Here is a 55541-nt window from a genome sequence, read left to right as displayed (position 1 = left end):
AATCCGCAAGCGCCATCGCGGCAAAATCTTGGCAAAAATCTGCATCACCATGTCGTTTTCGTGGAGGAACTGTGGCCGAAAAAACACGGCCCTACGGCAGGCAGCGCCGGGCGACCAATTGGCCGCGGCCAACTTCGATTTCCAAATTACCCCTTAAATGGAATGACATTCTAAGGGTAGCGCCGGAACCGGAAGAACCTTTGTTTCATTATACGACTAACTTGATAGTGTTTAGGCACAAACACGGAGGGTTCCCCAATGCAGACACAACGGCTCACCCGGCTCATCGCAGCCGCGGTCATGGCAGGCAGCTTCGCGATCGGGAGCATCGCTCCTGCATTCGCGGATCAGACGCTTCTTAACGTTTCCTACGATCCGACTCGCGAATTGTATAAGGATTTCAATGCTGCTTTTGCCGCCAAGTGGCAGAAGGACACCGGTGAAACCGTAACGATCCAGGCGTCGCATGGCGGCTCCGGTGCGCAGGCGCGCTCCGTCATCGACGGTCTCGACGCCGACGTCGTCACGCTGGCGCTCGAAGGTGATATCGACGCCATCGCCAAGAAGACCGGCAAGATCCCGGCCGACTGGAAGACCAAGTTCCCCAACAATTCGACACCCTATACGTCGACGATCGTCTTCCTGGTCCGTAAGGGCAACCCGAAGGGCATCAAGGATTGGGGCGACCTAGTCAAGGACGACGTGCAGGTCATCACCCCAAACCCGAAGACCTCGGGCGGCGCCCGCTGGAACTTCCTGGCCGCCTGGGCATGGGCCAAGCAGGCGAATGGCGGCGACGAAGCCAAGGCGCAGGATTACGTGACGAAACTGCTGCAGCACGTTCCAGTTCTCGATACAGGCGCGCGCGGCGCCACGACCACCTTCGTCCAGCGCGGCCTCGGCGACGTGCTGCTTGCCTGGGAAAACGAAGCCTATCTTTCACTTGAAGAGCTCGGTCCCGATCAGTTCGAGATCGTGACGCCGGCCTTCTCCATCCGTGCCGACCCGCCAGTCGCCATCGTCGACGGCAATGTCGACAAGAAGGGAACGCGCAAGGTCGCCGAAGCCTATCTCAACTACCTCTATTCGGACGAAGGCCAGAAGATCGCCGCCAAGCACTTCTACCGCCCGATCAAGCCGGAAGCCGCCGATCCGGCTGACATCGCCCGCTTCCCGAAGCTGACGCTCGCGACCATCGACGATTTCGGCGGCTGGAAAGACGCACAGCCGAAATTCTTCGGCGACGGCGGGGTATTTGACCAAATCTACAAGCCGGCCCAATAATAGACTTCATGAAAGCACATAGCCCCACGCGGTGGCGGTTCAAGCGGCCGAGCGTCATTCCGGGTTTCGGAATGGCGCTCGGCCTTACCTTGACCTGGCTCACCCTTCTGATCCTCATCCCGCTCTCGGGCCTCGCCGTCCGGTCGAGCGCGCTCGGCTGGGAAACATTCTGGTCGATCGCACTCGATCCGCGCACGCTGAACGCGCTGCGCATCAGCTTCGGCAGCGCCTTCATCGCTGCGATCGTCAATGCTGTCTTCGGCATCATCCTCGCCTGGGTACTGGTGCGTTACCGCTTTCCCGGCAAGCGTGTCATCGATGCCATGGTCGACCTGCCTTTCGCGCTGCCGACTGCCGTTGCCGGCATCGCGCTGACGACGCTCTACGCGCCGAACGGCTGGATCGGCCAGTTCCTGACGCCGCTCGGCATCAAGATCGCCTTTACGCCAGCCGGTATCGTCGTGGCGCTGATCTTCGTCGGCCTGCCCTTCGTGGTGCGCACCGTGCAGCCCGTCATGGAGGAAATCGACAAGGAAGTGGAGGAGGCTGCGGCAACGCTCGGCGCCAATCGCTTCCAGACGATTTTCCGCGTGCTGCTGCCAGGGCTGGCGCCCGCCGTGCTCACCGGCTTTGCGCTCGCCTTTGCCCGCGGCGTCGGCGAATACGGCTCGGTCATCTTCATCGCCGGCAACCTGCCGTTCAAATCGGAGATCGCGCCGCTGCTGATCATCATCAAACTCGAAGAGTATAATTACGCGGCAGCGACCGGTATTGCGGCGATCATGCTGGTCATCTCGTTCGCCATGTTGCTCGTTATCAATCTCATCCAGAGCTGGAGCAGGCGGAGGTACGGCTATGGCGCTTGATGCGACCGTTCAACCGGTGAAGCTGCGTTCGGTGACCACCGAAAACAGGATCGCGCGCTTCACGCTGATCATTCTTTCGCTCGTCTTCCTGCTGCTGATCCTGCTTCTGCCGCTCGCAGCAGTTTTCGTCGAGGCTTTCCGCAAAGGTCCCGCCCCCTTCTTCGTGGCGCTCGCCGACGCCGAGACCTTGTCGGCGATCCGCTTGACGCTGATCGTCGCCGGCGTCAGCGTGCCTCTCAACCTCGTCTTCGGGGTCGCCGCCGCCTGGGCGATCGCCAAGTTCGAGTTCAAGGGCAAGGCCTTCCTGACGACACTGATCGACCTGCCCTTCTCGGTCTCACCCGTCATATCGGGCCTGGTCTTCGTTCTGCTGTTCGGCTCCAGTACCTGGCTCGGCCAGTGGTTCAGCGCTCACGACATCAAGATCCTGTTCGCCGTGCCGGGGTTGATCCTCGCCACCATGTTCGTCACCTTCCCCTTCGTCGCCCGCGAGCTGATCCCGCTGATGCAGGAACAGGGAACCGCCGACGAGGAGGCAGCCCTTTCGCTCGGCGCCAGCGGCTGGCAGACCTTCTGGTACGTGACGCTGCCGAACATCAAATGGGGTCTGCTCTACGGTGTGCTGCTCTGCAACGCTCGCGCCATGGGTGAATTCGGCGCCGTCTCGGTGGTCTCTGGCCACATCCGCGGCCAGACGAACACCATGCCGCTGCAGGTGGAAATTCTCTATAACGAGTATAATTTCACCGGCGCTTTTGCCGTCGCTACACTTTTGGCCTTGCTCGCGCTCGTGACTCTTGTTTTGAAGACGCTGCTGGAAATGCGCTATAGCGCGGAAATCGCCGCCAGCCGGCGGCACTGAAGGATTTGGAATGGAAGTACGCGTTCAAAACATTCGCAAGGAATTCGATCGTTTTCCGGCACTGCACGATGTCTCGCTCGACATCCGCTCCGGCGAGCTGATCGCACTGCTGGGCCCTTCGGGCTCCGGCAAGACGACATTGCTGCGCCTGATCGCCGGCCTCGAAAGCCCGACGGAGGGGCTGATCTTCTTCGGCGACGAGGATGCCTCGAAGAAATCAGTGCAGCAGCGCAATATCGGCTTCGTCTTCCAGCACTATGCTCTCTTCCGCTACATGACGGTGCTCGAAAACGTCTCCTTCGGCCTCAAGGTCAGAAACAGCGCGCGGCGGCCGCCCAAGGCCGACATCCGCAGGCGGGCGCTCGAACTGCTCGAGCTCGTCCAGCTTTCCGGTCTCGAAAAACGCTACCCGGCCCAGCTTTCGGGCGGCCAGCGCCAGCGTGTGGCGCTCGCCCGCGCGATGGCCGTCGAGCCGAACGTGCTGCTGCTCGACGAACCCTTCGGCGCGCTCGACGCCCAGGTGCGCAAGGACCTGCGCAAATGGCTGCGTGATATCCACGACCGCACCGGACATACCACCGTCTTCGTCACCCACGACCAGGATGAAGCGCTGGAGCTTGCCGACCGCGTCGTGGTCATGAGCCAGGGCGCGATCGAACAGGTCGGCACGCCGGACCAGGTCTACGACAATCCGAATTCTCCCTTCGTCTTCGGCTTCATCGGCCAGTCGAACTGCCTGCAGGTCGAGATTACAGACGGCGACATTCGCTTCGAAGGGCGCTCGCTCGGCCTCAATGCCGAGGGCGAGCCGGATGGCACGGCGCAGCTCTATTTCCGCCCGCACGACGTCAGGCTCTGCGAATCAGCCGAAAACTGCATCGCCGGCCATCCGGTCTCCAGCCGCCGCGTGGCCGGCACTCGCCATATCGAGTTGGATATCGGCAATGATCGCCCGCATATCGAGATCGAATTGCCGCCGAGCGAGGCCGACAGGCTTGACCGCAACCGGGTAGCCTTCAAGCCGACCCGCTGGAAACTGTTCCGCAGCTGATGGAGAGATTGGGGCCCGCCGCCCACAGAGTCGTGCGTCTTTTCAAACGCGCGACTCTGCAACACATTGAATTTCTTCATAATTTTATGCTGGAATCGATTCCGATTTCAGGAATTACGCAATAGCTTATCGCCGGAATCGTATTTGGCGAGAGTCCCTTAAGGTTTTTGTTATCTAAGGTTGTTTGTATTTCAGTCATATGACGAGTAAAACGTTTTCGCTTAATCATTAAGGGCTGGACTAATCCCATAGGAGGCACCTGGCGTTGAGGGCGGAGATTTCCTTTGGAAAATCCCTGATCGGGATTTTGTTCGTAGGACTGGCAGCGGCAAGCTGCACGACGACATCGAAACCGGCGGCAACGGCGGCGAACACTAAAACGAAGCAGGGCCAAGCGGCGAAGGTCACCTTCAATTATACCGCCAAGGATCGTGAATGCCTGCAGCGCGCGATGTATTTCGAATCGCAGCATTCGGACGAGGACGGTTACATGGCGGTCGGGACCGTTGTCATGAACCGGCTCACCTCCGGCGCCTATCCCCCTTCCATCTGCGGCGTGGTGGCCCAGAAAAGGCAGTTCGCGCCCGGCGTGATGACGCGCGAAGTCAAGCCGCAGGCGGAAACTGAGCTTGCTACCGCAGCGGATGCGATCCTTATTAAGGGCGCACGCCATCCCGCGGTGAAGGACGCGATGTTCTTCCACACCGATGGGCTGAAATTCCCTTACGACAACATGCACTATGTGACGGTCGCCGGCGGCAACGCCTTCTACGAGAAGCGCGACGCCAACGGCACGCTTGAAACGCCGCCGCCGCTGCCCTCCTACGAGGTGGCGATGAACTATGTGCCCGGCGAAAGCATGCTGCCGCCGCAGTTCGAGGCACTGATCCCCTCGGCGGTTCCCGTTCCTCTGCCGGCGCCGGACCCCATGGCGACGGCGAGCACGGGGCAGATGCGGATAACTGCGCCGGTGACCGCGCCGGAAACATTGCCGGTAACATCGGTCGAGCCCGAGCCGGGAATGCCCATTGCGATCCCTATTCCCCGCCCCGCCTATGACAGCGTGATGCTGCGTGAAAGCCTTCCGGCGAACGGCGGTTAAACCGCACTTTCGGTTTAAGAGTTAGGTGGAAGCGCGCCTAGGCGCGCTCTTCCCAGACCTTTGCCAGTTCCACGATCGTTTTGACCGCCTTTTCCATGTCCTGGCGGCTCACCCATTCGAGCGGCGAGTGGAAGGCATGGCCGCCGGCGAAGATGTTCGGACACGGCAGTCCCATGAAGGAAAGGCGCGAGCCATCCGTGCCGCCGCGGATGCTGCCGCGCACCGGCGTCATGCCGGCCCGGCGCACCGCCTCGATAGCGTTCTCGACGATCTCCGGGTGACGATCGAGCACCACCTTCATGTTGCGATACTGTTCCTTCACCTGGAAATGATAGGTCGAGCCAGGATAGGCAGCCATCACGTCCTTGACGATGGCTTCGAGCATGATCTCCTTTTCCGTGAGCCCCTTTTCGGTGAAGTCACGGATGATGAAGCTCAGCGACGCCTTCTCCATCGAGCCGGTCACGCCGGTGGGATGGATGAAACCCTGCTGGCCTTCCGTGGTCTCGGGGGCAATATCCCTCGGCAGCCGGTCGATGATGGCGCCTGCGATCTTGATGGCGTTTTCCATGCGGTCCTTGGCGAAGCCAGGATGGATTGCCACACCTGAAATGCTGATCTCGACGCCGTCGGCCGAGAAAGTCTCGTCCTCGATATGGCCGGCCGTCTCGCCGTCCATCGTATAGGCGAAGTCGGCACCGAGTTTCTTCAGGTCGACCTTGTTGACGCCGCGCCCGACTTCCTCATCGGGCGTGAACAGGATCTTGATCGTCCCGTGCCTGATATCAGGATTGTCGACGAGGATTTGGGCCGCGGTCATGATCTCAGCCAGTCCCGCCTTGTCGTCGGCGCCGAGCAATGTCGTTCCATCGGTCGTGACGATGTCGTTGCCGATCTGGTTCTGCAGTTCAGGATGATCGCTGACGCGGATCACCCGGCCCGTGTCGCCGGGAAGATTGATATCCCCGCCGGCATAATTCCTGACGATCTGCGGCTTCACATTCGTGCCGCTGAAATCGGGCGCCGTATCCATGTGCGAGCAGAAACAGATGACCGGCACCGTCTTGTCGCTATTGGCCGGAATGGTCGCGTAGACATAGCCGTGTTCATCGAGACGCGCGTCCGCAAGACCGATTTTCCGCAGTTCATCGACCAGAACCCGTCCGAGATCCTTCTGCTTGCCGGTGGTCGGTTGCGTCGACGAGGCGGGGTCGGATTGCGTATCGATAACGACATAACGGAGAAAGCGGTCGAGAACAGTGTCGGTCATAGCATCCATTCCAGCAGCAAGATCACGCAGAGGATATAGCCCTCATGGGCGATGCGACAAAAGATTTTTCCGCTCGCAGTTCGGGAGGGTTTCCCATTCAATCCATTTCATGCGCCGCCATCCGATGCCGGAATCGATACGACATGGGAAACCAGGCCGCCGTCGCTAACTTGGTGCACGAGGAAGGACGGAGCGTCGATCACCGGAAGATCGGCCCGTCCTTCTAACAGAAGCGGATTGGGTGGGCAGAGGGAGCCGCAGGTCTGGACAGGGATCATTCCCAGCCGACCAAATGCAGGTCGGTGGACATGGCCGCAGAGAATCGCCAACGGCAGCCTATGCATCGTCTCCAGGGTACTGAGAAGCGCACTGTCGTTCCGGCATCCGACCTGGTCCAGCGCCTCGATGCCGATCCTGAATGGCGGCTGATGCATGAACAGAAGGGCGGGCGTCGTCAGGTCGGCAAGCGCGCTCATCAGCCACGGCAGATGCGGCAGGACGTCACCGTAGCTCTGACCGGCGACGGTCACATCGACACCGAGGAGGGTCAGCCCATCGACGGCTGTCCGGAAATGCATCGGTCCCGTCGCATTGATCCATGTGCCGACGGCGGCAAGTTCGGAGCGCATCAATTGCACATCGTCACCGTTGCCCGGCAACAGGTGGACAGGGCAGTCCAGCGACCGCAGGCTTTCGGCGACCAGGCGATAGCCTTGCCGCCATCCGTCGTCCACCAGATCTCCCGTGAGAACAAGCGCATCCGGGCGGAACGTCTTCAGCCAGCCTATCGCCAGCTCCAGCGTCTGGAGCGACGAAAGGTCCGGCCCGGCATGGATATCGGATATCTGCGCAACGAGCATGTTATGCCTCCCCGCCCCCGCCGAAGAGAGTATGCCAAAACCGACAGCAACGGGCCACCGGCTCTGCTGTTCAATCGACGCGTTTTCCCTCGGCGTCGAACACATGCAGATATTGGGCCGGGAAGGCGACATTGACCTTCGGACCTGCCTTCAGCGCGTCGCGGGTCAGCGTGAAGATCTTGAACGGCAGACCATGCAGGGCAAGGTGCAGGATGATGCCGAAGCCTGTCGGTTCGACGAGTTCCACGTCGGCGGCAAGCCCCGCCCCGCCGTCGCTCATCAGCACATGCTCCGGCCGGATGCCGAGCGTCACCTTTGCGCCGTCGACAAGCGGCAGAGGCTTTGCAAGCGGCACGATCGTGCCGTCCTTCAGCCTCACGCCGCCGGCATCATAGCTGGCCTCGAGGAAATTCATCCCGGGCGAGCCGATGAAGCCGGCAACGAAGAGATTGGCGGGGCGGTCGTAGAGTTCCAGGGGACTGCCGACCTGCTGGACCACGCCGCCATGCATGGCAACGATCCGGTCCGCCAGCGTCATTGCCTCGATCTGGTCGTGGGTCACGTAGATGGAGGTCGCCTTCAGGTCGCCATGCAGTTTCTTGATTTCGGCGCGCATCTGTTCGCGCAGGCGCGCATCGAGGTTCGACAGCGGTTCGTCGAACAGGAAGGCCTTCGGCTGGCGCACGATGGCGCGGCCCATGGCGACGCGCTGGCGCTGGCCGCCGGAAAGCGCCTTCGGCCTTCGTTCGAGCAGTGGATCGAGGCCGAGCTTGGCGGCGGCCGCGGCGACCGCGCTTGCAATCTTCTCCTTCGCCACCTTCCGGAGCCTGAGGCTGTAGCTCATGTTGCCGGCGACGTTCATATGCGGGTAAAGCGCATAGGACTGGAACACCATGGCGATATCGCGGTCCTTGGGATGCAGCTCATTGACCCTGACCCCGGCGATGCGGATCTCACCTGATGTGACCTCCTCCAACCCGGCGATCATGCGCAGCAGTGTGGACTTGCCGCAGCCGGACGGGCCAACGAGCACGACGAATTCGCCGTCATGGATTTCGAGGTCGACGCCGTGCAGCACCTGCACATGGCCATAGGCTTTGCGGATATTCTGGATATCGATCGATGCCATGTGTTTAACCCTTGACCGCGCCGGCCGTCAGGCCCTGGACGAGATAGCGCTGGATGAGCAGGAAGAAGAGGCCGGCCGGAATGAGCGCCATGACGCCCGCCGCCATCATCTGCCCGAAATCCACCGAGAATTTCGAAACGAAGGTGAGAAGGCCGACGGGGAAGGTCGCCGCGTCATTGCCGTTGATCAGCATCAGCGCGAAGAGCAACTCGCTCCAGGCGGCAGTGAAAACGAAGCCGAGGGTGGCGGCGATCCCCGGCAGCGTCAGCGGCAGGATGATCTGGCGAAACGCCGTGAACTGCGTCGCCCCGTCGATCTTCGCCGCCTCTTCGAGATCCCTCGGGATGCCGTCGAAGAAGGACTGCATCAGGAAGGTGGCGAAAGGCACGTTGAAGGCGGTGTAGACGATGACGAGCCCGGTCAGGCTGTTGGTCAGATGCAGAGGCGACAGGATCTTGAAGATCGGCGCGACCAGCATGACCAGCGGAAACATCTGGGTCAGCAGCATCAGAGCGACGATCCCGTATTTTGCCCGGAAATTGAACCGCGACAGCGCGTAGCCGGACAGCGAGGCGCAGATCGTCACAGTGACGGCCGTCGACGCCGAGACGATCAGGCTGTTCTTGAAGAAGGTCGGAAAGGCGCTGTGGCGCAGCACGAAGGCATAGTGATCCCATGTCGTGCGTGACGGCCACATCCGCACGCCTTCGCTATAGAGCAGGTCGTTCGGCGTCACCGAGACCTTGAGCAGCCAGAACAGCGGAAAGAGTGCAAAGGCGATGTAGCAGAGGATCGCCGCACGGTGTGCGATGGTAGGAATGACGGATCGTCTCATGGCCTCAATCCTTGTTCAGCAGCGTCTGCCGGAGCAGGATGATCAGCATCGAATAGGCAAGCAGCAGCACGAGCAGCACCAGCGCGATCGCCGAGGCATAGCCGAAGTCGAGCCGCCTGAAGGCTGTCGTGAAGATGTAGCTGGCGACGATCTGCGTCCGGTCAGCCGGCCCGCCATTGGTCATGACGACGATGAGATCGGCGAAATTGGAAATCCACACGGTACGCAGCAGCACGGTGATGGCGATCGTTGGCGCCAGAAACGGCAGCGTGATCGAGCGGAAGCGCTGGAACCAGCCGGCGCCGTCGATCGATGCCGCCTCATAGAGATCGCGCGGGATCGCCTGTAAGGCGGCAAGCAGCGTAATGGCGAAGAACGGAATGCCCCACCAGACATTGGCAACGATCGGCCCCCACATCGCATAATTGGGATCAGAAAGGATATTGCCCGGCTCATGCATCAGCCCGAGGGCGAAGAGCCAGTGCGGGATCGGCCCGATGACCGGGTTGAACAGCCAGGCCCAGTTGAGGCCGGCGAGAAAGGACGGCACGGCCCAAGGCAGGAAAACCAGCGCCTGCGCGATTGCCCTGCCCTTGAACGGCTTGTCGAGCAGCAGCGCCAGAATGAGCCCGAAGACGAATTGCAGGACGACGGAGGCGCCGGTCCACCAGAGCGTGTTCCGCAGCGCGCCGTAGAAGGCGGCATCGCCGGCAAGCTCGCGGAAATGATCGAGCCCGATGAAGCCGCCGGAAAACGGATTGAGCAGCTGGATATCGCGGAAGGCGTAGGAAATGCCGACCGTCAGCGGCACCAGCATCACCGCGATGATCAGGATCAGCGACGGCGCGCTGTAGAGATAGGGCTCAGAAGCATCGGCAACGCGACGCAGCCATGGCCTGCGGTCGCGGCGCATGTCGAGCGTATCGGCGGAAATGGTCATCGGCCAGCAGTTCCCATTCGCGGCGTTCATGCGCCGTCTGTGTCATCAAAGAAGCGACGGCGGCCCCGTCTCGAAAGGCCGCCGCCGTCAGTCCGTTGCTTATTTCTTGGCGAGGAACTTTTGCTGCGCCTTGGTGAGATATTCCGCCCACTGGTCGGCCAGATCCTTTGCCGAGATATCGCCGAGCAATGCCTGCTGCGAGGTCTTGATCGCCAGCGAATCCTTGAAGAAGGCGAATTCCTCGAGATAGGTCGGCATGACTGTTGGTACCGTGTTCGGGTCCGCCAGCTCCTCGAACCAGCCCTTGAACTGGTCACCGGCATAGAAGGGATCCTTCTCGGCCGCCGTATAGGCCGGCAGGGCGCCGATACGCTTGTTCCACTCGATATTGCCTTCCGGCCCTTCGAGGGTAGCGATCAGCTTCCAGGAGAGATCCTTGTTGCCGCTCGTGGTGAACATCGACCAGCCGCCATAGCCGATCGTCGGGAAGGACTTGCCGTCGGGGCCCTTCGGCAGCGGCATAACGCCGAAATCGTCCTTGTTCATGCGTTCGGCGATGGCGATCAGCGCATCCGGATCCTGGTCGAGGAAAGCGCAGGTGCCGGAATAAAAGCCGGCGACGACTTCGTTGAAGCCCCAGTTGACGCTATCCTTTGGCGCATAGCCCTTCTTGTAGAGATCGACCATCCATTCGATGCCCTTGGCCCAGCCGGGGCTGTTCATCGTCGAGGTGCCGTCGTCGTTGAAGTACTTGTTCGAGCCGGCCATCGAGGCGGCAAAGATCATCCAGCCGTTGAGGCCGCCCGGTCCGCCGCGCATGCAGTAGCCGTATTTGCCGGACAGTTTGGAAACCTTTTCCGAAGCGGCGGTGAACTCTTCCATCGTCTTCGGCGGCGCGGCGACGCCGGCTTCCGAAAGCAGCTTCTTGTTGTAGAACATCGCCCTGAGATAGAAGCCGTAGGGCAGCATATAGGCGGTGTTCTTGACGTCGCGGCCGAGTTCGAGCGCGCGCGGCGTCAGCTCCTTGGTGTGTTCCCACTTTTCAAGGTAGGGCTCCAAGCTCTCGAGCATGCCGTTATTGGCATAGAGCGACAGCCAGGTATCGGGCATTTCCATCACATCGGGCACGTCGCCGGCGGACACCATGGTCGCGAATTTCTGGAACGCTTCGTTCCAGGGCAGCGAGATGATGTCGACCTTGGTGCCGGGATTGGCGGCTTCGAACTTGCCGACGATCGATTTCAGCGTTTCGGTGCGCTCCGGGCTGGTGATGACTTCGACAAGTTTGAGCGTGGTATCGGCAAAGGCCGTGCCCGCCATCATCGAAGCAAAGAGCGTCGAGATTATTAGTTTTTTCATGGCTCAGTTCCCCCTTATTAGGTTTCTCTCGGGTTTCAGGATTGTGAGGCGGCGGCGAGCGCCTCCTCGATGTCTCTCCACAGAGCCTCGGTTCCTTCGAGGCCGACATGGAGACGTACGGATCGCGCATGGATGCCGAAGGCATGTGCGGAATTTGGCTGTGCCTTCTGCTGAAGCACCACCTCGCCCGGTACGATCAGGCTTTCATGTCCACCCCAGCTTACGCCCAGTTTGAAGAGCTTGAGGTGATCGGCGAAGGCGCGGATATCGACGCCCTCGCGGAAGATGAACGAAAACAGGCCCGAGGTGCCGTTGAGCCCGGCGGGCAGACGGTTGGCGAGCCCCGGATGGCAGACCGTCTCCACCACGTCGAGCTTCTGCAGGCGCCTGGCGATTTCGAGAGCGGATGCCTCGTGGGCCCGCATGCGCAGCGGCAGCGTGCGCAGGCCGCGGATCAGGAGCCAGGCGTCGAACGGCGAAAGCTTGCCGCCGAGATAAGGATAGGCCTCGGCCTTGACGCGTGCAATCATCGCCTTCGAGCCGGCGATGACGCCCGCCACCACATCGCTGTGGCCACCGAGATATTTCGAGGCCGAATGAATGACGAGGTCGACGCCGAGCGTCAGCGGCCGCTGGAAGAACGGGCTTGCCCAGCTGTTGTCGATCATCGAGACGACGCCGTGTTGTCTGGCGAGTGCTGTGAGCGCGCCGACATCATGCGCTTCCATCACCCAGCTCGTCGGGCTCTCCATGTAGAAGACCTTGGCGCCGGGCAGCGCCTTGGCGACCGCCTCCTCGTCGCGCCCGTCGACATAGGTCACCTCGATCTTCATCCGTTTCAGGATGGTGCCGAACAGGCGAAAGGCATCGGGATAGACATGTTTGACGGCAACGATGCGATCGCCCGGCTCGACGAAGCTCAGCACCGCCGACGAGATCGCCGCCATGCCGCTCGCAAAACCCAGCGCATCCTCGGCACCTTCGAGCTTGGCGAGCATTTCTTCGAAGGCACGCACTGTCGGGTTCAGGCCGCGCGTATAGATCGGCCTCACCTTCTCGCCGCGATAAGAGGCAATCATGTCGTCGTAATCGGAAAAGGTGAAAAGCGAGGTCTGGAAAATCGGCGGCACGACGGCGTCTGCGAAGTTGCCTTCGTCGTGAGCCGTGATGAGGGAAGCAAGATCGAACGGTTCTGCGCCGTTACTCATTTGGACATTTCCTTGATGTCTTCCTCGACGATATCGAGAATTTTCAATGTTTCGGCGCGCGCCGCCTCGGGATCCCCGGCAGCGATCGCGTCGAAAAGCGTACGGTGAAAGGGGAAGGACCGGCGCGCGAAATCCTGCCGGTCGAAGGGATGTTCCCAAAAGCGCTCGAAGGTCTCGCGCATCTGCTCGAGAAGCTGGCGAAACAGCGGATTGTGGGTGGCATCGTAGACAGCGAGATGAAAGGCCAGATCCTCCGGCCCGGAGGTGCCTTTCTCGATATGCACCCGCTCCATCTCGTTCAACTTTTCCTCGATAACGACGAGATCCGTGTTCGTGCGCCGACGCGCCGCAACCATGCCCGCCTCGCATTCGATGCCGCGGCGAACCTCCAGCGTCTGCAGCAGCACGTCGCGCAGATGAACCGTGTCGAACGACAGCGGCATGTGGATCGTCGCCCTGGAAACCGGCTTCAGCAGATAGGTGCCGCTGCCCTTGCGCGTCTCGATGACGCCGAGCGCCTGGAAGTGGCGGATCGCTTCGCGAATGGTCGAGCGGCCAACGGCAAGGGCTGCCATCAGCTCGCGCTCGGCCGGCAGCCGGTCACCCGCCCTCAACCTGGCTTCCTCGACATAATCCGCCAGCGCATCAGTCACCTGACGCGCGCGGTCCATGGCCGGAAGCGGCCGGATCACCGGCCTGTCGCTGCTATTTGGCTTCATGGTTCCCTATTTTTCTTCTCAGTCAGCCGACCTTGGAATTGGTCTGACATCTTAGCATTTCTCAAAGAGCGAAAGACGTCAAGTCGCCTTTATTGGTAATTGACCCCGCTCCTCCACAATGTCCTTTTGCACCCCGGAAAGGGCCTTAAAGTACCTGAATCGATGTCCCACGTGAGCAATCGCTCGCAGGGAGGAGCCGGATTAACGAACACGGCGCCGCAATTGCGGGCAGCGCGAATCCGGGAACGGGCCGCCGTCCGAAGGTTGAGGTCGAGTGCTCAAGTCTCGTCGGATGCATCGTCTTCGATTGTGCCTGCTATGGCAGAACCAGGTTGTTGGTAAGTGGTAAGCCCGCGAAGGTTTGCACCCACAGCCCTTGGTCCTGCATTTTTTTCGCGTTAGGTCTGAACCTGCCTTCGAATCGCAGATGCACGACGGCCCGGCATCACAGGATGGTCTCATCCTTCTACCCGCGCGTCGTCAAACGCGGACATATGGCGTCGATCCCCTCGGAAGATGTTATGTCGTCGTCGCTACTCTGGGATGGAGCGTTCGGGAGGCGATGACGTCAGGGAAGACGACTTCCGCACGGAAGCCACCTTCGACACGGTTTTCCAACGTGAGCGTCAGATCGTACACCGCTGCAATCTCCGACACGATGGCAAGACCTAGACCAGAGCCGGTTTTCAGACGATCGAGACGGACACCCCGACGCGGAAGATCGGGCAATCTCTCTGGCAAGACGCCTGGGCCGTCGTCCTCGACCGTGAGGCGGCTCTGCCCATTTTGTCGAATCGCGGTGACATGGATCCTGCTCCTGGCCCACTTGCAGGCGTTCTCAAGCAAGTTGCCCGCAAGTTCGCGGAAGTCGTGCGGATCGACGGGAACGCTGAAGTCCTCGGCCACGTCTGTTTCCCATGCGAGGCGTTCGCCTGCCTCAGTGTGTCGGAGCATTCGAACGGTCTCGCTGATGATCTTCTCGACGTCGGCATCGCCACTTCGCTGATCAGGGCTCGGGGTGATACGGGCTCGGGCGAGCTCGTGCTCGACGTGCGAAAGCATAGTCTCGGCAAGATGGTCGAGTTCATCGGCAATCTCAACCTCGCCCTTCTCCCGGAGTGAGTACGCGTTGTTTGTGAGAACGGTCAAAGGCGTCTTCAGCCCGTGGGCGAGATCACTGGCCCTACTCCTGGCCTTCTCCATCGCCGCGGCCTGGCTTTGCAGCAGCTTGTTCAGTTGGTTGACGAGCGGTTGGACCTCGCGCGGGTAGGCCCCAGCCAGTCGGCTGGCCCTCCGGTCGCGGACGGCTTCAAGATCACGACCGATGCGGTCGAGAGGTCTCAATCCGATCCAAAGCTGCCCGATCGACATCAACACGAGTAGCGCGGCAAGAACGGCGACATAGGGCAGAATGTCGAGAGCAAATCCAAGGCGGGCGCTGTCGACCTCGTCGGCATTCACCGCCACCGCGATGCGAATGGGCCTCCTGCCCTCAGGCGCGGCCAACGACAGAACGCGTTCCTGAACAAGGACATCTTTCCCCTCCGGCCCGGAGAGACGATATTGGTGCATGATACCGACAGGATGCGACTCCTCCGGCAGAGGCAGGACATAGTCGAAGAGCGAGGAAGATCGAACCTCCGCCTTCCCCACAGGATCGTCGATCTGCCAGTAGAGCCCCCCATAGGGTATCAGGAAACGATTGTCCGGAGGGTTCTCGGGCACCTGCAGCCTGCCTCCGGGCAAGAAGCGGATCACAGCCGCCAGACGGTTTATGTGTCCGGTCAGCTCGTTCTGCACGCGCTTGCTGTAGCTGTCCGCAAAGATCTGGACGAGAGCGACGGATGCAGCAGCAAGGCATATCGACACAGCTATCAACGACGTGATGATGAAACGGCCGTGAAGCGACCTCATGTCCCCTCGCCCGATGCTATCTGGTATCCGAAGCCTCGACGCGTGACGATCGCGTCCCTTCCAAGCTTCTTTCTCAGCCGTCCGATCAGGACCTCCACCGAATTGCTCTCCCGTTCAAAGTCCTGAGTGTAAAGCTGCTCGGTAAGCTCGAGCTGGGAGATCGCGCGACCTCGATTCTGCATCAGCACCGACAGGCATTTATACTCCATTGGCGTGACGTCGACAGGCATCCCGTCGACCATGACCGCGCGTCGGCGGGGGTCGATAGAAACGGGACCTGACGATAGGACCGCGCTGGCGTGCCCGGAGTACCTGCGCAGGACTGCGTGCAGCCTGGCGAGAAGCTCCGCAATGCGGAATGGCTTGCCAAGGTAGTCGTCGGCGCCAGCATTGATGCCCTCGACGCGCTCCTCCCAGTTGCCGCGCGCCGTCAAGATGATGACCGGCATGTCACGACCGTTCGACCGCCACTTTTTGAGGATCGTTAGGCCGTCGATCTTCGGCAGCCCCAGATCAAGGACGACGGCGGCGAAGTCGTCATGCTCGCCAGCGAACAGGGTGGCTTCCCCATCGGATTCGTGGACGACGTTGAAACCGGCCTTGGTGAGCTGGGCGGTCACGTCACGGGCGATGAGCGGGTCGTCTTCGGCAAGCAACAGGCGCATCATTCGTTCTCGATTTCGGCGATCCTGCCTGACGCGGCGTCCACTTCCACCTCGGTGACCTGACCGCCGCCCCTCAGAATCCGGAACTCGTAGATTATGCGATCGTCATGCCGATCGACACTGACATCGATCAATTCGCCGGGCAGCTTGGCGAGGACTTTCGCCTTCAGTACGGCAAGAGGCAGAATCTTCCCTTCGTGGACCCGTTTAGGCAGGTCGTCGTGCGACGGCAGGTCATCCGCTTCGCGGGAACGAGCAGGCAAATCGTCGGCATGTGCGCTCCATACCGGAAGCGACGACCACAGAAGGACAAAGCAGACGAACGCGAGCGTGCGGGGCGGGTACATCGTCGGAGAATATCCTATCGAAGGTGACAATAACCTGACAATCGCGATCAGGTCGCCGTCAGGTCGCGCCCCATAGGTTCGAAGCCGACCAGACGAGCAAAACCGCTCCTGGGATGATGGAGAAAAACCAATGAAGAAGATCATGTTCGCAACCCTCCTGCTCGCCACCGCGTCGATCGGCGTTGCCCGCGCCGAAGAGGGTCAGAATTGCACCCAGGCTCCCAAGGACAAGTGGCTGAGCGAGGACGGCATCAAGGAAAAGGCCAAAGCCGCGGGCCTCGACGTGCGCCGGGTCAAAATGGAGGGCAGTTGCTACGAGGTCTACGCCGTCGATGCGAAGGGCAAAAAGGTCGAAACGCTGTTCAACCCGGAGACCGGCGCAGCGGTCGGCAACGAAAGCGAATGACCATGGGCAGGATGGACATGGATGCGGCGGGCGCTTGCTCGCCGCCAAAGATCAGGGTCTGGGACCCGGTGGTGCGGATGTTCCACTGGGGTCTGGTGGGTCTGTTCGCCTTTTCCTATCTGACCGGTGACGAGTGGAAGCAGGCGCATATTCTGTCGGGCTACGCCATTGTCGGCCTCCTGCTCTTGCGAATCATCTGGGGCTTCGTCGGCAGTCACCACGCGCGCTTTTCCAATTTCATCTACGATCCGGTCACGACCCTCGGCTTCGTGCGTGACAGCCTGGCCATGCGCGCCAAGCGCTACATCGGCCACAATCCGGCCGGAGGCGCGATGGTGTTCGCGCTGCTCGTCGCGATCTCGGGCATTGCCGCAACCGGGTACATGATGACGACGGACACCTACTGGGGAGTGGAATGGGTGGAAAGGACGCATGAACTGCTGGTCGATGTGACGCTTGGCCTCGTCGGTCTTCACGTCGCAGGCGTCCTCCTGGCAAGCATCGAGCACAGGGAAAACCTTGTCCGAGCGATGGTAACCGGCAGGAAGCGAGCCGATTGACCTGGATCGGCGTCGCGGCCGGGTAGGACCTGAAGCCATGGAAGGCACCTGGGTTAAGGACTTGTTGCTCACTTGACCGAGCTGATCTCGTCCTGGCGTCTACGAACGACCACGGGGCGCGCAGGTGGACATCTTGGCTTCGTCAGCGGCCTGAATGAAAGCCTGGCGCGCGGTCTCCTGCGAGACATGCCCGCTTACGGCCGCGGCGCAGATCTCTCTCGCGAATGCGTGTTTTCTTCGCGAGCCTTTCCATCGGTTGGCGAGAAAATCGAGCGCCTCGCTCGCTCCGCCGATAGTCTGAGGGACGCTCATGCCCACCTGGACGAAAACGGGTTCCGACCAGGTTCGTACTATCTGCTTCTGGGGAGCCATCCTCGATCTCCTGAAGGTTTCGGACTGCGAGCGGGGCATCATCACGAGGCCCGACCACGATCGGGCGCTGGCTGATGGCGTCAGGATACCCGGTTCGAACGGCGTGGACGTTGATATCGATCAAGCCAGGCACGATCGCACTCTGAAATCACCCTGTTCTCGCCTTAGCCGGCTCGATCCTCCGTGTCGCTTCAGCCGCGATCGTTCCTCGGTGAGGCAGGTGGCTGGCGTCGCGGTCATGGCACGGCGCGAACGCGATCGGTCCGTCCTCGACGACTCGAACCATACAAGTGGTTGATCCAGCGCAATGTTTGAAACCGGTGTGCATCGTATCCTCAAAGGGCGCTCCAACTCGTGGAGGACAATACTCAAAGAGGAGAGTCAGGATGTCCATTTTCAGACTGCCAACGATCACTATGCTGGCCTTGCTCGGTGCCGTCGGCGCCATGGGCAGCGCCTCCGCCCAGACGAAAAGTCCAGACCCCGCCCAGTCTGAGGCTAAACCCGATGCCGACGGATCGGAAATGATGCCAGGCATGATGGGCCGCAACATGATGCCATCTGGCATGTACCCAGGAATGCGCATGATGGGGCCAATGCGCGGTCATATGGTGAAGATTATGTTTGCCATCGCCGATAGCGATGGGGACGGTGCAATTTCTTTCGAAGAGTTGACCGCAATCCACAAACGCGTCTTCAACGCGGTCGACGCGAACAATGACGGCAAAGTCACACCTGAAGAAATGCAGGCGTTCATGCAAGACATGTGATTGGACGCTGGCATTGCCGGCCGTTGCATGGGAGCCCAAAGGAGACATCTCATGACCTATACGCTGGATAGAACCCTCTGGGCGACCAGTTTCGACGATGCGGTCGGCAGGACGAAATCCGCTCTCTCCAAGCACGGTTTCGGAGTTTTGACGGAGATCGATGTCAAGGCAACCATGAAAAAGAAGATCGACGCCGACATCGACGACTACCTCATCCTCGGAGCCTGCAATCCGCGCATGGCGTTCGAGGCAATGAGACTGGAACCGAAGGTGGGGGCCATGCTCCCGTGCAATGTCATCCTGCGCGGGGTCGATGGCGGCGATGTCATGGTGAGCGCAATCGATCCGGTTGCCTCCATGCAGGCGATCGACAACGAAGTGCTGAACAGTCTAGCAAGCAAGGTCCGATCGATGCTCGCCGAGGTGGTGGCCGAGATCTGACGATTATGAGTTCCGGCCCCCGAGCCTTGAGGAGTCGAAATTGCGTCCGCTCCTCTTTCGTTGCGACCGGAACCGCAACATCCTAGAACTCACCGCGTCCTCAAGCAGGGTGTGCAGGAAGGGGAGAAAGTTACTCGTCAAACTGCGGTGCCAACCAAAGCACCGATCCCCGCCGTCAATGCCATAGCGAAAGCGCCCCAGAAAGTGACGCGAGTGGTGGCCCTCCAGACGTTGGCGCCGCCCGCTTTCGCGCCGATAGCGCCCAGCAGCGCGAGGAAGGCCAAGGACGCGGTTGCAACGGTATAGATCAGCAACGAGGCGGGCGAAAGTACGACCATGAGCAGGGGCAATGCGGCTCCCACCGCAAACGTGAGGGCCGACGTCAAAGCTGCCTCAACCGGCCGGGCCGCCATGTGTTCGACGATACCGAGTTCGTCGCGCGAGTGCGCGTCGAGAGCATCATTTGCGGTCAGTTGGATCGCGACTTGCCTGGCCAGCTCGGCGGTGAGACCGCGTTTGACGTAGATCTCCGTCAGCTCCTCGTGCTCAGCTTCGGGTTGCGTCTCCAACTCGATCCGTTCTCGCGCGAGATCGGCTTCCTCGGTGTCCGCTTGGGAGCTTACCGACACGTATTCGCCGGCCGCCATGGACATCGCGCCCGCGACCAGACCAGCGACGCCTGCTACCAGGATCTGCGAGGGTCCGGCGGACGCGGTAGCGACGCCCATGATCAAGCTCGCCGTCGAGACGATTCCATCGTTTGCGCCGAGGACGGCAGCCCGTAGCCAGCCGATGCGGGAGACCAGGTGATGTTCCGAATGCAGTCTGCTCAACGGATAGGTCGTCAACGGCAGGTGAAATTGAGGCTTCATAGGGCATCTACCTTTCAAGATATCCTGATTTTTGCTCTGACCGAGCGTGGCCGCTTCCGTCTTGCGCAAGCAAATGGTGCCAGGATGCTTGCTAGAATACACCGATCGGATGGTCGCGATTTGACGCCGATCAATGTTCACACCTATCGACAGCCTATGATGAAAGCGCACCTCGATTACATGAGATGAAAAGAGTGGGAGCACGCCTCCCGTCAGAGCCATCGAGGTAAATGGAGATTGAAACATCCGGTCGACTTCCGAGCGAAGGCTGTCTAAGGGTGACCAGCGGCCTGATATCGATGGCGTTTTCGGCTCGGTGTTGGTTGGAAGATTAGCAGGATGTTCAGCCGGCTGCCTTTGCGACAAGCCATGTCTTTTCAGCAAAGGAGGTCAAAGACTTGACTACGGCCTTCGACGGGCGATGCGACGCAACCCGCCGAAACACTCTGCCAGGATATTCTACGCATCATCCACGGGCAGCGCCTGGTATCTGGTTCGACCGAGAGCGTTTGAGCTGAAGCCGCTTAAAGTTCATCAGCCAACCCTGTCGTAGCAAATGACGGTGCTAGGCTCGTTCCCGACGATGAAATGCTTAGAAAATCGCCTACGGCTGAACGCAGAGAAGGTTGCTTGATAATCGTTGCAATCAATCAGGACAGGTTTGCGAGTTGAAACGAATGGCGTGCATCGAAGACTCAACACGTCCGCCATCAGGATGTGGGATCTGGGCTCGCGGCAACTCTGGTCCTTCCATTCAAAGGAGCGTAGGGCCTAGAAAAATATAGGATCCAAGCACCAATTTTCTGAATGTACATCATCGCCTGGACACTCAGTCCCTCAACTTTGTCCCCGAGCAAGCGAAGATCGCAAGGTGCTCGCCGCGCCCTGCTAGCGGCTCACGACCGACCTCCCGCCATGTGCGAAGTTGTCCCGAGCGCATCACCACGGTCTCAGAAGCCAGGAGCGCTGTATTAAACCGCTTGGTGGCCTGTTCGATCTTAGCAGCCACATTGACGACGTCGCCAAGCACTGTGAATTCAATTCGTTTGTCGTCGCCAACAAGCCCGCAATACACTTCACCCGTGTGAATGCCAATCCCCACCCGGATCGGTGGATCAAATCCGCGCTTAGCGTTCCATTGATCCATGAGTTCGAGAAGCTCTTGGGCACATGCTATAGCGCGGGTACAGTCATCACTCTGGGGATCTGGGACGCCAAATACAAGCAGAGCGCCATCTCCAATGAACTTGTCGACAACGCCGCCGAAGGCCTCCGCGGCATGCGTTACCCGTCGCCGAAAGGAAGAGATAAAGATGGACAGCCGCGCCGGATCCACGCCCTCTGCATAAGCAGTAAACCCTCGTATATCGACGAACAGGATGGCGGCCTGTTGGCGTCGGCCTTGCCGCCACGTGGAGATATCACTCTCCCCCGCCAATGGCGCGATCTCGGCTGGAAGGAATCGAGCAAGGTTCGCCCGCCGGGTTGTCTCGTTGACAGCGCGCATGAGAAGGCGCCGAGAACGCAGCATTGCGAGTGCCGTTGTGAGGCCGATTAGCATCAGCATGACGGCCCGCATGAGATAAGCCGGCAGTGAGAACAGGCGACCGATGTTTGCCTCTAGGTCGGAAGGAACTTCGGCGATTCCAAAGCCGTTCAGGAACGAGCGAAAACCGAGCGCGCAGACGACGCCAACCAAGGCGATCATTGTAACAATAGTGGCCCACACTTGAACGAGTGGCCGATACCGAAGGGCGCCAACGGCGAGGCCGAGAGGTACGAGCCAGATGGTCGGTATTGCAGCGATCCAGTTGCCGCCCAGGCCAAGACCTTCTAGGCCGAGAAACAGGCTGTATCCGAGAATGGCCGCGTCACCGGTGACGAGGACAAATGCCATCCATGGCCTGAACCAGCGGCGGATAACCAAGAGCAACGATACGATACCGAGGGCCAGGAAGGTCCCGACCGTGAACTGAGCCGTGAAACGAACCTGGCTCAGGCTGTATTCATCGGTGAGTTCGGCTGTCCCTGACCAAACGACCAGACCACTCGCGAGGAGGGCGAGCCCCACGGCGATTCGAACCCATCCAATCGCATATTCCGCCTCAATCTCCGATTCCCGGAATAGCTTATCTACAGAATCGCTCGTCGGGGCCGAGCGGCTCGCATGCGATCGATTGGCGATCGTTTTGAAAAGCCACCCCAAACAGATCCCTCCCGGCACTCGGACGACAGGCACACACGTCCGAGGGTGCAGCCATCTCATATCATATTTGCAGCGCTTTTTGAATTTTGCGGAGCTCGAAAACCGAAGGATGCAACGCGATTGATATCGCCCTGGGCCTCATTGTAGACGCCACGCGTGGCAACTGTTGCCACACTTTTTTTCAGCCGGCACCATGATTATGGCCTTCGCGGAGACGGCCCCGGCCGAGGACCAGAATTTACAGTCGAGGTTTATCGGAGATGACGGCAGGTGCGATGATGGGGCGAGCCGGCATGATGGGCGGAATGCGCGGCGACGCGACGCGTAGTCACATGATGAATTTCGTGTTCGCCATCGCGGATGTCGATGGAGCCGGAACACTTCCTTCGAGGAAGCAACGAGGTTACGATACCAGTCCACGATCGCCCCCCAAGGGTCGACGATCTTCGCCAGACCCGAGACAAATGCGACCACGGTACCCATCTCGGTCTTGCCGGTGACAACGTAGTATCCCCCCAGGACGAAAATGCCAACGTAGCCCAATTGCGCCATGAGATTCATGAGAAAGTTCATGGCGTACTTGTAGCGGTAGATCCCCATGTTGGCGGAGAAGATCGCTCCGATGCGCGAAGTTTGAGGATTCTCTCCCTGGCCACCTTCGATCGCATGCACCATGCCTTCGCTGACGTCGCGCATGATGGCGACCTTCGCCTCGACCCGGCGGTTGATCGCGGCCTGCATCATCGGGACGAAGGCAATCTGCGGGGCAAAGGTCGCTGCGACGGCCAGCATCATCAGCGGCTGGAGATAGATCAGGTAGCTGCAGACGGTGACAAGGATGCCGACCTGCAGCAGCGGCTCGGAGATGCTGGTTCCAACGAAACCGCCGACCGGCTCGGCTTCCGCAAGAACAATCGACAGCTCGACACCCTCGAGCATGGATTCTGATGGCGGCGTCTCGGCCTGATGCAGAACACGCGCCCGCAGCCAGAGCGTGCCCCTCTCGCCCACCCAGCTTCTGTAGAGATTGAGGGTGAATTTAATGGCGCCCTCCACCACTGCCACCGCGAGATAGAGCGAAACGAGAAAGAGAAGCGACCCGTACGAAGCTTGCTGGGTCGCCTCGTTGATGATCCGACGCTGGAGTTCGAGAGGCGCCGCGCCTATAGCAAACAGAACCATGGACAGCCCGGCGATCAAAGCCTGATGACGCCTTCCCATCAGCCAGATGAAACCGAACAGGTCGGAGGCCATCGAATCCGTCGCACTTCCGGTCCTTTGCGAGAAGCGGCCAAGCAATTCAGTCCTGGAGCGCCAAATGTTCATTGCGCACTCACGGGTCAGAAAGAGAGCGCTCGACGCGCCCGCTTCGAGAGTCGTCGGATGGTTTCACCAGCAGGACGCCCACGACCGTCCCGACCATGAGGATCAGGATGACGAGGAGAAGCCTCGACATGATGGCGTCTGCGATGACCCTGACAATCATGACGGAAACTCCAGGGACGATTTCATCGTTTGAGGGGGCTCACCATGCGGAAGCCAGGGTGATCTTGTTCACCACGCCGCCGACGCCGCGGACGCTTTCCGCCGCCACCCTGGCCGCTGAGCGTTCCAGCTCCGTCTCGACCTCCCCCCTCAGGGTGACTACCCCGTTGGAGACGGTGGCATTGACCATGGGGGGCGTAATTTCGAGCTCGGCTTCCAGGCGGCTACGAACGGCGGTCCCTAGGGCCTCGTCGCCGGAAGCGGTGCACTGCCGTGGAACATCGAGAAGCGCCCGCATCAAGTCGCGACGGCTGATTATTCCGGCGAGGCTGCCGTTCTCGACGACGGGCAGGTGTTTGATGTCGTGGGCCTGCAGGAGTTCTGCGAGCTGGCTCGCGGTGGCGGTCGGGGCGGCGCTGACGACAGGCGTCGACATCACGTCCTTGACGCGCCAGCTTCGGGCCTTCACATAGTCCGCCAGTGCATCTTCGCGGTCGCGCGTATGCGGTACCGCCCGTCTCGCCCAAGAAGACGCCACCCGGCGCAGCAGGTCCCCCTCGGTAACGATGCCCGTGAGCCGCCCTTCGCCATCGACGACGGGCACCGCGCCGATCTTGCTGGCGTTGACGATCTCGACGGCTTCCCTGACGTTGTGTCCCTCGTCGAGCGTCGTCACGGGGGTCGTCATGATGTCTCTAGCAAGCATCGCGCTGTCTCCTTGTTGATTAAACAATTACGGAGCCAACACACGTTGAGCGCATTGACGTGGATCAAGCCTGACACGAAGCCGCGGGAGGCCGTCTTCGCGCGTCGTCGTCTCCGGAGCCTGCCGACGAAGTGCGGCATCAGGCTCGCCGGCATTGCAACCTTTTGCAGGATCAAGACGTTATGGTTCGGTTTCGTCCTCGCGCGGCACATCGACGGCGAGGTTGCCACCTCGCACTCGAAACCTCTCTCCTACGTGCTGACGTGGCTGTGGGAGTATAGCTGGTGGCAGTTGCTAGCTAATTCCGGTCATCAGTCGCGCGAGGAGGAGCGTGCCCAGCGCCAATTCTGGATTTCCGGCATGTCTTCTCCCCGCTCCCGCACGAACGCCCGGTGTTCGTCGAGCTTTGCATGCAGGTCTGCCATCACATCTGGCACCTTTTCGGCGAGATCGGGCACTCGCGCGATCGCCTCGAGAGCGAGATGATACCTGTCCAGCTCGTTCAATACGGTCATATCGAACGGCGTCGTCGTCGTTCCCTCCTCCACGAACCCGCGCACGTGGATGTTGCCGTGATTGGTTCGCCGGTACGTCAACCGGTGGATGAGATAGGGATAGCCGTGGTAGGCGAAGATGACCGGCCTGTCCTTCGTAAAGATACCATCGAACCGTGCATCGTCGAGGCCATGGGGATGCTCCTTGGGATCCTGCAGCGCGAGCAGATCGACGACGTTGACCGTCCTGATCTTGAGATCTGGTATCGCCTCGTGCAGCAGCATGACGGCCGCGAGCGTCTCCATGGTCGGCACGTCGCCCGCACATGCCATCACGACGTCGGGCGCGATCGTATCGTACTCGAAGCTAGCCCAGTCCCAGACGCCAATGCCCTCCTCGCAATGCTTCACCGCCTCGTCGATCGTGAGGTACTGGGACTCCGGCTGCTTGCCGGCAACGATCACGTTAACGCGGTCGTAAGTCTTCAGGCAGTGATCGCCGACCCACAGGAGCGTATTGGCGTCTGGCGGCAGATAGATGCGGACTACGTCTGCCTTCTTGTTGGCGACTAGGTCGACGAAGCCGGGGTCCTGATGCGAGAAACCGTTGTGGTCCTGTCGCCAGACATGCGACGTCAGGAGGTAGTTCAGCGACGACACCGGCTCGCGCCATTCCAGTCCCCGAGACACCTTGAGCCACTTGGCGTGCTGGTTGAACATCGAGTCGATGATGTGGATAAAGGCTTCGTAGCAGGAGAAAAGCCCGTGGCGGCCAGTCAGAAGATATCCTTCCAGCCAGCCCTGGCAGAGATGCTCGCTGAGAACCTCCATAACCCGTCCATCTCTGCCGAGATGGACATCGTAGTCTTCAATTTCTTGCATCCAGACGCGGTCAGTCTGCTCAAAGACGGCACCCAGCCGGTTCGACTCGGTCTCGTCCGGCCCGAAGATCCGGAAGTTTTTGGCCTCGGCATTGAGCCGCATGACGTCCCGCAGATACCGTCCTAAAATCTCTGTCGACTGGACCTGGGAAGCGCCACGAACGTCAATCGCAACCGCGTGGTCGCGAATGTCCGGTAACTGCAGCTCCCGCCGCATCCGTCCACCGTTTGCGTAGGGCGTCGCTCCCATGCGCTTCTCACCGGTCGGCGCCGTGGCCCGCAACTCGTCCTTGAGCCGCCCGTCCGTTTCGAACAGGTCGTCGGGATCATAGCTACGCATCCAGTCTTCGAGGATCTTTCGGTGGCCGGCATCCCCGCGGCAATTGGCGACAGGCACCTGATGGGCGCGCCAGAATCCCTCCACCTTCTTGCCGTCAACCTCCTTCGGCCCGGTCCACCCCTTGGGGCTGCGAAGCACGATCATCGGCCACCGCGGCACGCCGGCCGCGGGCGACCCGTTCCTCGCCGACGCCTGCAAGGATTCGATGATGTCGAAGGCCCTGTCGAAGGCGGCCGCCATCTGCCGATGCATGTCCGCCGGCTCGTGGCCCTCGACGAAGATCGGCTCATAGCCAAATCCTACGAACAGGCTGCGGAGATCCTCGTCGCTTGTCCTCGACAGGATCGTCGGATTGGCGATCTTGTAGCCGTTGAGATGCAGGATCGGCAGCACAGCGCCGTCGCGAGCAGGATTGAGAAACTTCGTCGAATGCCAGGCCGCCGCAAGCGGGCCAGTCTCAGCCTCACCGTCGCCGACCACGCAGGCTACAACGAGGTCCGGATTGTCGAACGCGGCGCCGAAGGCGTGGACCAGCGCATATCCGAGTTCGCCGCCTTCGTGGATCGAACCGGGGGTCTCCGGGGCCACGTGGCTGGGTATGCCTCCCGGAAAGGAAAACTGTCTGAACAGCTTGCGCATGCCATCGGCATCCTGCGAGATGTCGGGATAGACCTCGCTGTATGTCCCCTCAAGATAGGTGTTCGCGACCATTCCCGGCCCCCCGTGGCCAGGCCCGCACACGTAAAGGACGTGTCCGCCACGAGCCTTGATGATGCGGTTGAGATGGGCGTAGATGAAGTTGAGGCCGGGCGTCGTTCCCCAATGTCCGAGAAGGCGGGGCTTGATATGTTCCGGCCGAAGCGGCTCACGCAGAAGCGGATTGTCCATGAGGTAGATCTGGCCGATGGACAGATAGTTGGCGGCCCGCCAGTAGCGGTCGATGAGTTCGAGTTCGCGCTCGGTCGGCGGTGGGCTGCTATGTTCAGACATGTTCGATCCTTAAAGCCTGTGGCGGCTGATGACTTCGATTGCTTCTTCGGCGATCACCTGTTCCTCGTCGGCCGGAATGACGAAGGCGACGATTTCGCTTTCCCTCGCGCTGATCACGGTCGCGTTCATCTTGTTCGCGAGCTCGCTCAACGAGAGACCCAGCCAGCCCAGATGGTGGGCGACGCCACTGCGTATTTCCGGTTGATGCTCGCCGACGCCGGCGGTGAAGACGACGGCGTCCACCCCGCGTAGAGAGACGGCAAGCCTTCCTATCTCGCCGGCGATCCTGAAGCAGAAGAGGTCGAGGGCTTCCCTGGACGCCGGATGGAAGTCCTCCAGCAGGACCCGGACGTCACCGCTTTTCCCGGAGACGCCGAGTAGCCCGCAACGGTGGTAGAGGAAATCCTCGAGGCTGTCTGCGTCGTGGAAATTGTTGCGCAGAAGGTGGACGACAGCGCCGGGATCGAGCGACCCCGGCCGGGTCGACATCGGAACTCCGCCCAGCGGGGAGAAGCCCATGCTGGTGTCTATGCTCACGCCGTCGACCATTCCGCAAAGGCTCGCGCCGCTTCCAAGATGCGCGCAGATGATACGGCCGGCGGCCAGGTCTGGATCGTGTTTCCTGAGCTCGCCGGAGACGTACTTATAGGAAAGTCCGTGGAAGCCGTATCTGCGGATCCCGGCGTCGTGCAGCTCTCTGGGAATGGCGAGCCGCGCGGCAAGACTGCTCTGCGACGAATGGAATGCGGTATCGAACGACGCAGTCTGCGGTATGTCCGGATATGCACTCCGGACGGCGCGAACGATCGCAAGCGCCGGAGGGAGGTGCACCGGCGCGAGATGCGTCAGGTGTTCCATTCTGAGGACGACGTCTGGCTCCAGAAGAACGGGGCCATCGAAGACCTGTCCGCCGTGGACGATGCGATGGCCGGCCACCACGGGGTCGAATCCTCTGCGGACAATGCAATCGACGACCTGCAATACCAGCCGCGCGTCGATCTCTGTACTGGATGGAAGATCGACAGCCTCGTCCCCGTCAGAAAATCGGAAGGTGAACCTTGGCTGGTCCCCGAGCGTGGCAATACCGCCTCCCAGCCGGAGTGCCCGACCGTCCTTCAGCCTGAAGACGCCGACCTTGAGGCTGGAGGACCCGGCGTTGAAAGTGACGGCAACCCTATCCATGGCCCGAAGCCCTGGAGCGTGCCGTCCCAGCAGACTTCGCAGCCACCTTCGTTGCAGCCTGCCTGGCTGCCTCCTTGCTTGCCTCTTCGAAGAACTCGCATGCGTACTCGAGGACGGACGTCTCGTCTTCCGACGACAGACCGAACGGCGCGCACTGCTCCTTCATGGCCCGCAAGACCTTCTTCTTTAACGCAGCGACCGCAAAGGCATTCTTCGAAGCGAGAACCTCCCTCAGGCAGGTTATAGCGACGACCTCCAGGACGGTAAGCTTGCCTTGCACCTCACCCTGGGTCGGTATCGCGAAGCGTTCTCCGCCGCGCTTGCAGTCACGATCCATGATTAACATTGCCGTCTCTCCTCCCTTCGGCCGCCGAAACATCGTCCGGGTCCAGTGCGCGTCGAAGCCTGCGCAGCACGACCGCACGGCCCTTCTCGTCGGCGACGGATTTCAGACGATCGGACAGGTCCAGAACGAACCGCTGATAGTCGTTGTTCCAGTCGGGCTTGCCGGGCACGACCGGCTTGATACGTGCGGGCGTCGTGTCTTCGATGAGGCGTGCACCCGCCGGTGAAAGCTCGTAGGCGTCGTCCAGCAACGGGCAGACGACCTTTGCGGAAACTTGCTTCGAAAGACGCGCGGACATCGCTTCACGAGCGCTCTCCTCTCCATGGACAAGGAAGACTGCGTTCCGGATCGGTTCCCGCTCGGCAACCCACGCATCCAGTTCGCTTGCATCCGCGTGTCCGCTGTAGGCGTCGAGCGTGGCCATCCTGGCGCAGACGTGAATCTCCTCGCCCTGGATGCGGATATCGGTCGCGCCCTCCTGCAGGATACGGCCAAGCGTCCCCGCCGCCTGGAACCCGACGAACAGCACTGTGCACTCCGGCCGCCAGAGCCAGTTCTTCAGGCGGTGGCGGATCCGTCCCGCCTCGCACATTCCGCTTGCCGCGATGATGACGTGAAAGCCACGGACGAGATCGAGCGCCTTCGACTGCTCGGCCGTCTCGGTGAAGCGGACGTTCGGCGCGTTGAGCGCGCGAAGGAACGCCTTGCCGTGACCGAGGTCGGCCGCATGCTTCTTGAATGCCTCGGTCGCACGCGATGCGAGCGGCGAGTCTATCATGATCGGGCACCGGGGCACCTGTCCTTCGTCCATGAGGGCGACGAGATCGGTCAGCACTTCCTGCGTTCTCTCGACGGCGAAGGAAGGAATCAGAAGAACCCCGCCGGGGCTGTTCGAGCTCGCCACCACTTCGCGCAGCCGGTCCCGTCGATCCTTCAGAGCGTACTCTTCCCTTTCGCGGTCTCCGTATGTGCTTTCGCAGATGAGGTAATCGACCCCGGAAGGCGCCCGAGGGAGATTTTCGAACAGTTTGTTGCTCGCGCCGACGTCGCCGGAGAACAAAATTCTCGTCGCCCCGTCTGCGCCGGGCGTCTCGACTTCGATCGATGCGGAACCCATCAGATGTCCTGCATTCCAGTAACGGAACCTTACGCCGCCAACGGTCTCCCGCCACTCGCCGTACTCGACCGCGATGAACTGCGGCAGCATGTTGCGGGCGTCGTCGGCGGTATAGATGGGCTCCACCGTCTCTCGCGCCCTTCTGCTGTTCCTTCGATTAAGCTGCCGGACCTCCGACTCCTGGATGTGACCCGAATCCTGCAGCATGATCGTGCAAAGGTCGATCGTTGCTGCCGATGCAAAGATTGGCCCACCGTATCCCGCCTTCGCGAGCTTCGGAAGCAGGCCCGAGTGGTCGATGTGCGCATGTGTGAGCAGCACTGCGTCGACTTTTGCTGGATCGAATGGGAGCAGCTTGTAGTTCAGCTCCTTTTCCGATTTGGATCCTTGAAACATCCCGCAATCAACGAGAATGCGCGCCCCGGCCGTCTCCAGCAGGAAGCACGATCCGGTCACCGACCCCGCGGCGCCGTGGAAGTGAAGGATCGGATTGGCCATGACAACTCCTATGTGTTGTCAGGCACTTTAAGGCACCCCGGACGATCGCACGTTGACGAAGGTCAAAGACGTGTTCGCGGCTCGCCTGACGGGCAATTTTGGGGAAATGCAGGCCGTCGCCAGGTTCAATTGACCAAGCGCAACGCCAGAAATTTTGGACGGCGCATCATACCTCGCGAGGCCAACGGGCTTCGGACCCCAACAGGAGGTAGAAATGACGGACTTAGGAATCCAACAGGACATACTCGACGAGCTGGCGTTCGAACCCAGCATCGACGCCGCGCATATCGGCGTCTCGGTGGAAGATGGCATTGCGATCCTCTCCGGTCACGTGTCGACCTATACCGAAAAGCTGACAGCGGAAGACGTTGCAGCGCGGGTGAAGGGCGTCCGGGCGGTGGCTGTGGAGATCGAGGTGCGGTGCGTAGGTCACAAGCAGCATGCGGACGACCAGATTGCATCGCGGGCGATCGACATCATCGCCTGGAACACGGCGCTTCCGGAGGGACCGGTTCATGTAAAGGTCGAGAGGGGCTGGGTGACGTTGTCGGGCGAAGTGCGCTGGCAGTTCCAGAGGGCTGCCGCCGAACGTGCAGTCAGGAAGCTCGGCGGCGTGGTCGGCGTCCTCAATCTGCTGACGATACGGCCGTGCCCATCGGTGCCGGACGTCCGCCGTCGGATCGAGGACGCGCTGAAGCGGAGTGCCGAAGTCGACGCCGGCGGCATTTCGGTGAAGGTTCAGGACGACAAGGTCGTTCTCGAAGGCGGCGTGCGCGCCTGGCACGAGCGCGGCGTCGCCGAACGGACGGCCTGGTCTGTTCCAGGCGTTGCCACCGTCGAGAACCACATCCGCATCAACTGAAAAAGAGGGAGGGGTCGCCGCCCCCTCCCTCTCTCCGCGCCCACCGTACGCCACCCCCTCGGCGTAGCGGAGGGTTGACCGTCAGGCCGCCTTGACCGTGATCTTCTTGTCGTTCTTCTGCCGCTCGGGCGTCTTAGGCAGCGTTACCTTGAGAACGCCGTTGGAGAACTTCGCCTCGATCTTCTCGCTGTCCACGCCGCGCGGCAATTCCAGGCTTCGGTGGAATGATCCGTAGCGCCGTTCGGAAAGGTAATAGTCGTTTTCCTTTTCCTCCTTGGCCTCGTTCTTCTCGCCCTTGATGGTGAGAACCCCGTCGGCGAGCGTGACGTCAAGATCCTTGGCGTCCACGCCTGGAAGCTCGGCCGACAGCTCGAAGGCTTTGTCGGATTCAACGAGATCGACGGCGAGCATGCCGCGCGAGAACGCAGCCGGCATCCTGCTGAAGGCCCGGTCGAAGATCGACGGGCTCCCGAAGTCGCTGAACACGCGGTCGATCTCGGACCGCAGGCTGTCGAGGGGCCACCAGCGGTCGACTGGCGCCGCCGGCCTTGCTTCTGTCTTTACGGAAAGTTTCGTTGCAGAATCTGCCATTGTCATTCTCCTTCTCTCAAGAATGCCGTCGTTCGCAGGCGGCGATGCGCAGATAGAACAGTCCATTGCATCCTCAGTCTTTGATCACCGTCAAATCACCCTGGCTTTTGTCATTCGAGTTTCCTCGGACTGAGGATTGACCTGGGACAAGGCCCCAACTGTCGGACCATGCGAACATTTCCTCTCAATCGAGGAGGAAAGCCGCCATGACATCGGGATATTGCGTCCGCCTGCTCCACTTGGACGATGCGCTGATCGCCTACAGCCTGATTCAGGTGGCGGCTCCGTGCTTTTCTGCCGACGATTGGGCGCAAGTGGTGGCGAACGCCGATCGGTGGACGCTCGTCTCGTTAAAGGATCCGGCAGGCTATGTGCGTGGGCTGGCCGCCTACCGGATCGGCGCGCATCCGATCGCCGGACGATTGATGGACGTTCCGATCTTCGCGGTGGCGAGCGTCATTGACGACATGACCATCACGGACCTCCTGTTCACCTCGCTTCGAAGGCGATCGGCGGGATGCGACTACATGCGGTTCTGGGCGCAGTTTCCAGGTGATTTCTCAGAGATGGAAAGCGAAGACCGATTTCGTCGGTGGGATCATGGCCTGATGTTCAGGATCGACCGGAAGCCGTCTCCGGCCTTGCTGTGAAGAGATATCCGACGCCACGAACAGACTTGATCAGGCTAGGATTGGCCGCATCCGTCTCTATCTTGCGCCGCAGCCTGACGATCAGTGCGTCGATGGTGCGGTCGAAGCCGTCGCGGCCGCGCTTGTGCGTCAAGTCCATCAGCATGTCACGCGTCATGACACGCCCTGCATGGGTGGCGAATACATGCAGCATGTCGAACTCCCCCGTAGACATCGCCACTTCGTCCCCGGCCGGGTTCGTCACCGCTCTCCGTTCCACGTCAAGCCGCCATCCAGCGAAAAAGAGCACGCCTGCTTCCGGGGGTGCGGCTTCGTTGGAAACTGTGCGTCTCCGCAGGACCGTCCTCACGCGGGCGAGCACCTCCCGGAGATGGAATGGCTTGCCAATGTAGTCGTCCGCGCCGACCTCCAGACCGACGACGCGGTCCATGACATCGTCGCGGCCGGACAGCATGATAATGGGAACGTCCGACCCTGAACGGATTTCCCTTGCGAGCTGGAGCCCGTCGCAGTCTCCCGGCATGACGAGGTCAAGCAGAACGGCGTCGAATTTCGCCCCGGCCATTCTGGCGCGCATCTGCGAGCTGCTGCCTGCCACGTCGACGTCGAATCCCTCCTCGCCGAGATATTGCGCGAGCATTCTTTGGATCCGGACATCGTCGTCCACGACAAGTATGCGGGTCCGTCTGACAATTCCGCTCGTCATTCCAGCATTCTTCGCTTGTTACGGATTGTTACACAATCGCACCAAGTCTTACGCTTCTCGCATTCCGGTGTCATCAGCGTTCGGTCAAATCCAGGCCACGCAACGGCAGATGGAGCCACGACATGCAAGCGGTATCAAACATCCATTCACTCGAACGGCCACTGTCGCATGGAATGATCGACTTCGCCCCGCTGTTCATGCACCAGACCGTCGAGACTGCCCAGTCGGGAACCACGATCTTCTTTGAGGGCGACGCCGCCCGGCACGTGTTTCGCATCGTGCGCGGGAACGTCCGCATATGCCGGTTCCTTCCCGACGGCCGCCGCCTCATCATTGGTTTTCTTGGTGCAGGCGACCTGGTCGGACTATCATTTCGCAACCGCTACATGTTTGCAGGCGAGGCTATCGATGAGGTGGCCTTCACCCGGATGAACAAGCGGACGCTGGAAGAGGAACTGCAACTCGTGCCTGATTTCCGGCTTCAGCTCCTGTCGCAACTTCGCGACGAAATCTCCGCAGCGCAGGACCACATGCTCCTGCTGTCGCACAAGAACGCCGAGCAACGCGTCTGCACTTTCCTGCTGCATCGGCTGGAACGGAGCGAGGGACGGGACGGCCGGACGATCAGTCTGCCAATGGTCCGCGCCGATATCGCCGACCATCTCGGCATGACGATCGAGACCGTGTCGAGGACGCTTACCAAGCTGGTCGCCAAAGGCATACTATTGCCTGCGGACAAGCATCAGTTCAAGGTTGCGAGCCGGTTGGCACTGGCCCGCACCGCCGACGAAGACCCGGACGACGTGTTCGAGGACGTAGACGCAGGAGCACGCTATGCTGGAACACGCTATCAGTGAGACAGACCTGGACCGGATCGTGCGCATGTTCGACGGCTCCAATCTGATCGTCCACGGCTTCGATGGCGTTATCCAGCGCTGGACCTCGGGCTGCGAGCAGCTCTACGGGTGGTCCGCGTCGGAGGCCGTGGGAAAGGTGGTTCACGATCTCCTGGACACGCGATTTCCGGCGGACGTGGAGGAGCTTCGGACCGAAGTGCGTAACAACGGGTCCTGGACCGGACAGGTGGGGCACCGGCGAAAGGATGGTGCCAGACTCGCGATCGTGACGCGGTGGACCGTTCTCGAGCTTGGGGATCCGGACACGCTCATCGTCCAGTCCAACAACGACGTGACCCTCATGCAGCAGGTCGAGGACGAGCTGCGGGAGCGGCAGGCACACCTCCAGTCCATCCTAGCTACGGTCCCCGACGCAATGATCGTGATAGACGACAAGGGTTGCATCGCCTCGTTCAGCACTGCGGCGGAGCAACTCTTCGGCTACTCCGCGCACGAGGCCATCGGGCAGAACGTTTCCATGCTGATGCCGTCTCCGGACAGGGAGGCTCACGACGGATATCTGGATTCGTACATTCGGACCGGACGCCGCCGGATTATCGGCTACGGGCGCGTGGTCGTCGGCCTGAGGAAGAACGGGACCACCTTTCCGATGGAGCTCTCGGTCGGCGAGGCGGTCGCCGGCGGAAGGCGGACGTTCACGGGCTTCGTCAGGGATCTGACGAGCCGCCACCGCATTGAAGCCGAGCTGCGGCAGTCGCAGAAGATGGAGGCGGTCGGACAGTTGACGGGAGGACTCGCCCACGACTTCAACAATCTGCTCGCCGTCATCAGCGGCAATCTCGAAATGCTGGAGGCCCGTCTTGCCGAACCGGGGCAGTTGTCCCTGTTGCGGGAGGCGCAGTCAGCGGCCGACGACGGCGCCAGACTGACCTCCCAGCTTCTGGCATTCGGAAGGCGGCAGGCCCTCGCACCAAAAGAGCTGGACGTCAGCGCCCTGCTTGGAGAGTTTTCAGACCTCGTCCAGCGAACGCTGGGCGACTCCGTCGAACTCCGGACGATCATTCCTGGGCGGCGGATGAGCGCAATGGCAGACAAGGCGCAACTCCAGAGCGCGCTTCTCAACCTTTCGATCAACGCCAGAGACGCGATGCCTGCCGGCGGCCGTCTGACGATCGAGATATCAGGCGTCGAGATCGACTCCGACTACGCCGGGATGTATCCGGCGATCCGCCCCGGCAGATACGTCCTCATTTCGGTCACCGACACAGGCACCGGAATGACATCCGAGGTGATGGAGAGGGCTTTCGAGCCGTTCTTCACCACGAAACCGACCGGCTCGGGAACGGGGCTTGGACTCAGCATGGTCTACGGTTTCGCAAAGCAATCCGCAGGGCACTTGCAGCTCTACAGCGAACTTGGCGAGGGGACGACGGTTCGCCTGTTTCTTCCACGCGCCGACACCGGAAAGGATTCCCATCCGGACGAGCAGCAAGCCAAGGACGCCCCCTCTCTTGGCACCGAGACCATCCTGGTCGTCGAAGACGACGCGAGAGTTCGCAGAGTGACGGTCGGCCGTCTGCTGACGCTCGGCTACTCCGTCATCGAAGCTACGAACGGGATCGACGCGTTGAAGGAGCTGGAGGCGGGGCACGACGTAGCGCTCCTGTTCAGTGATGTGGCCATGCCTGGAATGAACGGCGACGAACTGGCCCGGAAGGTACGCGAGCGCTGGCCGAGGGTGAAAATTCTCCTCACGTCGGGCTTTTCGGAGCCTCATGCTGCGGAGAAGGAGATCCAAGCGGGCGCCGGCTGGCTAAAGAAGCCGTACACGGCCTCGGAGATGTCGACCCGCCTCAGGCTGCTGCTCGACGCGAGGCATGGTTGCGATCCTGCGTGACTGCGGGTTCCAACTCATAGCTCCCATTCGCGCTGTCGCTATTGGTGACGGAACATCGAGGTCGATATCCGCGGCAGATTCAGTCAACGTTCCCGAAAGATCGGTCTTCCAAGGACAACAAGCTCCTGACGCTCGCAACGGAGGTTCTGCATTGGCAGGCAAAAGGTTCGTTTCGAAGACGAGATCGACGCGGAAGTCGGGGCAAGGCCCAAGAGGTGCTCCCATCTTCGAGCTCGGAAATTGATGGCGTATGCGAGGGCGCTCGCACTGGTGCCCTCGCTGCTGAATGGGCTGCGCGGCTTAACGTCCAGCCGCTCCCAATATTCGATCACCCGACCGTCAGCCGGTCGTCGAGAGTGCTGATCCCCGGAGCAGACCATGCAGCGCGCTCCGCTGCCTGCCGTTCTGACCAGGTCTTCACCTTGCCGGATAGGGTGACCTTCCTGCCTTGGACGTCGATTCTGATTGCATCGGCCTCCAGAGCGGCGTCGCGTTGGAAAGCATCCTCGATGCGTTTCTTGACGTCCACGGCTGTAATGCGCGGCTTCAGCTCCACGAGATTGGATACCCCTACAACGCCGGCGAGATCGCGCACGGCGTCGTAGGCTGCGTTCTTTTGATATTGCCACTCGACCTCGCCCCGCAGGGTGACCCACCCCTTGAGGACCCGCACCTGCACGGAATCCTTTGGCACGGAGACGTTCCAGTCGAGCATCTTAACAGCCCGCCGGGCGATGTCGTCGTCGTCCGTTTCCTTGGGTCCGAAGATACGCACTTCAATTTCGGCAGCAATTCCGCGCACGCCCTTGACGCGACTGGCCACCCGCTCGGCGGCTTCCTTCTCCGCGTAGGTACGCACGTGACCGGTCAGGGTTACAATCCCGCTGTGAACCGCGACGCCGATGCCAGCCGCGTCGATGCTGGGCTCGAATTCCATTTCGTCGAGAATACTCTGTCTGAGATGAATGTCGTTCATGACAACCTCCTTCAGGTTTGCGACGTGCCGATGGTGCCAGCGCCGCAGAATTTCGTCGTTGATCTTCATCAACCACGAGAGCGACCTTGCGATCTCATCGGACCGAACACCGTGTGCGAGATCGCTACTGGGTCTGGACGTCGGCGGCCACGAAGAGGCGGTGGCCGTTCCTCACGACCGTGACGAGCGCGCGGGCATGCTCCTTCAAGAGTATTGCGAGCAGTTGCCCGACGTCGGTCACCGGCTGCTGGTCGAGAGCGACGATAACGTCGTCTGGCTGCAGGCCGGCCTGTGCCGCGACCGAACCCTCGGCGACGACGACGACGCGCGCGCCGAGACCGTCGGGGGAGTTCGCCATCTCGACGTCGGCGAGAGGGCCACGGGAGATATGGATGGTACGAGGAGCGGCCGGTTCGGCGACCGGTGCGGCGGATACCTCAGGAAAGGCCTCTATCCTTCGGCTGGCGCGATCGATCTGGAAGGACGGCTTGGACTCCAATGGTAGCGATCCCACAAGCCTGCGGACGTCGGACGCGCCGCGCACCGTCCTTCCGTCGACCATTCGGACGACGTCGCCCGGCTGAATTCCTGCATTCGCAGCCGGCGAACCGGGTCGGACTTCGCTGACGAGCGCCCCCGGCCCTTCATCGACGCCGAACGCTTTTGCAAGACCGGGCGTCAGGTCCTGCGTGACCAGTCCCACCTCGCCGCGTACCAGCTTGCCGGTCAGGATGAGCTGCCGCATCACGATACCGACAGTCTCGGCGGGCACTGCAAAACCAATGCCGATGCTTCCGCCGGCCGGCCCGATGATCGCGCTGTTGATCCCGACGACGACGCCGTCCTCGTTTACAAGTGCGCCGCCCGAGTTGCCGGGATTTGTCGAAGCGTCCGTCTGAATGAATCCTTCGTACCCCTCCGATCCCACGGCGCGGCGTCCAAGCGCGCTGACGATGCCCATAGTGGCGGTCTGGCCCAGGCCGAAGGGATTTCCGATCGCCACGACCACGTCGCCGACATGGAGCGAGGACGCGCTTCCAAAATCGGCCTGAACAAGATGATCGGGTGGAATTTGAACGACGGCGACATCCGTCTCGGGATCGGCGCCGACGAGTTTCGCTTTGAAGCGTCGGCCATCGGAGAGCGCCACCTCGATTTTCGAGGCGCTTGCGATGACATGCTGGTTGGTGACGATGTAGCCGTGGACCTCGTCGATGACGACACCCGAGCCGGCCGATTGGAAGCCGTGCTCTGCCGGCGCGGCGTCGTCAGGTAGTCCGAAGAATTTTCTGTAGAAGGGATCGGCGAGCGTCGCATCCGCGTCGTCGAGTTCCCTGCCCTGCACCGAGATGCTGACGACGCTCGGCACGACACGCTGGAGCATCGGCGCGAGCGACAGGCTGTTTGCAACGGCTGGAGCCGACAACAGGCTCTCACCTGCGATGAAGAGCGCCCCCAGGGCTAGCAACGAACGCGACATCTCTGATCTCCTCGCGGAAGCGCCGCCGGTTGTCGACGGACGTCTTGACGAAGAAGCTTCAGTTTTGCCCGATCGATCCGCATTGATCCTCGTCAACGAGGATGGCGGCTATGGCACGATGATGGCTGCGCCGTTGATGCGGCCTGCCCGCAGGTCGTCGAGAGCCTCGTTTGCATGTTCAAGCGCGTAGACGATGGTGACGCATCTGACCTCGGCCGCCTTCGCGATCGAGAAGAATTCCGCCCCGTCGCCCCGCGTCAGGTTCGCCACCGAGACGACCCGCCGCTCGCCCCAGAGCAGACGGTAGGGCATGCTCGGGATGTCTGACATGTGGATGCCGCCGCAGACCACCGTTCCGCCCTTCCGCACTACGTCGAGCGCCATCGGCACGAGCTCGCCGGCCGGCGCGAAGATGATGGCGGCGTCGAGCGGCACCGGCGGCCTCTCACCGGAGAACCCGGCCCAGACGGCGCCAAGATCAAGCGCGAACTTCCGCCCAGCCTCGTCTCCAGGACGCACGAACGCATAGACGCTCTGGCCCCGATGCTTGCACACCTGCACGAGGATGTGGGCGGCCGCGCCGAACCCGTAGATGCCGATCGTCCTCCCCTCGCCCGCCATCTTCAAGGATCGCCACCCGATGAGGCCAGCGCAGAGAAGAGGCGCGGTCGCCACCGGGTCCGTATCATCAGGCAGTTCGAACGCGTAGCCCGCCTCGACGACCGCATGCGTCGCGAAGCCGCCGTCGATCGAGTAGCCGGTGAAGCCGGGGGCGTCGCAAAGATTCTCGCGACCCTCTCGGCAATATGGGCAGTGGCCGCAGGTGTGGCCCAGCCAGGGTACCCCGCCTTTTCGACCGATAAGACGACGAGGAACGCCCTCGCCCGTTGCGATCACGGTTCCCACAATCTCATGACCCGGAACGAGGGGAAGCTTTGGCTGGGAGAGGTCTCCGTCGCAGACGTGAAGGTCCGTCCGGCAGACGCCGCAGGCCCCCACCTTGACGACGACGTGGCCGGGCGACGCTGGCGGGTCCGGCCGCTCCACGAGACGGAGCGGCCGCCCCACCTGTTCGAGTACCATCGCCCTCACGCTTCCCTCCACCGGCATGTGCCACGCTCTAATCGTATCACCACCTTCCCGACCTTGGCTTGATCCCGGTCAAACATCCGGATTGATGCTCGTCAAAGACGGAACGCCTTGGAGCAGATAGCCTTCTGGACACAGCGCCACGACCTCATCCAAAGGAGACGGACATGCGCGAACAAGAAAAGACCCGCAAGGCAGCAACCGACATAGCCACGACCATTCCTCCAGTCGAGCGAACGTCCGCAGACCTTGTTCTCGAACGTCGGGACGAGGATCGCTGGGAGGTGACGGCGGCAACGCCGCGAGGCCAGGCGTGGGCGAGAGACCATTTCTGCTGCGCGCTCCGGCAATCCTTCACTGGCACCATGTGTCTCGACATCATGAGCGCCGATCGGCTTCTCAAGGAAGCGCATGGCGATGGACTGACCACCGAGTTCGTCAGCCTGTCTGGAAAGGACATATACTGACATGTTCGCCACAGTCGTCTGCGCGATCGGCCGAGGATCCCGGCAACGCATGCTCCAGCTCGTCGAAACGGCCCGCGCGCAGCTCGCGCCCAACGGAAGCCTCCACCTCGTTCACGCTCTGGAGGGTCTGCCCTCGTCGGCCTCTCCGGACGATTGGGCGGTCGAGGTGATGGCCGCCGCCGAGACCAGACTTTCGGAAGCTTTGCGGTCGACCGGCACTCCTGCTTCGATACACGTTCGCGCGGGCAACCCGTCTCAGGTCATCGTCGCCATCGCGAAGGAGATCGCCGCCGATCTCGTCTTGATCGCCTCTCACCGGGACGACGTGGTCGACCGGGTCTTCGGCTCAGTCGTGGAGCACGTCGTGCAGCGCGCACCATGCTCCGTGCTCGTCTTGCGAACGACCCGGTGAGCCGCGCGCTTCAAACAACCGTCTTCGCTTCAGCCTCCCGGACCTGACCGGCGGCGGCGTCTCGATACAGTTCGGCGGCGTGCGACAACGTTCGTGACCCGGCCTCGCACAGCCGCGCCACCTCCCTGGGATACTCCTCCAGCTCGCTCTCAACGTAGTCCGAAAGGGCCTCGACCGCATCACCGTTGTCGATGCTGCAGACAAGTCGAGCCAGGAATTCACAGTATCGTAGCCCTCGTCGCGCGGCGGACGCCGTCAAATCCGTGGTGACCCTGGCCGACGCGGCGCAGATCTCACCTTGAATCAGGAACCCCGTGCTAACAATGGGCGGGAGGTCGGCGTTGAGCGTGGCGCTGCGATGCAGGCTGGGGGGATATGGCATGTGGTGCTCCGTTTGTGGGATGTGGAATCAGCGCGAGGATCGCCTTTCATTCCGTCCTGACTGCGCTTCGACCCGACACGGCCGTTACGACGATCCCGTAGAAGACGTGAGGAGAGCCGTCGAGCATGGGGAGCTCGTGGGGCTTCATGGAGCCGATCTCCCACCAGTCCGAATACTTTTGGAGAAGCGACCATGCATGGAGCCTTTCGCTTCGTCGCGCGTCGCTGTCAGGAAACTCCTCGAACCTGCCTTCGACGACGACGCTCGTCCACCCGCCGGCGCTCGAACGCTGCTCGACGTGAAGGCAGACCTTGTCGTTTCCCCGCATCCAGTCGAGCTTCTTGCCGGGCATGGTGAAGCTATAGGCAACCCCGCTGGAAAAGGCGAAATAGATCGCCGCCACGTAAGGCTGCCCATCCTTGCAGCAGGCGAGATGACCGAAGCGCTCGTTCTCAAGGATCCGGTAGCACTCACCGGGGTTGATCTCCCTCAGCTTGATCGTCATGGCCGTGTCCTCCAGCTTTAATGAAGGCACGATCATAGGAGCTTCGTTGCGCCGCGGCCTTGACAAAGCGCAATGCGAACTCTCTCCGCGGCAGGCATCATGACGGCTGTTTAACCTCAGGAGGCCAGCATGAAGCCGCAGTTCCATCTCCCGTTATCGACCTATCCCGACCCCAGTTCCTTCACCATAGTCGACAATGCTATCGACCTCGCTCGGCAGAACGACGCCGATCTCGTCGCCAGCATCCCGCAAGTCCGGATCCCCCAGGTCCATCAGCCCTTTCCCACTTTTATCGATGTCGACACATGGCGGGAACAAGCAGAGGGGAATAGCCGGCACAGCGGGACTTCGTTGCGGGAACATCTCACTCACGCTGCTTCGGAGACTGGCGTCGAAGTGCGAATCCATGGATTCGAGGCCACGGAGCCGTTCGTCTACGAACGTTTTTCCTAAATCGCCAGGTGTCACGACCTCTCCATCGTCGAGGCCTCGGAACTGTCCCGCCAGTTTTCCGAGACGCTGCTGTTCGGGAGTGGCCGTCCCATCGTACTGTTTCCCGCCACCAGCGTCTGCTCTCGCGTGGACACGATCGCCGTTGCCTGGGACGGCAGCGCCACCGCAGCACGTGCCCTATCCTGCGCCCGCTTTTTCATCGAACGCGCGACCAAGGTGCAGGTCATCTCGATCACCGACGACAAGGAGATCGACGAGGCCAACCGCTCGCTCCTGATCTCCTCGTTGACGCACTCGGGATTCGAAGTGGAAGGCGTATCGATTCAGGCAGGTGGAGAGACCGCGACCGCTGCCATCCAATCGGCCGCGCTGGAACGAAAAGCGGACCTCCTGGTCGCGGGCGGATTTGGCCATTCCCGGCTTCGTGAATTCATCCTCGGCGGCGTCACTCGGGAACTGCTCGTCAAGGCCGAGCTACCAGTGCTTCTCGCCCATTAGAGGGCGCGAAGGGCGTTGAGGATGACCGCCACGTCGATGGCCTCCTGAAGCAACGCGCCGCCAACCGGCGGAAGGTATCCCGCTCCCGCAAACCCCATCGCGATGAGCGAGAGACCTATACCCGTATAGATGCTCTGAAGCGCGATTTTGCGTGAACGACGCGCGATGCCGATCGCCTTCGCTATCTGCGTGAGGTCGTCCCGGACGAGCACGATATCCGCAGCCTCCGCAGCCGCCGCAAGGTTTTCGACGCCCACCGCGATTCCGACTTCGGCTGCCGCCAGCGCTGGCGCGTCGTTCACTCCGTCGCCGACCATCAGAACTCTCCCGTGGACGCGCTCCTTCTCGATGACTGCGACTTTGTCTGCAGGATCGAGCCTCGCCGCGACGTCGTCCAAGCCCAGAGAGCGAGCTATGGCTGTCGCGATAGGCAGCTCGTCCCCGGAAGCGAGGACTATTCGAGAAATCCCTGATGCCCTGAGCTGGTTGACGAGCTGGACGGCGTCTTTGCGAAGCCGGTCTTCGAGCGTGATCGTGCCAGCCGACGCGCCGTCAAAGAGCACCTTCACACGCATTGCGCTGCTTGAACCGTTCGGCCCGGACGGCGGAGCCTCTCCGAAATAGGTGTCTCCTCCGACGTCGACATGCACGCCATCGACGATTCCGGAGATCCCGGATCCCGCAGTCTCGGTCACCCCCGACGGGCGGGTCAACACCAATCCACGCCTATGCGCCTCGTCCACCAGCGCGCGTCCGACCACATGGCCGGACGCCTGGTCCAGCGAGGCGGCCAGCCGCAGGATTCTGTCTGGATGCTCCGGGCCGTCTATCGCGCCGACTTCGGGCTGTCCTGCGGTGAGCGTCCCCGTCTTGTCGAACACTACTACGGTGGCTTGGGCGAGGGCCTCAAGAGGTCCCGCTCCCTTCACCAGAACGCCCTCCTTGGCGGCTTTTGAAGTGCCGGCTGCAAGTGCGACGGGTACGGCCAAGATCAACGGACATGGCGTGGCGACGACCAGGACGGCCACGATCCGTGACATGTCTCCGGACAAGATTGCCGATAGTCCTGCGACCGCGATCGTAGCGAACAGGAACCAGACCGAGAACCGGTCGGCCAGGCGCATCAGCTTCGCCTTGGATCGCTTCGACGCTTCCACGAGTCTGACTATTCCTGCATAGGTGCTGTCCTCGGCACGGCTTAGAACACGGATTTCAACCGCGTCGCCCTCGTTCGTAGCGCCACTCGAAATGCTTCCACCCTTGGCGATGCGCACCGGGAAAGGCTCTCCGGTTAAAACCGCCTGGTCGATCGTTGCGAATTCGCCGACGAGCGCCCCGTCGGCCGGTACGACGTCTCCCTTGCGTATCAGGAGCACGTCGCCGACTGCGACCGTCTCGATCGGAATTTCTTCGAAGCCACTCCCGGCAAGCCGCAGGGCGGTCCGCGGAACTTGCGCCAGCAAAGCCGACATCCCCTCGTCGGCGCGACGATGTGCGTATGCCTCCAGAAACTGACCGCCGGAATACATGAGGCCGACGATCGCTCCGGCGAGATATTCGCCGAACCATAAGGAGGACCCCATGGCCAGGGCCGCGATCAGGTCCAGACCGTATTCCTCTTTCCGCAGCTTCTTGGCGATTTCAACGCAAAGAGACAGCAGACTCAGGCTGGTGCAGCCAACCAGGATTAACCGATATCCAAGGCCGTAACCCGCGAGATAGAAGGCGAATGCGGCCGCAAGCGCAAGCAGCGACGAGAGCACCAGAAGGCCAGACCGGGAGCCGGCTTCCCTCAGTCGCGACAGCCCGCCCTCAGGCCACGTCCACCTACCAGCCCACCAAGCCGCCGCTGTAGCCACCCCTCACCCTCCCATCAATCCAGAAGCCTCAGCGGAACGATTTTGCGCAATCGATGCAGAACGGCGTATAGGGAACCGCCGCGAGCCGCTCCTTGCCGATCGGATGGCGGCATTTGACGCATCGCCCGTATGTGCCGTCGTTCAGCCGGTCGATCGCCGCGTCGATGGCCCCGATCTGGTCGCGCCCCTCGGCTTGCATCTCGCGAAGAACCTCATCGTTTTCAACCTGGGTCGCGCGCTCCTCGCTGTCCTTCTCTAGCGCGACGCAGAGATCCGCATCGATCGCTCCGAGACGACGGACAAGGTCATCCTTCATCGTCTGCAAGACGGTCTGTACTGAGCTTCTAATCATTTTAGTGCCTTCCAATCTTGCCTGATCAATGCGGGTCCACACGCGGCACCGTCGGGAACCGATCCCAGCGCAGCGCGTGGCCGCATAAAGCTGCGGTCCATAAATCGGCTCCAGCATATCTCAGTTCGATCGAAGCTCCTTGATCCCGGTCAATGCATCGTGCGCGGGAGCACATAGGCTGTCGGGGGAGCCTTCAATGAAATCGTCGCGACAAGCCCGGAGCCCATGATGAATCTGACGGCGCAGACACCCGCCCCCACGACGCCTGCGGTGATCGGACTGACAAGCATCGAGGCCGAGGAACGCCTCGCCGAGCTTGGACCCAACACGCTGCCCGAGCCTGAGCCCCCATCGCCGCTGAAGGTCTTCCTCAGCCAATTTCGCAACCCAATCATCTACATCCTCTTGCTAGCATCGGCGCTCTCGTTTGCGACCGGCAGGATCGAAGACGGCCTGTTCATTCTCGTCGTGCTTCTGATCAATGCCTCCATAGGCACCTACCAGGAATATTCGGCGGATCGAGCGGCGGCCGCCCTTCGAAAGCTTGAGCAGCCGTTGGCCAGGGTCATCCGGGACGGGGTGGCTTGCCGGATCGAGGCCAAGCGGCTGGTCATGGGCGATCTCGTTCTTCTGGAATCCGGTGACAGAATCCCTGCCGATCTGACGCTTGTCGATGCGAGCGACCTCCGGTGCGACGAGTCGCTTCTGACCGGCGAGTCGATGCCGGTCTCCAAAGGGCGGACAGTCGAAGGCTCGTCGGATGAAACTCGCAGCGCCCTGCTACTGCTTGCGGGTTCCCTGGTGACGCGCGGGCGAGCCAAAGGCGTTGTGACCGCTACGGGTAGCGAGACGATGCTTGGCGGCATCGCCGTCGAGCTGGGAAAAGCCGGTTCGTCGCAGCCCCCGCTCGTCGCCCTCCTGGCGAAGTTCACGAACGCGCTCGCGGTTTTCGTAGGATTGGCAGCGTTGGTGCTGGTCGTCGCGGGCTTCATGCGGGGCCTCCCTCTGCACGATCTGATCATGATGTCCGTAGGTCTGGCGGTGAGCGCTGTTCCCGAAGGGCTCCCGATCGCGATCTCTGTCGCGCTTGCCGTCAGCATGCGGCGGATGGCCGCCCGCAACGTCATCGTCCGAAGCATGCCGGCTGTTGAGGCCCTCGGTTCGACCACGATAATCGCCACGGATAAGACGGGTACCTTGACCAGCAACGTGCAGACGGTGACCGAAATTCGCCTGCCGGACGGCACGGACATCGCCCTGGACGCCCATGCAGATCTCGACAAGTGCGAGATCAGGGCGAGCGGCCTGGACAGCGACCTTGTCCGCGAGAGGGCGCGCAGGCTGCTACGCGCTGCACTGCTCGCAAACGAAGGAACCCTAGCTCGCCGCGACGATCTCTGGGTCGCCGCCGGAGACACGGTCGACGTGGCGCTTCTTGCAGCAGGACGGAAGGCCGGGCTGGGACAGGAAGAGTTGAACGACCGATACCCGCTGGCGGCAAGGATCGCCTACGAGCCCGAGCACAAATACGCTGCATCCTTCCACCACGGCAGTGATCGGATTCATGTCTTCGTCAAGGGGGCGTCGGAGGTGCTCATAGAAATGTCTGATCGCATGGACTCCGCGGGAAACGTAGTCGAAATCGACCGTGCGTCGCTTTTGGCGCAGAAGGAAGAGATGGCCGCTCGAGGCCTCAGGGTGCTCGCGTTCGCCGAAGGGGAAATCGGCGCGTCCCTCGCCGGAAGCCTCGGACACGGTCACCTTGTCGATCTCGTGTTCTTGGGGCTGGCCGGACTGCAGGACCCGGTCCGGCCTGAAGTGCCGAACGCTATGAAAGACTGCCACGCGGCGGGCGTGGAGGTCGTGATGGTGACCGGGGACGACCCGCGGACCGCTGCCGCGATTGCCAGAGATGCCGGCCTGACCTTTCACGCGGGCCAGGTCGTTTCGGGCCACGACATCGATGAAGCCGCTCGAGCGGGCGACCAGCGGCTGGACGAGATCACGAGAGAGGCCCGCATCTACGCCCGCGTGCAGCCAGCGCAGAAATCGGCGATCGTCGCATCCCTGATCCGCAATGGCCATATCGTCGCCGTCACCGGAGACGGTGTAAACGACGGTCCGGCGTTGAAGAAGGCGCATGTCGGCGTCGCAATGGGGCTCAGGGGAACCGAGGTGGCGAAGGAAAGCGCCGATCTCGTCGTCACGGACGACAACTTCGCATCCATCGTCGCGGGGATCGCAGAAGGCCGGGCCGCCTATCGCAACATCCGCAAGGTGGTGCTGATGTCGGTCGCAACAGGCGCCGCCGAGGTCCTGCTCTTCATGCTCGCGCTACCATTCGGCCTGCCCATGCCGCTCCTCGCTGTTCAGCTCTTGTGGCTCAATCTCGTGACAAACGGCATCCAGGACGTCGCGCTTGCCGGCGGCAGGCCGGAAGGAGACGAACTGGCGGGGCCGCCACGTTCTCCGCTCGAGCCTGTCCTCGACCGGACGATGATCCGGCGCGTCGTCCAATCGACGGTTGTGATCGGCGGAGCAGCGTTCCTTGCCTTCCAGTGGATGATTGCGCATGGATATGGCGTTCCCGAAGCACGCAACATAACGCTTCTGATCTTCGTGATGTTCGAGAACGTCCAGACCCTGGCATGCTCCTCCGAAAGACGATCGATATTCTCCGTCGATATCCTTCGGAACCGGTTCCTGCTCCTCAGCGTGCTCGCCGCTCAGACGATCCACATCTCGGCGATGTACGTGCCGTGGCTTAGCAGAACGCTCGGCCTTTCGCCGATCACGCCTCTTGAATGGGGCCTCAGCATGCTGATCGCTAGCTCCCTCGTTCTCGTGACCGAGGTCGACAAGTTGGTCTCCCGGCGACGCCGCGATCGTTCATCCAATGCTTGACGAAGATCAAAGACGTCGCCGCAAGTGCCGTTATCCTCTCGATATTCAACAAGAGAGGTGATCGAAATGTCCATTCGCACGGTAATGAGCATCCTGACTTCCAAATATTTCGACGAGGACCTGAAGGCCGCCGTGGAGTTTTGCGGAGCCTCCGGAGCGCATCTCAGCGCGGTCGTGATCTGCATGGGCGCGTCGCCGATGATGGGAGAATACAACTCCCTGTCGACCGTCTGGCTGGAAGAACGCCAGCGCGAAATCGAGGAACTCGTCAAGAAAGCCGAAGAGATCAAGGCGTATCTCTCGCGCACCGAACTGTCCTACGATGTGCAGGACGTCTATACGGAATATGCTTTTGCGCGGGAGGACATTGCAGAACGGGCGCTCTATGCCGACGTCGTTCTCGTCGGCCGCCAAGCGTGCAAGGACGAGGAACTCCAGAAGCGGGTCATGGATGGCGCTCTGTTCCATACGCCGACGCCGGTCATCATCAACCGCGGACGGCGGCCGCTCTCTTCCACTTCCAAATCGATCGTACTGGCATGGGATTCGAGCGACGAGGCGTCGCGTGCCGCAAGGCAGGCCCTCGACCTGTTGAAGACGGCCGACTGCGTCTACGTGACGATGGTCGATCCAGTCTCGCGAGAACGGGTGAATGGAGAAGAACCAGGCGCCGACATCGCGAGCTTCCTGTCCCGTCACGGGGTCAATGTTCAGGTCGATCGCGTGGCCAGCGGCGGAAACACGGCCGACGAGGTCCTGAGGCAGCATGCGATGGACCTGAACGCTGATCTTATCGTCATGGGAGCATACAATCACCCTCGCTGGCAGCAGACGCTCTTCGGAGGCGTGACGCGCAACATGATCGAGCAAAGCAGCATGCCAATATTCATGGCGCATTGAGGAAGGACACGGCCGCTTTGCACGCGCGCCGTGCCGGAGTGGCGGCATGTCGCTTTCAGACACGATGGGTACGACCATCACCATCAGCGACGCCGCCGCTGGTCTCTACAAGATGGTCAACGTGTTGGTGTTGCAACGGTCGCTCGCTCTTCATACGCAAGGGTCACTTCTGGCCGGAAGTCGCGGCTCGCCTGCTGTCGAGGCCTTCGCTTGGCGCCTTAGCCCGGCACCACCGTCCCCCAGTTCCGATACAAAATGTATGCAGCAACCACGAAGATGAGCGCTGCGAACAGGCGGTTGAGGATGTTCTTGTAGGCGCTGAGCCGGCTGGCGAGCAGCATGCCGAGTACGCCGCCGACGATGCCGCCGCCGATGAATTCGGCGGCAAGCCACCATTCCACCAGGCCCGAACCGGCATAGTTCAAGGCCGTCGCCAGTCCGAACGTACCAACGGAGAGGAGAGATGTGCCGATCGCGTTGATCATCGGCATGCCCGTCGCCAGCATGAGGCCGGGAACGATCAGGAAGCCCCCGCCGATGCCGAAGAAACCCGATGTAACGCCGGCGGCGAGTGCGACGGTCGCGGTGGCAAGGCACATCTTAAGATCGACGGGCCGGCATTCTATCGATACTGGCTTCCTGGGCTTCAGCATCAGGACGCCGACGACGAGCATGAGGATGCCGAACAGGAAAATCAGGCGATCTCCGTCCATCGCTTTTCCGAGACTGGAGCCGCCGAGGGCGCCAACGACGCCGAGTGCAGAGAAGACGGCCGCGCAGCGCCACCAGACGTGGCCCTTGATCGCGTGGCTGGCAAAGTTTGCGAACGCATTCACCGAAACAGCGAGCGCACCCGTTCCGATCGCGATATGCGGCTGCGTCACCCCCACCACATAGAGCAGAAGGGGCGTTGCCAGGATGGACTCGCCGCCGCCGAGCAGGCCGAGCATGAAGCCGACGATTCCGCCGGAGCCAACTGCCGCCAAAATGGAGGTGTTCACGTCCGTCTGCTCCATACTCTGTCATACAAGGTCATCCCGATCAGCATGGCGACGACGAACAAGAACGTCTGCGGAAGGCCGACCGATAGGGATGCGACTGCCGGACCGGGACAGAAGCCACCGATCCCCCAGCCCAGGCCGAACAAGGCCGAACCAACGACCAGCGGAGCATCGATCCGACGGTTCGTCGGCACGTGGAAGCTGTCGTCGAAGGCGGGACGCTTCATCCGTTTCATCACCTGCACGCCGATAAAGGCGACGACGACGGCGCCGCCGAGAACGAAGGCAAGGCTCGGATCCCAGGCGCCGAACACGTCGAGGAAGCCTTGGACACGGACCGGGTTCAGCATGCCGGACAGCGACAGGCCGAAGCCGAAGACGATACCCGAGGCGAGAGCGGCCACGAATTGGTGGATGTTCCGGTTCATAGTCCGAGACCTCGCAGAATTGCGACGGCGATGACGCCGGCCGTCAGGAACGTGGCGACCGCCACCATCGACCGCGGCGACAGGCGGGCAAGCCCAAGCACGCCGTGGCCGCTGGTGCAGCCCGATCCCATGCGCGAGCCGAAGCCGACAAGCAGTCCGGCCACGATGAGCAGCGGCCAGCCGGTGGTGATCTGCACGACCGGCCAGCCGCCGAACATGAGCAGATAGGCGAGCGGCCCGAGCAACAGCCCGAGCGCAAAGGCGAGATTGGTCGTCAAGCCGATCCCTCGCGCGAGACGCCCGACGATCCCGCTGATCCCGGCAATCCGGCCGTTAAGGAGCAGAAGCATGACGGTCGACACTCCGATCAGCATGCCCCCGACCAATGAGGGGAGATACGCGTTCACTTGTCATCCTTTACGCAGAAAATGTCATAGAGGGCGGCGACCAGTTGCGCGGCCTTCTCTTCCGTCAGGCGGTAGAAGATTTGTTTCCCCTCCCGCCGGGTTTCGACGATCCCGGAGCCACGCAGTACCGTCAGGTGCTGCGACAGATGCGGCTGGTGGAGGTCGAGCTTCTCTTCAAGCTCGCCGACCGAATACTCGCCTTCCACCAGGGTACAGACGATCATCAGGCGCGCCGGATGGGACAGCGTCTTCAGCAGGTTCGCTACCTCTCCGGCCCGGCTGGCCATCTCGGCGGGGGAAAGCCCCGCCCTCATAATCGCCTTTAGATCGGTGGTCATTCCCATGCTGCTCCCTGTAATGCATCGAGCGGAAACTTGAGGTAGCGCCTGCCGTTGGCCTCCGGCTCCGGCAGACGTCCGCCGCGGATGTTCGCCTGCAGGGCATGAAGGATGAGCTTCGGCATCGGCAGCGTCTTGTCACGCCTCGTCCTGAGCGCCACGAATTCCTCTTCCGTCACGCCGGAAAGATGCGGGTTGGACTTCATCTGCTCCGCCACCGTGCTTTCCCATCGAGGCGCCCGACCGTCCGGCTGGTAGTCATGGCCCGTGAATAGCCGCGTCTCGTCCGGGAGCGCGAGGATCTCCTGTATCGACTTCCACAGGACGCGGGCGTCACCGCCGGGGAAATCGGCGCGTGCCGTACCGCTGTCGGGCATGAAGAGCGTGTCGTGCACGAAGGCCGCGTCGCCGATCACATAGGTGATGGAGGCGAGCGTATGTCCCGGAGAGAAAAGCACTTTGGCTTTGATCGAGCCGACCTCGAAGGTCTCGCCATGGGCAAACAGCCGGTCCCATTGGGAGCCGTCGGTGGCAAGCTCAGGCCAGTTGTAGATGCCCTTCCACAGCTTTTGGACGTCCACGACGCGCTCGCCGATCGCCGTTTGTGCGCCGGTCTTCTCTTGCAGATAATGGGCGGCGGAGAAGTGGTCGGCGTGCGGGTGGGTGTCGAGGATCCACTCGACCGTCAGCCCGTTGTCGTGGACGTAGTCGAGGATCGCGTCGGCATTGATGGTCGCCGTCGCACCGGCCCTCTCATCGAAGTCTAGCACCGGGTCAATGATGGCGCACTTGCGGGTCGCGGGATCGGACACCACGTACTGGACGCTCCAGGTTCGTTTATCGAAGAAGCCCTCCACCTGTGGACGGCGCGCGGCCTTCTTCTCAAGCCAGCTTGCCGCGGCGCTGGTGTCGAAGCCGCGGCTGCGTCCGAACTCGACGACCTCGTCGGCAGACAAGTGGCCGTCAAGAACCTCTCCGATGAGGTAGAGGTTCAGCGACCGAGCACCGGTCTTGCAGTGGGCGAACGCAGGCCCTTCGGATTCGTCGACCGCGCGTTGAAACGCACGTATGTCCGCCTCAGTGATCGTGCCGGCCGTGACCGGGATGAACGCATAGGTCAGGCCGCGGTGCTTCGCTTCCTGACTTTCCGCTTGCGTGCCCGGCTGTGAGGGATCCTCGTCGTCCGGTCGGTTGTTGATGAGGGTCTTGAATCCTTTGTCGCGGAGCGACTGGATGTCCTCAATACTCGGCTGCGGCGAGACGGAAAGCTTCTCGGATATCGTTGTAATGCGCATGACTGGCTCCGGGTGAAATTTCATTATATATTCTCATATAATATATAACGACGTTTCATCAAGGCCAGGCGCGGAACTTTGTGCTTGCCCTGTGGTTGCCGCGAAGAGGAGGACGCACCATGGCCACGACAGCAAACCGGGTCAGCGCCCAGACATCAAACGAGATCAACCGACGCCTGCGCTGGCAGATGGAGGATCGGCTCGCCTACTACGAGGCTCATTCCGACCAGATCGAATCCAGGCTGGCGGAACTGGACCGGGAGTGGGACATCGAATGAACGCTCGAGGCGAACGCCTCGACATTGGTATTCACGGGAACTGTTCTGGCGGCCAGGTGGATCGACGGTGGCTGGCCCTGCCGGCCATCGTGACGGGCTTCCTATTCCAACACTCCGTCCAAGTGTGTCGGGCTCCATCCGAAGGGCCTGGTCTTTATCGACTGTCGTCGTCGCCGCTATCGGAAGGACAAGGTTCCTGCGATCCGAGCCGCGCTGCGCGGCGGATACGTGAACATCCTCGTGACGGATAAGATCACCGCGGAGATGCTGTTGGACGAGGCGTGAGGCTTAAGTGAATCTCGGCGGAATAAATGGTCTTGGACCCTAGGTGATCTTCGTACCCACAAGCTCGATGGCGTTCAGGTCCACGCCGGCGCATTTTACAGACTCGAACGTTTCCTAGCTCGAACCCAGCCTCCCAAAAACGCTTGAGTATGGTTACCGAATCCTTGCCGAAACGGCGCCGAAATCTAGCCCTTCGGCCGCCGATTAAGAAGGAATTTGGCCGCGTCTTCCTTTGTCTTGTCGTCGTAGACCTTCAGCACATATATGCCGGTATCGTCATGAATCTCCTGCGGACCAATGGTTCTAGCCTGTTCCAAAAGCCGCAGAAGCAAAGCGAATACTTCTTACGCGCCGCAAAGGCAGTCGAAACACTGAAGGCGAAATTGCCGGACGGTGATCGCTTCAAAATTGCGACATGGCTTCAGAAGGAAGTGGGTTTCTCTGCCTCGGAGGCGAAGTCGTACGTTAATTTCGATGCGGAACTGTCCGCAAACGGCCGGCTTCTGCAGGGAAAACGGGTCTCTCCCGACGCAATCCGAGCACTGATAGCGAGCGATCCCAAGACCCGATCGGAGTGCCTGGTCCGCATAGGACGTGATGACCAGGTGTCAGGCGGGAAACGAGCCAGCACGCCGCGAAGGAAGGTTCCACGCTGATCGTCACCGCCGCCGTCGCCGGTCGGCTGCGGATTTCTTCCAGGCATTGGTCGATCCGGTCGAAGGATAACGTCAAGATCGCCAGCAGTTTGTTGCCCGAAGCGGTCAGATGGACGCCGCGATGGCGGCGCTCGAAGAGCGCCTCGCCCAGCAACGTCTCCAGACTCGCGGATCTGCCGGCTGACCGCCGCCTGCGAGATGAACAGCTCCTGCGCCGCCAGCGTGAAGCTTTCGAGACGGCCGGCGACCTCGAATGTGCGCAAAGCCGTCAATGGCAGGCGTCCGCGTTTCATCCATAACCTCAAGTCATTCGAGATCGACGATAAGCTCGTTTGAAGGCGCCAGGCAAGAGGCGGCATATGATCGCAAAGGAGCGATATCGATGCGTAAGCGGATATTCGAGATCATATTGGCGGTTATCCGGCTGGTGACGTTTCAGCCGCCGAGTGCCGACGATTGACGACCCGTCTTTCTCCGTGATTTTCTGCGAAATCGAGAACCGAGGTAGCAGATCAAGCTGTTTACCGCCGCGCGTCCAGATTTACTCATCAATCGGACAATCTCCGCTTGTAGTTCAGGAGCGAATGCCCTTCTGAGGGCGCGATGCAATCTGACTGCCGTCGCGCCCTCAGAAGAACAGGCAAAAGAAGCAAGACTAAGCTTATGGAGCCTTCCTCGGTTGGTCTCAGAGTTCAATGCCACGGCCACGACTGACAGCCCGCTGGCGCCGTTCCGAGATGATCTGTTCGCTGCTTTCCATGCGCACCGTCCGCTGCAGGACCTTCAACCTGTCCTGCATCGCCTCGAAGGCGCTGCGCTGCGCTTGTGGCACACGGTTGATGAGATCCTTTTCGCCGCGAATGATGGCATTGCGACCAAAGCGCTCGTCGAGTGCCCGGCTGACGGCGGCGAACTCCCGGCGAATGCTGGGATCGAGAGGGGCAGCGGAAGCCGTCAGCTTGCGGTCGTTGTTCTTCGCCTCGGCAGTCAGTCGCATCAGCACGTCTTCCGCCGCCGTCGACAGAGCAGGAATGGCAACCGCCATGCGCCGTCGCTCTTCGGCGATAGCCTGGCGTTCGGCATCGAGCACATTGACGTAGGCCGAACCGAGCGATCGCAAACGGGCGGCGGCTTCAGGCACGGCCTGCACCGCCTCTTTCCGCTCCCGGCCGACGGCCAGCATCCGGTCCATCAGGCGATCGGAACCGCGCAATGCGCCGTAGGCGGCCGGATCGTTGGTCACCGCGGCCGCGATGCGCTCGCCAGCAAAGCCTTTCTGAAGCAGATCTTCGATCTTGCCGACGGCGCCGACCGGATCGCGCCAGATCGCGCTTGCCACCGCCGCCAGCGCTGCTCGCTGCTGGCGATAGAGAGGATCTGAGAGCACACGCGAGCGCGCCTCCTCGTCGATCGCGGTCCTGAACTCGGTGACGGCGGCAAGCATGGGGACATTCTCCATCCCTTGATCGGCACTGGCACCGGCAACAATCTTCGAACGATCCCGCCGCTCGGCGAGATGCTGCTCGTCGGCAAAGCGCTTCACGGCCTTGAACAGCCGGGTCAGCTTCTCGCCTCTGATACTGGCGAGGTCCTCCGGCATACGCTCGACCATGTTGCGTTCGCCAACCGCGTCGGCCTTCGAGGTAAACGCGCTCCAGCCGAAGCGGGCGGTCAGCGCCTCGCTGACCGCCTTGACCTCCTGGACGATCGAGCGATCTTCGGCGGCAAGCGCAAAGGCGGCCTTGTAGGCGTCGTCACCACCTTGCCTGCGCACCGCCTCGATCTCGGTAAGACGTGCCATCGCCTTTTCGGAGAGCGCCGGGATCGGCAATGCCATATGGGCGCGGCGTTGCTGCTCGTGGCTTTCGAAGCGTTCGGCATTCCGGCGGAACTGGGTGGCATGGGCGCGGACGAGCGGCAGCAAGTCCGTCAAGGCAGTGATCGCGGCATTTCGTTCGTCGCGTGCCGCACGACCGTCGACGATCAGCTCGGAACCCCGCAGGCGGCCGAGCCGCTCGGGTGCTTTGGCAAGATCATCGGCAAGCCTGCGCGGATCGACGCTTGTATCCGATGAAAGCGCGTTCAAGGCGACAAGGGCTGCATCCGGGTCACGATAGATCTTCTCCAACAGCGGCCGGAGGATGGCTTCCCGTTCCTTCCAGGCAGGAGACGAAAGCTGTGCCAGCTGCGCATCTTCCTCGGCACTCCTGGCAAAGCCCGTGGTGGGCGGGATCAGATATCGGCCGCGAGCAACATCCGCCTCCAAGACGGTTTGGGGTTCAGCCCGTTCCTCGTTGTAGGCGATGCGCCGTTCCCGCTCGATCGTGAAGCCGAGCGCAACGCTTGCCCGCTCCCACAGCTTCGCCAGCTGCTCGCGCCTCTCGGCAATCCCGGCCCACCGCCGGGAAAGGCTTTCTTCCGCCCCGGCTGCGGCAAGCGAAAGGTGATCGAGACCACGGCGGCGCGCGAAGTCGTCGGCATGGGCGCGATAACCGGCCTCGCTTTCAAAATCGAGCGTCGTCGTCTTGGCGCCGGAACGCGACAGGCGCTCTACCAGCTGCTTGAACACATCCGGTCGATGGCTTTCCCGCTCGATCCGTTGCTGACGCGCTTCGGCGGTTTCGATCCGCTTGGCGGTCCAGACGTTGCGGTCGACCTCTCTTTCCTCGAACCGCTTCTGGCCGGTTTGTTCGTCGACGATGGCAACCTTGATCGTCACCCGCTCGACGCCGTCCTTGCGCAGCGTGACGGTATCGCCTTCTGAGACGCCACCTTCCTCGAGCGCCTTCGGCAGGCTGACGCCCCATAGACGATGGAGGGTGCCGTCATCTGCTCTGACATCGGCATAGGGACTGTCGTCGGCATCCTCGTCATTCGGCCGGAACTTGGCTTGTCCTGTTTCCACGAGCGCGCCGGTGACGCCGGCGGCATGATCG

55 protein-coding genes and 3 pseudogenes are annotated in these 55541 nt (G+C 61.5%); 21 read left to right on the top strand and 37 right to left on the bottom strand.

Annotation, left to right across the window (positions count from 1 at the left end; all coding sequences use genetic code 11):
- Window positions 1-258 precede the first annotated feature (258 nt).
- The 5 genes from BS629_RS37735 to BS629_RS37715 all read left to right on the top strand — a co-directional run bounded on the left by BS629_RS37735 (window position 259) and on the right by BS629_RS37715 (window position 5165).
- Complete coding sequence (locus BS629_RS37735; protein ID WP_018246501.1) at window positions 259-1284, top strand: sulfate ABC transporter substrate-binding protein; 1026 nt, start codon at window positions 259-261, stop codon at window positions 1282-1284.
- An 8-nt stretch (window positions 1285-1292) separates the two neighbouring features.
- Window positions 1293-2150: a sulfate ABC transporter permease subunit CysT gene (gene cysT / locus BS629_RS37730; protein WP_018246500.1), complete on the top strand. Its 858-nt coding sequence runs from the start codon at window positions 1293-1295 to the stop codon at window positions 2148-2150.
- Window positions 2140-3012, top strand: a complete 873-nt coding sequence (gene cysW / locus BS629_RS37725) for a sulfate ABC transporter permease subunit CysW (RefSeq protein WP_018246499.1) — start codon at window positions 2140-2142, stop codon at window positions 3010-3012. The genes cysT and cysW overlap by 11 nt, the downstream gene beginning before the upstream one ends.
- Window positions 3013-3022: 10 nt before the next feature.
- Window positions 3023-4063 (top strand): sulfate/molybdate ABC transporter ATP-binding protein, encoded by a 1041-nt coding sequence (locus BS629_RS37720; protein ID WP_018246498.1) that lies wholly within the window; start codon window positions 3023-3025, stop codon window positions 4061-4063.
- A gap of 265 nt (window positions 4064-4328) precedes the next feature.
- Window positions 4329-5165 carry a cell wall hydrolase gene (locus tag BS629_RS37715; protein ID WP_018246497.1) on the top strand — a complete coding sequence of 279 codons (837 nt, stop codon included), beginning with the start codon at window positions 4329-4331 and terminating at the stop codon, window positions 5163-5165.
- A 37-nt stretch (window positions 5166-5202) separates the two neighbouring features.
- Here BS629_RS37715 and pepT read toward each other — a convergent pair whose 3' ends face one another.
- From pepT to BS629_RS37660, 11 genes are all read right to left on the bottom strand, one after another.
- The gene (pepT, locus tag BS629_RS37710) at window positions 5203-6435 is read right to left on the bottom strand and encodes a peptidase T (RefSeq protein WP_018246496.1); all 1233 of its coding nucleotides are present in this window, start codon (window positions 6433-6435) and stop codon (window positions 5203-5205) included.
- Between the two features lie 107 nt (window positions 6436-6542).
- Window positions 6543-7295, bottom strand: coding sequence for a metallophosphoesterase (locus BS629_RS37705; RefSeq protein WP_018246495.1), 753 nt, complete (start codon window positions 7293-7295; stop codon window positions 6543-6545).
- Between the two features lie 70 nt (window positions 7296-7365).
- Window positions 7366-8424 carry an ABC transporter ATP-binding protein gene (locus BS629_RS37700; RefSeq protein WP_018246494.1) on the bottom strand — a complete coding sequence of 353 codons (1059 nt, stop codon included), beginning with the start codon at window positions 8422-8424 and terminating at the stop codon, window positions 7366-7368.
- Window positions 8425-8428: 4 nt separating this feature from the next.
- Window positions 8429-9259, bottom strand: a complete 831-nt coding sequence (locus BS629_RS37695) for a carbohydrate ABC transporter permease (RefSeq protein WP_018246493.1) — start codon at window positions 9257-9259, stop codon at window positions 8429-8431.
- Between the two features lie 4 nt (window positions 9260-9263).
- Window positions 9264-10199, bottom strand: a complete 936-nt coding sequence (locus BS629_RS37690; protein ID WP_011655107.1) for a carbohydrate ABC transporter permease — start codon at window positions 10197-10199, stop codon at window positions 9264-9266.
- Between the two features lie 99 nt (window positions 10200-10298).
- Window positions 10299-11558 (bottom strand): ABC transporter substrate-binding protein, encoded by a 1260-nt coding sequence (locus tag BS629_RS37685; protein WP_018246492.1) that lies wholly within the window; start codon window positions 11556-11558, stop codon window positions 10299-10301.
- A gap of 35 nt (window positions 11559-11593) precedes the next feature.
- The gene (locus tag BS629_RS37680; protein WP_018246491.1) at window positions 11594-12766 is read right to left on the bottom strand and encodes a PLP-dependent transferase; all 1173 of its coding nucleotides are present in this window, start codon (window positions 12764-12766) and stop codon (window positions 11594-11596) included.
- Window positions 12763-13485 (bottom strand): FadR/GntR family transcriptional regulator, encoded by a 723-nt coding sequence (locus BS629_RS37675; protein ID WP_018246490.1) that lies wholly within the window; start codon window positions 13483-13485, stop codon window positions 12763-12765. The genes BS629_RS37680 and BS629_RS37675 overlap by 4 nt, the downstream gene beginning before the upstream one ends.
- 519 nt (window positions 13486-14004) lie before the next feature.
- Complete coding sequence (locus BS629_RS37670) at window positions 14005-15399, bottom strand: sensor histidine kinase (RefSeq protein WP_018246489.1); 1395 nt, start codon at window positions 15397-15399, stop codon at window positions 14005-14007.
- Window positions 15396-16067 carry a response regulator transcription factor gene (locus BS629_RS37665; protein WP_018246488.1) on the bottom strand — a complete coding sequence of 224 codons (672 nt, stop codon included), beginning with the start codon at window positions 16065-16067 and terminating at the stop codon, window positions 15396-15398. The genes BS629_RS37670 and BS629_RS37665 overlap by 4 nt, the downstream gene beginning before the upstream one ends.
- Complete coding sequence (locus tag BS629_RS37660) at window positions 16064-16555, bottom strand: PepSY domain-containing protein (protein WP_245268293.1); 492 nt, start codon at window positions 16553-16555, stop codon at window positions 16064-16066. The genes BS629_RS37665 and BS629_RS37660 overlap by 4 nt, the downstream gene beginning before the upstream one ends.
- Between BS629_RS37660 and BS629_RS37655 the strand changes: the two genes are divergently transcribed.
- Both BS629_RS37655 and BS629_RS37650 read left to right on the top strand, forming a co-directional pair.
- The gene (locus BS629_RS37655) at window positions 16542-16817 is read left to right on the top strand and encodes a PepSY domain-containing protein (protein WP_018246486.1); all 276 of its coding nucleotides are present in this window, start codon (window positions 16542-16544) and stop codon (window positions 16815-16817) included. The two genes, BS629_RS37660 and BS629_RS37655, sit on opposite strands and share 14 nt — an antisense overlap.
- Window positions 16814-17377, top strand: coding sequence for a cytochrome b/b6 domain-containing protein (locus tag BS629_RS37650; RefSeq protein WP_018246485.1), 564 nt, complete (start codon window positions 16814-16816; stop codon window positions 17375-17377). The genes BS629_RS37655 and BS629_RS37650 overlap by 4 nt, the downstream gene beginning before the upstream one ends.
- 99 nt (window positions 17378-17476) lie before the next feature.
- On the opposite strand, the gene BS629_RS37645 is transcribed toward BS629_RS37650, so the two are convergent.
- Complete coding sequence (locus BS629_RS37645) at window positions 17477-17749, bottom strand: DUF982 domain-containing protein (RefSeq protein WP_018246484.1); 273 nt, start codon at window positions 17747-17749, stop codon at window positions 17477-17479.
- A 311-nt stretch (window positions 17750-18060) separates the two neighbouring features.
- Here BS629_RS37645 and BS629_RS37640 point away from each other — a divergent pair, with 311 nt between their 5' ends.
- Window positions 18061-18519: an EF-hand domain-containing protein gene (locus BS629_RS37640; protein WP_018246483.1), complete on the top strand. Its 459-nt coding sequence runs from the start codon at window positions 18061-18063 to the stop codon at window positions 18517-18519.
- A gap of 51 nt (window positions 18520-18570) precedes the next feature.
- Window positions 18571-18960 carry a DUF302 domain-containing protein gene (locus BS629_RS37635; protein ID WP_050566338.1) on the top strand — a complete coding sequence of 130 codons (390 nt, stop codon included), beginning with the start codon at window positions 18571-18573 and terminating at the stop codon, window positions 18958-18960.
- Between the two features lie 137 nt (window positions 18961-19097).
- On the opposite strand, the gene BS629_RS37630 is transcribed toward BS629_RS37635, so the two are convergent.
- From BS629_RS37630 to BS629_RS37590, 9 genes are all read right to left on the bottom strand, one after another.
- Complete coding sequence (locus BS629_RS37630) at window positions 19098-19793, bottom strand: VIT1/CCC1 transporter family protein (RefSeq protein ID WP_026188772.1); 696 nt, start codon at window positions 19791-19793, stop codon at window positions 19098-19100.
- An 868-nt stretch (window positions 19794-20661) separates the two neighbouring features.
- The gene (locus BS629_RS37625; RefSeq protein WP_018246480.1) at window positions 20662-22038 is read right to left on the bottom strand and encodes an adenylate/guanylate cyclase domain-containing protein; all 1377 of its coding nucleotides are present in this window, start codon (window positions 22036-22038) and stop codon (window positions 20662-20664) included.
- 138 nt (window positions 22039-22176) lie between these two features.
- Window positions 22177-23364: an ABC transporter ATP-binding protein gene (locus tag BS629_RS37620; protein WP_018246479.1), complete on the bottom strand. Its 1188-nt coding sequence runs from the start codon at window positions 23362-23364 to the stop codon at window positions 22177-22179.
- Between the two features lie 7 nt (window positions 23365-23371).
- Window positions 23372-23524, bottom strand: coding sequence for a hypothetical protein (locus BS629_RS39465; RefSeq protein ID WP_018246478.1), 153 nt, complete (start codon window positions 23522-23524; stop codon window positions 23372-23374).
- Between the two features lie 39 nt (window positions 23525-23563).
- Entirely contained in the window at window positions 23564-24211 is a 648-nt protein-coding gene (locus BS629_RS37615; protein ID WP_245268292.1) for a CBS domain-containing protein, read from the bottom strand.
- 329 nt (window positions 24212-24540) lie between these two features.
- Window positions 24541-26934 (bottom strand): phosphoketolase family protein, encoded by a 2394-nt coding sequence (locus tag BS629_RS37605; protein ID WP_018246476.1) that lies wholly within the window; start codon window positions 26932-26934, stop codon window positions 24541-24543.
- A 9-nt stretch (window positions 26935-26943) separates the two neighbouring features.
- A complete protein-coding gene (locus BS629_RS37600; protein WP_018246475.1) occupies window positions 26944-28116 on the bottom strand; it encodes an acetate/propionate family kinase in 1173 nt (390 codons plus the stop codon).
- A complete protein-coding gene (locus tag BS629_RS37595) occupies window positions 28109-28462 on the bottom strand; it encodes a hypothetical protein (RefSeq protein ID WP_018246474.1) in 354 nt (117 codons plus the stop codon). The genes BS629_RS37600 and BS629_RS37595 overlap by 8 nt, the downstream gene beginning before the upstream one ends.
- A complete protein-coding gene (locus BS629_RS37590) occupies window positions 28443-30077 on the bottom strand; it encodes an MBL fold metallo-hydrolase (protein WP_018246473.1) in 1635 nt (544 codons plus the stop codon). The genes BS629_RS37595 and BS629_RS37590 overlap by 20 nt, the downstream gene beginning before the upstream one ends.
- Before the next feature lie 214 nt (window positions 30078-30291).
- Here BS629_RS37590 and BS629_RS37585 point away from each other — a divergent pair, with 214 nt between their 5' ends.
- Window positions 30292-30939, top strand: coding sequence for a BON domain-containing protein (locus BS629_RS37585; protein WP_018246472.1), 648 nt, complete (start codon window positions 30292-30294; stop codon window positions 30937-30939).
- Window positions 30940-31020: 81 nt separating this feature from the next.
- Here the strand turns inward: BS629_RS37585 and BS629_RS37580 are convergent, their stop codons facing one another.
- Window positions 31021-31530 (bottom strand): Hsp20/alpha crystallin family protein, encoded by a 510-nt coding sequence (locus BS629_RS37580; protein WP_026188771.1) that lies wholly within the window; start codon window positions 31528-31530, stop codon window positions 31021-31023.
- A 206-nt stretch (window positions 31531-31736) separates the two neighbouring features.
- Between BS629_RS37580 and BS629_RS37575 the strand changes: the two genes are divergently transcribed.
- Window positions 31737-32180, top strand: coding sequence for a hypothetical protein (locus BS629_RS37575; protein ID WP_018246470.1), 444 nt, complete (start codon window positions 31737-31739; stop codon window positions 32178-32180).
- On the opposite strand, the gene BS629_RS37570 is transcribed toward BS629_RS37575, so the two are convergent.
- A complete protein-coding gene (locus BS629_RS37570; protein WP_018246469.1) occupies window positions 32143-32886 on the bottom strand; it encodes a response regulator in 744 nt (247 codons plus the stop codon). The genes BS629_RS37575 and BS629_RS37570 overlap by 38 nt on opposite strands.
- A 173-nt stretch (window positions 32887-33059) precedes the next feature.
- Between BS629_RS37570 and BS629_RS37565 the strand changes: the two genes are divergently transcribed.
- Window positions 33060-33743 carry a helix-turn-helix domain-containing protein gene (locus BS629_RS37565; protein ID WP_245268291.1) on the top strand — a complete coding sequence of 228 codons (684 nt, stop codon included), beginning with the start codon at window positions 33060-33062 and terminating at the stop codon, window positions 33741-33743.
- Window positions 33721-35640, top strand: a complete 1920-nt coding sequence (locus BS629_RS37560; protein WP_018246467.1) for a hybrid sensor histidine kinase/response regulator — start codon at window positions 33721-33723, stop codon at window positions 35638-35640. Before BS629_RS37565 ends, BS629_RS37560 begins: the two co-directional genes overlap by 23 nt.
- Window positions 35641-35968: 328 nt before the next feature.
- Here BS629_RS37560 and BS629_RS37555 read toward each other — a convergent pair whose 3' ends face one another.
- The 3 genes from BS629_RS37555 to BS629_RS37545 all read right to left on the bottom strand — a co-directional run bounded on the left by BS629_RS37555 (window position 35969) and on the right by BS629_RS37545 (window position 39188).
- Entirely contained in the window at window positions 35969-36616 is a 648-nt protein-coding gene (locus BS629_RS37555; protein WP_026188770.1) for a BON domain-containing protein, read from the bottom strand.
- A 124-nt stretch (window positions 36617-36740) separates the two neighbouring features.
- On the bottom strand, window positions 36741-38096 hold the full coding sequence (locus tag BS629_RS37550) for a trypsin-like peptidase domain-containing protein (RefSeq protein ID WP_018246465.1): 1356 nt from the start codon (window positions 38094-38096) through the stop codon (window positions 36741-36743).
- Window positions 38097-38204: 108 nt separating this feature from the next.
- A complete protein-coding gene (locus BS629_RS37545) occupies window positions 38205-39188 on the bottom strand; it encodes a zinc-dependent alcohol dehydrogenase family protein (protein WP_026188769.1) in 984 nt (327 codons plus the stop codon).
- A gap of 164 nt (window positions 39189-39352) precedes the next feature.
- Here BS629_RS37545 and BS629_RS37540 point away from each other — a divergent pair, with 164 nt between their 5' ends.
- Together BS629_RS37540 and BS629_RS37535 are read left to right on the top strand one after the other, a co-directional pair.
- Window positions 39353-39652 carry a hypothetical protein gene (locus tag BS629_RS37540; RefSeq protein WP_018246463.1) on the top strand — a complete coding sequence of 100 codons (300 nt, stop codon included), beginning with the start codon at window positions 39353-39355 and terminating at the stop codon, window positions 39650-39652.
- 1 nt (window position 39653) lies between these two features.
- Entirely contained in the window at window positions 39654-40064 is a 411-nt protein-coding gene (locus BS629_RS37535) for a universal stress protein (protein ID WP_018246462.1), read from the top strand.
- A gap of 10 nt (window positions 40065-40074) precedes the next feature.
- On the opposite strand, the gene BS629_RS37530 is transcribed toward BS629_RS37535, so the two are convergent.
- Window positions 40075-40446 carry a hypothetical protein gene (locus BS629_RS37530; protein WP_018246461.1) on the bottom strand — a complete coding sequence of 124 codons (372 nt, stop codon included), beginning with the start codon at window positions 40444-40446 and terminating at the stop codon, window positions 40075-40077.
- A gap of 46 nt (window positions 40447-40492) precedes the next feature.
- On the bottom strand, window positions 40493-40951 hold the full coding sequence (locus BS629_RS37525; RefSeq protein ID WP_026188768.1) for a pyridoxamine 5'-phosphate oxidase family protein: 459 nt from the start codon (window positions 40949-40951) through the stop codon (window positions 40493-40495).
- A gap of 129 nt (window positions 40952-41080) precedes the next feature.
- Here BS629_RS37525 and BS629_RS37520 point away from each other — a divergent pair.
- A pseudogene (locus BS629_RS37520) lies at window positions 41081-41902 on the top strand (universal stress protein).
- Here the strand turns inward: BS629_RS37520 and BS629_RS37515 are convergent.
- Complete coding sequence (locus BS629_RS37515; protein WP_018246459.1) at window positions 41899-43761, bottom strand: heavy metal translocating P-type ATPase; 1863 nt, start codon at window positions 43759-43761, stop codon at window positions 41899-41901. The pseudogene BS629_RS37520 and the gene BS629_RS37515 overlap by 4 nt on opposite strands.
- A gap of 28 nt (window positions 43762-43789) precedes the next feature.
- Complete coding sequence (locus BS629_RS37510) at window positions 43790-44113, bottom strand: TraR/DksA family transcriptional regulator (protein ID WP_018246458.1); 324 nt, start codon at window positions 44111-44113, stop codon at window positions 43790-43792.
- A 225-nt stretch (window positions 44114-44338) separates the two neighbouring features.
- Here BS629_RS37510 and BS629_RS37505 point away from each other — a divergent pair, with 225 nt between their 5' ends.
- Both BS629_RS37505 and BS629_RS37500 read left to right on the top strand, forming a co-directional pair.
- Complete coding sequence (locus tag BS629_RS37505; RefSeq protein ID WP_018246457.1) at window positions 44339-47017, top strand: cation-translocating P-type ATPase; 2679 nt, start codon at window positions 44339-44341, stop codon at window positions 47015-47017.
- Between the two features lie 66 nt (window positions 47018-47083).
- Window positions 47084-47917 (top strand): universal stress protein, encoded by an 834-nt coding sequence (locus BS629_RS37500; protein ID WP_018246456.1) that lies wholly within the window; start codon window positions 47084-47086, stop codon window positions 47915-47917.
- Between the two features lie 218 nt (window positions 47918-48135).
- Here BS629_RS37500 and BS629_RS37495 read toward each other — a convergent pair whose 3' ends face one another.
- The 5 genes from BS629_RS37495 to blh are packed head-to-tail and all read right to left on the bottom strand — an operon-like array spanning window position 48136 to window position 51386.
- Window positions 48136-48933 (bottom strand): sulfite exporter TauE/SafE family protein, encoded by a 798-nt coding sequence (locus tag BS629_RS37495; RefSeq protein ID WP_018246455.1) that lies wholly within the window; start codon window positions 48931-48933, stop codon window positions 48136-48138.
- Window positions 48915-49346 carry a YeeE/YedE family protein gene (locus BS629_RS37490; RefSeq protein WP_018246454.1) on the bottom strand — a complete coding sequence of 144 codons (432 nt, stop codon included), beginning with the start codon at window positions 49344-49346 and terminating at the stop codon, window positions 48915-48917. The genes BS629_RS37495 and BS629_RS37490 overlap by 19 nt, the downstream gene beginning before the upstream one ends.
- On the bottom strand, window positions 49343-49753 hold the full coding sequence (locus BS629_RS37485; RefSeq protein WP_018246453.1) for a YeeE/YedE family protein: 411 nt from the start codon (window positions 49751-49753) through the stop codon (window positions 49343-49345). The genes BS629_RS37490 and BS629_RS37485 overlap by 4 nt, the downstream gene beginning before the upstream one ends.
- Window positions 49750-50097: a sulfite-sensing transcriptional repressor BigR gene (gene bigR, locus BS629_RS37480; RefSeq protein ID WP_018246452.1), complete on the bottom strand. Its 348-nt coding sequence runs from the start codon at window positions 50095-50097 to the stop codon at window positions 49750-49752. The genes BS629_RS37485 and bigR overlap by 4 nt, the downstream gene beginning before the upstream one ends.
- On the bottom strand, window positions 50088-51386 hold the full coding sequence (blh, locus tag BS629_RS37475) for a bifunctional sulfur transferase/dioxygenase Blh (RefSeq protein WP_018246451.1): 1299 nt from the start codon (window positions 51384-51386) through the stop codon (window positions 50088-50090). Before blh ends, bigR begins: the two co-directional genes overlap by 10 nt.
- A gap of 119 nt (window positions 51387-51505) precedes the next feature.
- On the opposite strand from blh, the gene BS629_RS40180 reads away from it, so the two are divergent.
- From BS629_RS40180 to BS629_RS37465, 3 genes and pseudogenes are all read left to right on the top strand, one after another.
- The gene (locus BS629_RS40180) at window positions 51506-51664 is read left to right on the top strand and encodes a hypothetical protein (protein ID WP_018246450.1); all 159 of its coding nucleotides are present in this window, start codon (window positions 51506-51508) and stop codon (window positions 51662-51664) included.
- 186 nt (window positions 51665-51850) lie between these two features.
- Window positions 51851-51937: pseudogene (locus BS629_RS37470) on the top strand (sugar-binding domain-containing protein); the annotation flags it as partial.
- A 161-nt stretch (window positions 51938-52098) separates the two neighbouring features.
- Window positions 52099-52605, top strand: coding sequence for a hypothetical protein (locus tag BS629_RS37465; RefSeq protein WP_018246449.1), 507 nt, complete (start codon window positions 52099-52101; stop codon window positions 52603-52605).
- Here the strand turns inward: BS629_RS37465 and BS629_RS37460 are convergent.
- Window positions 52559-52898: pseudogene (locus tag BS629_RS37460) on the bottom strand (LysR family transcriptional regulator); the annotation flags it as partial. The gene BS629_RS37465 and the pseudogene BS629_RS37460 overlap by 47 nt on opposite strands.
- A 392-nt stretch (window positions 52899-53290) precedes the next feature.
- The coding region (locus tag BS629_RS37455) for a BID domain-containing protein (RefSeq protein WP_198943677.1) at window positions 53291-55541 on the bottom strand (2251 nt) is incomplete at its 5' end.

Source organism: Rhizobium leguminosarum bv. viciae USDA 2370 (genome assembly GCF_002008365.1).
Classification (GTDB): domain Bacteria; phylum Pseudomonadota; class Alphaproteobacteria; order Rhizobiales; family Rhizobiaceae; genus Rhizobium; species Rhizobium leguminosarum.
The sequence above is the reverse complement of the archived record's forward strand: the minus strand, read 5'-3'. Positions and strand labels throughout refer to the sequence as shown.

What these genes read in the sequence shown, in the direction of transcription:
- BS629_RS37735 (WP_018246501.1), top strand. Translation starts at nt 259, where the DNA reads ATGCAGACACAACGGCTCACCCGGCTCATCGCAGCCGCGGTCATGGCA.
- cysT (WP_018246500.1), top strand. Translation starts at nt 1,293, where the DNA reads ATGAAAGCACATAGCCCCACGCGGTGGCGGTTCAAGCGGCCGAGCGTC.
- cysW (WP_018246499.1), top strand. Translation starts at nt 2,140, where the DNA reads ATGGCGCTTGATGCGACCGTTCAACCGGTGAAGCTGCGTTCGGTGACC.
- BS629_RS37720 (WP_018246498.1), top strand. Translation starts at nt 3,023, where the DNA reads ATGGAAGTACGCGTTCAAAACATTCGCAAGGAATTCGATCGTTTTCCG.
- pepT (WP_018246496.1), bottom strand. Translation starts at nt 6,435, where the DNA reads ATGACCGACACTGTTCTCGACCGCTTTCTCCGTTATGTCGTTATCGAT.
- BS629_RS37705 (WP_018246495.1), bottom strand. Translation starts at nt 7,295, where the DNA reads ATGCTCGTTGCGCAGATATCCGATATCCATGCCGGGCCGGACCTTTCG.
- BS629_RS37700 (WP_018246494.1), bottom strand. Translation starts at nt 8,424, where the DNA reads ATGGCATCGATCGATATCCAGAATATCCGCAAAGCCTATGGCCATGTG.
- BS629_RS37695 (WP_018246493.1), bottom strand. Translation starts at nt 9,259, where the DNA reads ATGAGACGATCCGTCATTCCTACCATCGCACACCGTGCGGCGATCCTC.
- BS629_RS37690 (WP_011655107.1), bottom strand. Translation starts at nt 10,199, where the DNA reads ATGACCATTTCCGCCGATACGCTCGACATGCGCCGCGACCGCAGGCCA.
- BS629_RS37685 (WP_018246492.1), bottom strand. Translation starts at nt 11,558, where the DNA reads ATGAAAAAACTAATAATCTCGACGCTCTTTGCTTCGATGATGGCGGGC.
- BS629_RS37680 (WP_018246491.1), bottom strand. Translation starts at nt 12,766, where the DNA reads ATGAGTAACGGCGCAGAACCGTTCGATCTTGCTTCCCTCATCACGGCT.
- BS629_RS37675 (WP_018246490.1), bottom strand. Translation starts at nt 13,485, where the DNA reads ATGAAGCCAAATAGCAGCGACAGGCCGGTGATCCGGCCGCTTCCGGCC.
- BS629_RS37670 (WP_018246489.1), bottom strand. Translation starts at nt 15,399, where the DNA reads ATGAGGTCGCTTCACGGCCGTTTCATCATCACGTCGTTGATAGCTGTG.
- BS629_RS37665 (WP_018246488.1), bottom strand. Translation starts at nt 16,067, where the DNA reads ATGATGCGCCTGTTGCTTGCCGAAGACGACCCGCTCATCGCCCGTGAC.
- BS629_RS37655 (WP_018246486.1), top strand. Translation starts at nt 16,542, where the DNA reads ATGAAGAAGATCATGTTCGCAACCCTCCTGCTCGCCACCGCGTCGATC.
- BS629_RS37660 (WP_245268293.1), bottom strand. Translation starts at nt 16,555, where the DNA reads ATGATCTTCTTCATTGGTTTTTCTCCATCATCCCAGGAGCGGTTTTGC.
- BS629_RS37650 (WP_018246485.1), top strand. Translation starts at nt 16,814, where the DNA reads ATGACCATGGGCAGGATGGACATGGATGCGGCGGGCGCTTGCTCGCCG.
- BS629_RS37645 (WP_018246484.1), bottom strand. Translation starts at nt 17,749, where the DNA reads ATGGCTCCCCAGAAGCAGATAGTACGAACCTGGTCGGAACCCGTTTTC.
- BS629_RS37635 (WP_050566338.1), top strand. Translation starts at nt 18,571, where the DNA reads ATGACCTATACGCTGGATAGAACCCTCTGGGCGACCAGTTTCGACGAT.
- BS629_RS37620 (WP_018246479.1), bottom strand. Translation starts at nt 23,364, where the DNA reads ATGAACATTTGGCGCTCCAGGACTGAATTGCTTGGCCGCTTCTCGCAA.
- BS629_RS39465 (WP_018246478.1), bottom strand. Translation starts at nt 23,524, where the DNA reads ATGATTGTCAGGGTCATCGCAGACGCCATCATGTCGAGGCTTCTCCTC.
- BS629_RS37615 (WP_245268292.1), bottom strand. Translation starts at nt 24,211, where the DNA reads ATGACGACCCCCGTGACGACGCTCGACGAGGGACACAACGTCAGGGAA.
- BS629_RS37605 (WP_018246476.1), bottom strand. Translation starts at nt 26,934, where the DNA reads ATGTCTGAACATAGCAGCCCACCGCCGACCGAGCGCGAACTCGAACTC.
- BS629_RS37600 (WP_018246475.1), bottom strand. Translation starts at nt 28,116, where the DNA reads ATGGATAGGGTTGCCGTCACTTTCAACGCCGGGTCCTCCAGCCTCAAG.
- BS629_RS37595 (WP_018246474.1), bottom strand. Translation starts at nt 28,462, where the DNA reads ATGTTAATCATGGATCGTGACTGCAAGCGCGGCGGAGAACGCTTCGCG.
- BS629_RS37590 (WP_018246473.1), bottom strand. Translation starts at nt 30,077, where the DNA reads ATGGCCAATCCGATCCTTCACTTCCACGGCGCCGCGGGGTCGGTGACC.
- BS629_RS37585 (WP_018246472.1), top strand. Translation starts at nt 30,292, where the DNA reads ATGACGGACTTAGGAATCCAACAGGACATACTCGACGAGCTGGCGTTC.
- BS629_RS37580 (WP_026188771.1), bottom strand. Translation starts at nt 31,530, where the DNA reads ATGGCAGATTCTGCAACGAAACTTTCCGTAAAGACAGAAGCAAGGCCG.
- BS629_RS37575 (WP_018246470.1), top strand. Translation starts at nt 31,737, where the DNA reads ATGACATCGGGATATTGCGTCCGCCTGCTCCACTTGGACGATGCGCTG.
- BS629_RS37570 (WP_018246469.1), bottom strand. Translation starts at nt 32,886, where the DNA reads ATGACGAGCGGAATTGTCAGACGGACCCGCATACTTGTCGTGGACGAC.
- BS629_RS37565 (WP_245268291.1), top strand. Translation starts at nt 33,060, where the DNA reads ATGATCGACTTCGCCCCGCTGTTCATGCACCAGACCGTCGAGACTGCC.
- BS629_RS37560 (WP_018246467.1), top strand. Translation starts at nt 33,721, where the DNA reads ATGCTGGAACACGCTATCAGTGAGACAGACCTGGACCGGATCGTGCGC.
- BS629_RS37555 (WP_026188770.1), bottom strand. Translation starts at nt 36,616, where the DNA reads ATGAACGACATTCATCTCAGACAGAGTATTCTCGACGAAATGGAATTC.
- BS629_RS37550 (WP_018246465.1), bottom strand. Translation starts at nt 38,096, where the DNA reads ATGTCGCGTTCGTTGCTAGCCCTGGGGGCGCTCTTCATCGCAGGTGAG.
- BS629_RS37540 (WP_018246463.1), top strand. Translation starts at nt 39,353, where the DNA reads ATGCGCGAACAAGAAAAGACCCGCAAGGCAGCAACCGACATAGCCACG.
- BS629_RS37535 (WP_018246462.1), top strand. Translation starts at nt 39,654, where the DNA reads ATGTTCGCCACAGTCGTCTGCGCGATCGGCCGAGGATCCCGGCAACGC.
- BS629_RS37530 (WP_018246461.1), bottom strand. Translation starts at nt 40,446, where the DNA reads ATGCCATATCCCCCCAGCCTGCATCGCAGCGCCACGCTCAACGCCGAC.
- BS629_RS37525 (WP_026188768.1), bottom strand. Translation starts at nt 40,951, where the DNA reads ATGACGATCAAGCTGAGGGAGATCAACCCCGGTGAGTGCTACCGGATC.
- BS629_RS37510 (WP_018246458.1), bottom strand. Translation starts at nt 44,113, where the DNA reads ATGATTAGAAGCTCAGTACAGACCGTCTTGCAGACGATGAAGGATGAC.
- BS629_RS37505 (WP_018246457.1), top strand. Translation starts at nt 44,339, where the DNA reads ATGATGAATCTGACGGCGCAGACACCCGCCCCCACGACGCCTGCGGTG.
- BS629_RS37500 (WP_018246456.1), top strand. Translation starts at nt 47,084, where the DNA reads ATGTCCATTCGCACGGTAATGAGCATCCTGACTTCCAAATATTTCGAC.
- BS629_RS37495 (WP_018246455.1), bottom strand. Translation starts at nt 48,933, where the DNA reads ATGGAGCAGACGGACGTGAACACCTCCATTTTGGCGGCAGTTGGCTCC.
- BS629_RS37490 (WP_018246454.1), bottom strand. Translation starts at nt 49,346, where the DNA reads ATGAACCGGAACATCCACCAATTCGTGGCCGCTCTCGCCTCGGGTATC.
- bigR (WP_018246452.1), bottom strand. Translation starts at nt 50,097, where the DNA reads ATGGGAATGACCACCGATCTAAAGGCGATTATGAGGGCGGGGCTTTCC.
- blh (WP_018246451.1), bottom strand. Translation starts at nt 51,386, where the DNA reads ATGCGCATTACAACGATATCCGAGAAGCTTTCCGTCTCGCCGCAGCCG.
- BS629_RS40180 (WP_018246450.1), top strand. Translation starts at nt 51,506, where the DNA reads ATGGCCACGACAGCAAACCGGGTCAGCGCCCAGACATCAAACGAGATC.
- BS629_RS37465 (WP_018246449.1), top strand. Translation starts at nt 52,099, where the DNA reads ATGGTTACCGAATCCTTGCCGAAACGGCGCCGAAATCTAGCCCTTCGG.